Raw genomic sequence first — 57,671 nt, forward strand, 5'->3', positions numbered from 1 at the left:
GAACCAAGCGAAGACATTCGCGCGGTAGCTGGAAAAGCGTACAAATTTAGAGTGCCAGAAATACTGGGATGAATAGGGTACCGAGAAAAGTTTGACACAAACGGCTCGTGAATAAGCTTTGACTCTTATCATATGTTCGATTACTATTAAATAGATAACTTTATAAATAGTATAATAGGTTAGTGTGTAGCAGTGTTTACATACTATGAAAAGGGAAGTCCGGTTAAATTCCGACGCGGTCCCGCCACTGTAATGTGTGAGTGCCCACACGTGAGCCACTGTATTTTTATGGGAAGGATGTGCTGCATGTTGACCATTAGCCAGGAGACCTGCCTATTATGACACCTCAGTAGACCTACGCGGATAGGGAGTGGTGTACGCTTGCATTTTGAGGCTAGCGGGGTCATTCATAGCCATTTTTGCAAGCAGTACGCAGCATCTCAGGTTAGGAGATGCTTTTTTGTACGGTGCAACCTTAATGTGTGATTTGCAAGAAATCACATCAGGAGTGCAGGTACACCCTTAGCGTGTGAGTGCGAAAGCACGAACATCAGGACGTACTTAGCGAAGCGGTGGAGAATAAGCCCAGTTTCTAAAAAGTTCTTCATCTCAATTAGAATATGATGTCACCCTAAGTATTGGATGACGGGTTTCATGACGTATACAGAGGGTGGGGGCTTTAAGCGCTCATTGTACATAGATATATGGTGGGGTTAAGAACGAAAGGAGTGATTGACATGAACGGAATAAAAAAAATATTACCATTACTATTGATCGTGCTTCTGATGGCAATGCAGTGGACTGGCTTGGGGGCAAATCATGCTCAAGCTGCAAGCGTCTCTCAGGATACTGTATCTCTATCCATTATAGGATTAGATAGTGATAAACCCATACAAGCGTTGACACAGGTTAAAGTGCCGGAGGATAGCTCTATTAATGATGTGTTGAATGCTTTAATGCAAGAAAATAAGTCTCTCAACGTTGTAGAGGATAATTCTTATGGCTCGCCTATGGTTACTAGCATTAAGGGGTTAGCTCAAGGAGATAAAGGGAAGAACAGCGGGTGGCTGATATATAAAAATGGGATTGGATTATCTGCCTCTATGGCTGATACCGCTGTACATAACGGAGATGATATCTTATTTCGTTACACATCGGACTATAGTACAGATCAAACCGTGGATGCCACATTAAAAGTCACTGACCAAAAAGGCAAAACGATGATTTCCAAAAGCGTTCATCAACAACTTGTTGATGGTGCAACAGCATATGACTTATTAAAGGCTGTCACTGAAGCTGAAAATGTTAACCTAGATGTCTCTTTTTATAGTGGCATGGGCTTTTCAATTAATGGTATTGATCATATCGTTCCTGATTATAGTACAGATCAATCCTATTGGGGGCTTTTCATAAATGGACAATTCGCCACTGATGCCGGTGCATCAACGTATAGACTGAAGCCTAATGATACGATTCAATTTAAAGTCATCTCTGATAACGGCAGCAATGATGGCCAGTCGGCAGCCGATTCTAACTCTGGTTCAAGCAGTCATGAGGATACAGGTTCTGGTTCACCGCAAATGCATTCAGACGTGTCATCCAAACAGCTTGAGAGGGCCATTACACAAGCAACAGGCTATATTAATCAGAATAATAGCTTTGATTTTTATGGAGCAATGGCTTATCGGTTGCTTAATAAAGAACTCCCACAAAGGTTTATTGATTCTCTGGCAAAAACATTAACAGACAATGGTGGAAGCTTTCGAAATGTAACGGATTATGAAAAGCTTGTTCTGAGTGTCAGTGCAGCAGGAGGAGATGCCACAGATTTTGCAGGGACTAATCTTGTAAAGGGGATTTATGCGAGTCAGCGGATGACCAACCAAGGGAATAATGGTGTGATTTATGGCTTATTGGCATTGGATAGTGGAAAGTATCAAGTACCTAAGGATGCTGTATGGTCACGTGAACGTCTTCTGAATGATATCATTTCTCAGCAAAATAAAGATGGAGGTTGGGCACTGACAGGTGAGGAAAGCAGTGTTGATCTAACTGGGATGGCTTTAGCTGCTCTGGCGCCTTATAAAAATCAAGCAGCTGTTAAAACCGCTATTACAAAAGCGACAGCGTATCTATCTAATCAGCAAAATAAAGATGGGGGATATGGAAGTAAAATCAACGGTGGGGATTCGAGTGAATCGACGGCTCAAGCTATTATCGGGCTCACTGCTGTTGGGGTTGATCCGGCAGGAAAGGCCTTTACTAAGGGACAGGCCAACTTGCTTACGCATCTTTTAGACTTTCAAGCTGAAAGTGGAGGGTATCGGCATCTGTTAACAGACAAGCAGGCCAATAGTCTGTCGACACCGCAAGCCTTACTAGCACTTGTCTCCTATCAAAGCTTTTTAAAAGATAAACACACTTCCTTCCAATTTAATAATGATGGGAAAACATTGGCTGCAACATCAGTAAAATCACAGCAGGGGCCAGATGTTAAGGACGCGCAACACGCAGCAAAAGCATCTGCTGATGGAGAAAAGTCCAAGGAGACAGCTCGAGGAGCTGCCCAGCGCTTGCCAGATACTGCAACGCCTATTGGGAATGCATTGTTGATTGGGACGCTTTTACTTATCTGTGGTTTAGCTTTTCTCATGTATAATAGAAAGAAAAACAAGGGGGTCCGCTCATGATTCGCAAGCTTGCACTTTTATGTCTGGCCTTAGGTATCATTCTTATAGGCTACGGAGCCTGGCAGTTTGTTCAAGGGAAGACCGAGCAACATCATACTTTAAAAACAGCTAAGGCGTTGACGACAGTGAAGGAGGATCCTGTTCAATATAAGAATTGGAATCCCAAAAAAGGGGATACCATTGGCATTTTATCGATCCCTCGTTTAAAAGCGAATCTTCCAATTGTTGAAGGGACGTCGGAGGATCAATTAAAAAAAGGTGTTGGTCATTATAAAACCTCGGCCCTTCCTAAGCAGCAGGATCAAATTGTTTTCTCTGGCCACAGAGATACAGTCTTTAGACATTTTGGGGAATTACAGAAGAAGGATAAGATTATTGTTAAGCTTCCCTATGGCAATTTTACCTATGTGATTGATCATATGAAGATTGTTGATCAGGATGACAGGACAATCATTCATTCGACAAAACCGAAAGAGGAGCTTGTTTTAACCACTTGTTATCCTTTTCATTATATTGGAAATGCGCCCAAGCGTTATATTGTTTACGCGTATCCAAGTAAGAAAAACTAGGAGTTATCGCCCGTGAAATTCATTAAAAAATATGTGATGCGACTGCTGGTTGTAATAACGGTGAGCTTGCTGGCAACAGCGTGTGCTCAAGATCAAGTAGCCCCTTTGAATACGCCTAAGCTTGATCATGGACAAATCGAGCAATCCTCTAAGTCTGGTCAAGATACGTCGCATGATCAACATCAAGCAGCGAAGCAACAAAAGACGCAACCAACAGAGCAAGAAAAAAAGCCCTCCGAAGCTCAAAAGCAGGCGACTGATCAGGCAACTAATATAAAGAGTGCGCAAAGGATAGAGAGTAAGACCAAGTCAGCACATCCAGAGCCTTCTAAAAAGAAAAGATCAAAGGATTCATCAGAGCAACAGGGGGCGCAAAAGAACGCATCGGCTGTTGAGAAAAAAGCGACCTCCGCTGTAAAGAAATCAACAAAAAAGACAAGTGTTCCTTCACCACCTCAAGAAAATAAGGAAGCAACTGCTCGTCTGACGATTACTGGCTATCAAGGAAAGGCCATTCTTTCATCTCAGCCTGTCACTATACAAGATAAAGACACTTGTTTGAGTATGGCGGAGCGCGTGCTAAAAGCAAAAGGTATTCCAATCAGTGTTCGGGGAAGTGGAGCGACCGCTTATGTTGAAGGGATTGCTAATCAGTTTGAATTTGATCATGGTCCTAACAGTGGCTGGCTTGTTGAAAAAAATGGAGAAGAACTGACGCATAGCGTTGGTGCGACAACTGTACAACCAGGCGATCAGATTGTCTGGAAATACACAACAGATTATAAGCGCAATGGAGGGTGATGAGGATGAAGCGAGGATTTTCTTCTTTTCATCCTCTCGTTTGTTTTTTTTATTATATTGGTACGATGAGTGTCCTCATGCTGGCTAAGCAGCCGCTATTTTTACTGACTGCGATGCTGATTTTGCTCGTTTTGAATGGTGTACAAGATTCAGGGCGTGGTCTTCGCCAATGGTGGCTAGGGCTTGTTCTGATTTTTGCTGGCTGCCTTTTTATTTATCCCTTTGCCAATCATCGGGGAACCCATATCCTCTTTTATTTCCATGGGAATCCCATCATGCTTGAAAGTATCTTTCAAGGTGGAATCACTGCATTGGCCTGGACTTCTCTTCTGCTCTTATTCCTTTCTTATAACGTGATTATTACCCCTGAGAAGTTTTTATTCTTATTTGCTGGGGTGTTGCCTCGATGGGCACTGTTGACCATGATCACCCTGCGATTTGTTCCCTTGCTCAGACGGCGGATCGTAGAAATTGAAAGTGTTCAAGCGAGCAAAGGGACCTCTGCACGAAGAGGGTCACTATATCACAGAGCAAAGGCAGGGTTGTTGATTGTGCAAATTTTATTGACCTGGTCATTGGAAGAAGCGGTTCAAACTGCAGACTCGATGAAAGCTAGGGGGTATGGATTGGGAAGGCGTTCACGCTATATTCCATATACATTCAAGAAAAAGGACAGTGTTTTCCTTATGATAAGCCTGCTGCTTTTAGCGCTATCCCTTTATGGCTGCTGGCTGGGTGATTTAGTGATGGCAGTCCAGCCAATCCTTGAGACCCCACTATTGCATGGGAGAGAGTGGCTATTTTATGTGTTTGCCCTTGGGTTAGTTGGCTTGCCTCTAGGCATTGAGGGAAGGGAGGTGCTATTATGGCATTTTTACAAGCCAGAGAAGTAAGCTTTCGTTATCCTGAACAAACAGAGTGGGCTGTGCAACAGCTGTCGTTTACCATCAATAAAGGGGATTTTGTTGTGATTATGGGTGCATCGGGGAGCGGGAAATCCACCTTGCTTCGTCTATTGAAAACAGAGGTTGCTCCTCATGGTGAACGCACTGGCACGTTTTTTTATAAAGGACGTTTATTGACGGATTACGCGGCTGATACGCTTGCTCAAGATATCGGCATGGTCTTTCAAGATCCGGAGAATCAAATCGTTATGGATAATGTGATGGAAGAGCTTGTCTTTGGCCTGGAGAATCTCCAGTATTCCACCTCGATCATGCAAAAAAAAGTTGCAGAAATGGTGCATTACTTTGGATTAGAGGGACTGCTTAATCGCAAAACTTATGAGCTATCGGGTGGGCAAAAACAATTGATTAATTTAGCAGCTGTTCTATTAATGGAGCCAAAGCTGCTTTTGCTTGATGAACCAACGGCGCAACTCGATCCAGTAGCTGCTAAGCAATTTATTGCTTTCTTAAGACAAATGAATGAAGAGCTTGGTTTAACGATTCTCTTGGTTGAACATCGCTTAGAAGAGGTCTTGCCTTTAGCTGATCACGTGATCCTTATGGATCAGGGGTCTGCGCGACAGCAAGGGTCTCCACGTGCTTTAGCTGAAGCGATGTCAATAGAGCAATTTAAGGCTTATCTTCCGGCAGCTACGGCACTGGCTCTGACCTTCTCTCCCCGCTCGGCATTATCGGTCTTACCTTTGACGATAAAAGAAGGAAAGCGTTGGTTACGGCAGCAAACTGTGAGACAGAAGCCGCTCGCTCGTAAGGTGGAGGTAAAAGAAAAGGCGCCAGTATTGCAGGCGACAAGTCTTGACTTTCAATACGAACGCAATGGAATAAAGCTATTAAATCAGTTATCTTTTACAGTTTATGAAGGGGAAAGCTTTTCAATTGTTGGTGGCAATGGCTCTGGTAAATCCACATTATTGAAGGTTTTGGCCCAAGTGTTAAATCCTCAGCGCGGCAGGGTATTCATAAGAGGGAGAAGAGTCAAGCAGCCTGATCCAACATTGATCGGCTATCTCCCACAAAATCCTAAGCTCTTTTTCCTTGAAGAAACGGTGATGAAGGAAATGGAACACGCAGCGAGTTTAGGCGCAGAGGAAGAGAGACAAGAACGGATGGACTATTTTCTTGAGGTTTTTGAGCTCTCGCCATTGAAGGAGCACCATCCCTATGACCTTAGTGGTGGTGAACAGCAAAAGCTGGCACTCGCTTGTCTTTTATTAAAAAATCCAGTGCTTCTTTTGATTGATGAACCAACAAAAGGGTTAGATCCAGAGACCAAAAAGCACTTATTACACCTCTTTCAGAGGATCAATAAAGAGGGTGTCACGATCATCACTGTAACGCATGATATTGAGTTTGCTGCAAGGCTTTCGTCACGCTGTGGCATACTGTTTCAAGGACAACTGACAGCTATTGCTGATCCTGACACCTTATTTAAAGGGAATGCCTTTTATACGACTGCTATCAATCGTTTAACGCGCAATGAAGAGGTAGCTGAGGTCTTGACATTAGAGGAGGCAGAGCAGACATGGGCGATCGACACCCCTTGACATGGCTGGGAATCAGTGGCGTCATCTTATTGGTAATCCTTTTGCAATGGTTTTTTCCTGTCAGTCTATCAGTGATGAGCGTCTGTGTATTGATCATGATGATCATCCCTTTTATCATACGCTTTGAGCGCAAACGCATTACTGGGCGTGAGATTGTACTTCTTGCTGTTCTTTCAGCAGTTGCTGCGGTAAGCCGAATTCCCTTTGCGGCCCTTCCTAGTATTCAGCCAACGACATTCGTGATTATCATGACAGGCATGGTCTTTGGTGCTGAAAGCGGTTTTGTTGTTGGGGCGATGGCGGCTTTAGTATCCAATTTAATTCTTGGGCAAGGGCCGTGGACACCATGGCAAATGCTTGCTTGGGGGTTGATTGGTTTAGCGGCAGGTGGGCTTCGGAACACACGTCTGATGCAGACGATGTGGGGAAGATGTGTCTTTGGATTGGGTGCAGGCTTTTGCTTTGGGTGGTTGATGAATGTGTGGGGATTACTTGCTTTGAATAACGCAATCAGCTGGAAGAGCCTGCTTGCTTATTACAGCTTAAGCTTTTACTTTGATCTTGCACACGCGCTTTCTAATGTGGTGTTCTTGCTTCTATTTAGTCGGAGCTGGATGAACATTCTAAGTCGCTTTAAAAGAAAATATGGCTTATTTGCTGATTGATTCTCTGCTTTCATTTTGACATCCACTGTTTTTCCTTTATTATTAGAATGGATGACAAAAAAGATCTATATGTGAAAAACGTCACAAATCGAATGTGTATTGCTGAAAGTGCAAAAGGAGGTGCAGGCATGTCGGATTGGCTCATCGTTATTTGTTTGTGGGTGCTTTTATACAGTTATCTCATCGTGGCCTCCATTGATTTCGGCGCTGGCTTTATTTATGGTTATAGTGAATTAACAGGGAAAAGCAAAGGGGTTAAAGCGATTATTAAAGGCTATCTTTCCCCCGTTTGGGAAATGACCAATATTATTTTTCTTTTCTTTTTTATGGGACTCATGAGCTTTTTACCGCATATGATTTCAATCTATGAAGGGGGCTTCTTAGTACCGAGTTTAGTGATTTTGGCACTTATGCTTATAAGAAGCGGATTATATGCTTATTACTATTTTATGGGGAAAACACATCCCTTCTTTTCATTGTTTTATGCAATTTCTGGGTTATGTATTCCTGCGATGCTTGCCACGGGATTAACCATTAGTGAAGGTGGCTATATCCAGATCAGGCACGGGGAAATGACATTAATGTTTTCACATCTGGTATCGAGCTTCTACTTCTGGGCGGTTGTGTTGCTGGCTATCGTGTCGGTTATTTACATTAGTCTGTTGTTTCTATCCTATTTAGCCAATAAACGAGGCCAGAGAAAGACTGTGGAAACACTAAAAGGATATGTTCTTTTGTGGAGTGTCCCTACTGTCTTGGCCAGCGCACTGGTCTTCGCTGCTCTTCAGAGTCATAATCCCGAGCACTTTAATAACATATTATCGTTGGCTTGGTTATTTTTACTCTCGCTTGTTTGTTTGATGGTGGCGATTACGCTGATTTTTTTAGATAGACTGCCGAGGACGGCCTTCTTTTTCGGTCTTCTTCAGTTTTTGTGCGCGTTTTTTGGCTATGGGATTTCTCACCTCCCTTATATTGTTTATCCGGATTTAATGTTAGAACCCGCAGTATTTCATCGCGCAATTCTCAATGGGCTTTTCGATCTCTTGATTGTCCTTGTCTCGTTGATTATTCCTATATGTCTATTATCCTTTAGGCTCTTTTTAATGAAGGGATGGTCGAAGCAAGTCCTCTCGCGTGACAGCTAGAAGATATGGTAAAATTATGGTGATGGACTAGGAGGAAAAGAAAGTGAAAAAACAATTTGCGGTCATTGGTCTTGGTCGATTTGGAGGCAGCATTTGTCGGACACTAAGTGAACAAGGGGCAGAGGTGTTAGCGATTGATGCTGATGAAGATCGCGTGAATGAATTTACCTCTATTGCGACCCATGCGGTCATTGCCGATTCGACAGATGAAACGGTGTTAAAAAGTCTCGGAATCAGAAACTTCGATCATGTGATTGTCGCCATTGGTGATAACATTCAAGCGAGTATTTTAACGTCGCTCATTTTAAAGGAATTAGGGGTCAAAAAGGTGACAGCGAAGGCCCAGAATGAATACCATGAGAAAGTGCTAAGAAAAATCGGTGCGGATCAAGTGATCCATCCTGAGCGTGATATGGGCGTGCGGATTGCCCACAATATTACGTCTTCAAGTGTATTGGATTATCTCGAATTATCGGACAAACATAGTATATTGGAAGTGGTTGCAGGCAATAAAATGGATGGCAAGTCATTGATTGATTTGGATGTCCGTGCTAACTTTGGTGTTAATATTGTAGCGATAAAAAAAGAGGGCCATATCAATGTTTCTCCGCGTGCCGATCAAGTCCTCTATAAGGGAGATGTCCTTATTATCATCGGAGCGGATGTCGACATCGACCGTTTTAAACAGCAAATGCTAGACGAATAAACCCACCCCGGCCGAGGGTGGGTTTATTTTTATTTTGCCTTCAACACCATATAGTTAAAGGATTATTGATCGACTTCCATGATGATTGGTAAAATCATCGGCTTCCGTCGCGTTTTTTCATATAAAAATGGCGCTAGGGTGTCGGTGATTTCATTTTTGATTTCAGACCATTGACTGGTTTTTCTCTCCATAACGGTTTGAAGATGAGTTTTCAACATGTCTTGAGCATCATTAATGAGGTCGCCCGATTCACGCATGTAGACAAATCCACGAGAAATGATATCAGGACCAGCCAGCACTTTATGCTCTTTCATATTAATGCTCACCACAACGATGACAAGTCCCTCTTCAGAGAGGATACGGCGGTCTCTTAGAACGATGTTGCCAATGTCACCAATGCCGCTGCCATCAACATAAACGTTACCAGACGGAATCTTGCCAACGACTTGAGCGCTATTTTCATCTAAGGCTAGCACGTCACCAATATCCATGATAAAGGAATTTTCATAAGGAACCCCACAATCATGGGCCGATTCGACGTGTTTTTTCAGCATCCGAAATTCACCATGGATAGGCATGAAAAACTTTGGTTTCATGAGGCGAAGCATCAGCTTTTGCTCTTGTTGTCCGCCGTGTCCAGATGTGTGAATATTGTTTAAAGGTCCATGAATGACTTCGGCGCCAGCACGATAAAGCTGATTAATCGTTCGATTCACACTCACTGTGTTGCCTGGGATAGGTGAGGATGAAAAGACTACAGTATCACCAGGGATGATTTGGATCTGACGATGTGTGCCGTTGGCAATTCGTGATAACGCGGCCATTGGCTCACCCTGGCTACCTGTGCATAAAATCGTGATTTCATCTTCGGGCAATCGATTGAGCTGTTGATGGTCGATAAAGGTATCTTTTGGTGCTGTGATATATCCAAGTTCTTGTCCAATCGTAATTGAAGCTTCCATGCTGCGCCCGAAAACCGCAATTTTGCGCCCGGTTTTTACTGCCGCATTGACAACCTGTTGCAGGCGGTGAATATTTGAAGCGAAGGTGGCAAAAATAATCCGTCCCGGAACCTTTCTGAAAATATCCGTGATGTTATTGCCCACTTGGCGTTCAGACATTGTAAAATGGGGCACTTCACTATTTGTACTATCAGAAAGCAGGCAAAGCACACCTTCCTTACCAATTTCGGCCATTTTTGTTAAGTTGGCCGCTTCACCAACGGGGGTAAAGTCAAACTTGAAATCGCCCGTTTGCACAATGTTGCCTTGCGGCGTTTTGACAACAATCCCAAAGGATTCTGGAATGCTGTGCGTCGTGCGAAAGAAGGAGACTGATGTTTTATTAAACTTGATGACATCATCTTCACCGATGATATTTAATTTGGCTTGACGGAGGAGACCGTGCTCCTCAAGTTTATTGCGAATGAGAGCAATGGAAAGTTGTCCACCAAAAATAGGGACGTTTAGCTCTCTTAGTAGATAAGGGACACCACCGATATGATCCTCATGACCATGTGTGATGAAGAGCCCTTTTACTTTATCAGCGTTTTTAACGAGATAGGTGTAATCCGGAATGACATAATCGATACCTAACAGTTCATCTTCTGGGAATTTTATCCCTGCATCAATGACAATGATTTCATCTTGGAATTGAACTGCATATGTATTTTTACCGATTTCACCTAAGCCACCTAGACTAAATACTGCGGTTTGATGGTTTTTAACAAACTTCATATTAAATAGACTCCAATTTAAAATGTTCGGATTGCTTTTCATAATCAAGAATCGCGCCTTCAAGCTTGGTGATATATTCGATATTGATGTCACGATCCTTCAGCTTCTTACGCACTTCTTCTTCATTTTCACTTTCAATATAAAGAGACTGTGTATTTTCCCTTACTGGAACTTGCTCTTTAGAATCTTGATAATACACTTTAAAAATCAATTAGAACCTCTCCTTTATGCCTGTAATAAATATATGGTCACCCCCATGGCGGCCGTGGGGTGTTTTAACTTGATTAGAAAGTCTATTTTTATTATAAAGGAAATGGCTTCCGTTTTCATCTTTTCTTATTTTTCTTTTTATTATTAAGTGAAATAAAGGATTAAAAACCTTTGCCATTCCTTACTATCACTGATAGTATAATGGGATGGGGAAAGTGTGATGCTCAGGAAAATGAGCATCACACTTTCATTAGATTTGTACAAGACCTCTTTTGGCTAAAAGGTCTTTTACTCTTTGCACCCATTTTTTACGTGTTCTTTTTAACATGTTCCTTCCTCCTTTTTATTACTTGACATCACACATTGGAATGAAGGAAACCATGACAAAAACTGGGCCACATTTTATATTTTGTTCATTTTTTTTAGTTTCATGTAACAATCCAACTTTATTATTGACGAAAGTGCGTCAGTTCATAACATCTAGAAGGAGGAGATTCTAGTGGGGAAACCAAGCATCATATTCTTTGACCTTGATGGCACCATATTAAATAGTCATAAAAAGATCCCTGAGAGCACACGAGAGGCCATTCGAATTTTACGGCAAAAAGGAGTGACACCCGCCATTGCTACAGGGCGCGCACCTTTTATGTTTGAATGGATAAGACAGGAACTGGGGATAAACACTTTTGTGAGTTTTAACGGACAATACGTTGTTCACGAGGGCAAAGAGGTTTATAAAAATCCAATCGCTCTTCAAAACTTAGTGCAATTAAAGAAAATCGCAGACCAACATGAACATCCACTCGTTTTCTTATCGCATGAAGGCATGGGGGCTGAAAATGCAACGCATCCTTTTATTAAAGAAGGCTTTGCCTCACTCAAAGAAAAAGCTCCTCAATATGCTCCTGATTATTATAAAACGCACCCGATTTATCAGGGATTATTGTTTTCAAAGCCGGGAGAAGCGGAGAGCTATTTAAGTAAGCTCGTCAGTTTTGATAGTATTCAATGGCATGAATATTCATTGGATATCTTGCCGAAGGGCGGTTCAAAGGCTGAGGGCATTAAAAAGCTTATTGAATATCTGGGGATTAAGCGAGAGGAGACCGCTGCCTTTGGCGACGGGTTAAACGATATTCAGATGCTGACATTTGTTGGACAAGGGATTGCAATGGGCAATGGCCATATAAAGGCTAAAAAAGCAGCCGATCACATCACCGACTCCTCAGATGAGGATGGTATTATGAACGGCTTGAAATACTTAGGCCTAATGTAGGTAAGATGTTAGTCTAGAAGGGTTGCCCCATCAGGAATTTTAAAAGGGTCTTCTGTATTAATACGATCATAAAACATCACACCATTAAGATGATCAATTTCGTGTTGAATGGCAATGGCAGGAAGTCCTCTTAATTTAAGAGTGACTTCTTTGTTATTGATATCTACTGCCTTCACCTTTACCCTTGAGTAGCGAGGGACATAGCCTGGAACCTCACGATCTACAGATAAGCAGCCTTCACCGCCTTCAAGATAGGTCTCTTCGACAGAATGACTGATGATCCTTGGATTGAATAAGGCATATTCATGGAGCTGGTCTTTTTCATCCGTAAGATAAAGGGCGATCATCCGTTTTTTAAGACCGATTTGTGGAGCGGCAAGACCGATGCCTGCCCTTAAATTGTATTTACTGGCGATCTCTTCATCCTGACTATTTATGAGAAATTCAAGCATTTTTTTTAAGGTTGCTCTATCTTCTTCACTTGGTGGTAGAGGGACTTCATCCGCTACCTCTCTAAGGATTGGATTTCCCTCTCTTATAATATCATCCATGGTGATCATACTATTAACACTCCCTAGATACATAAATACACAACACATGAAATAATCGATGTGTTAAGCTAGCTTAAGTTTACCATATGCTTTGAGACAATCAAGCGCAGGGACAAGGCACATGCCAGCATGAGGAGGCACTTCTATATTTTTAATGAGCGATTTGATATCATATATATCGATTTAAGTTTAAAAAAGGAGGGAACGCGTTGACCAGTATTTTAAAGCCCTACATTTGGTTGGCCTGCATTGTTGGATTTGCCATACTATTATCCGGATGTAATGATAGAAAGCCCGATAAACAAGCCTTCAATTATTTAGAAAAGGCGGCAAAGGAAGAAGAAGGCTTTAATAAAGAACAAAAGCCTTTATTAAAAGAAGAGAAAAAGGAACAATCGCTTTATAATAAAATCATGGCTCTTGATACAAAGGACGCCAAAAAAATCAAGAGTTATAGTGATGAAGCATTAAGCTCCTTAGATAAACGACAGAAAATGATCGATGATGAAAATAAAAGCTTAACATCCGCGTATAAAACCTTTAAAAAAGCAGTGCCTTATATGAAGGAGATTAAGAAGGAGAAGGCAGCTAAGTCTGTCCAGCAGCTTATTGATAATATGAAGAAACGCTATACGGCATTCCAAAGCTTATATAAATCTTATCAAAGCTCAATAACTGCGGATAAAAAACTTTTTACCCTTTTAAAGGATAAAAATGTTAAAACAGAGGACTTGCAAAAGCAGCTACAAACCGTGAATCAAACCTATCAGAAGATTGAAGAAAATAAAAAAGCGTTTAATACATACACAGAAACATTTAATGATGAAAAGCAAGTGTTTTATAAAATTATTGGCATGGCAGATGGACAATGAAATGAAGAAAAAAGGCGTATGGGTTAATCGTTGATCAATAAATCATACGCTTTTTTTTGCAGGTTTAGAAGGTAAGCGTAATCAAAAGAATTCGGTCGAAAAGCTCTTGTGTTATATATAAGTTGCTGGTTGACGAGTAGTACAGATATAGTACAGTTTGGGCTTTCTTAATATAACAGATAGTTTTTTTATTTTATAGAGCCCTTATTATTGACTTATTTTAAGCAATTAATATAAACTAATTAGTGGTTGAGTTGTATTAGTTATTTTTACATTATTTATTACAACAGATTGGGGTTAAACATTTACATAACCGTTTGGCTTCAAATGTTATGTTTGCCGAGTAAATAGGGAAAACCAAAGAATAGGCAAAACTGCTTACAATCTGTCAAAAAACACATTTTTTAATATTGGAAGGAAGAGGTGAAAGGTTTGTCAACGATTAATTATAGCGACGTTGAAAAACAGTTTGAAACCTTACAGGTTCTCAATACTGACGGAGAAATTGTCAATAAGGATGCAGTACCAGACCTTTCTGATGAACAGTTAACAGAACTTATGAGACGCATGGTCTATACACGTATATGGGACCAACGTGCTATTTCTCTCAACCGCCAAGGACGTCTTGGTTTCTATGCGCCTGTAGCCGGTCAGGAAGCTTCTATGCTTGCAAGTCAGTTCGCATTAGAAAAGGAAGATTGGTTGTTGCCATCTTATCGTGATATTCCACAATTGGTCTTCCATGGTTTACCATTAACAAAGGCTTTCCTTTATTCACGCGGCCATTTTGTTGGTGGCCAAATTCCAGATGATGTGCATGCGCTCATGCCACAAATCATTATTGCTGCTCAATGTACGCAGGCAGCAGGTGTAGCACTTGGCTTGAAAAAACGCGGGAAGAAAAACATCGCCTTAACTTATTTTGGTGATGGTGCGACTTCTCAAGGGGATTTTTATGAAGGGATTAACTATGCTGGGGCATACAATGTTCCTGCGGTATTTATTTCTCAGAATAACCACTTTGCGATTTCTGTACCAGTAGAAAAACAAACCAAAGCAAAAACATTGGCACAAAAAGCGATTGCTGCTGGTATTAACGGTATTCAAGTTGATGGCATGGATCCATTGGCTGTCTATGCGGCAACGAAAACTGCTCGTGAAAACGCTGTTGCTGGCGAAGGCCCAACATTAATTGAAACCTTAACTTATCGTTATGGTCCACACACAATGGCTGGAGACGATCCAACACGTTATCGTACCGAGGAATTGGATAACGAATGGGAGCTTAAAGATCCACTCATCCGTTTCCGTAAATACCTAGAGGGTAAAAACCTTTGGTCCAAAGATGAAGAAGAAAAAACAGTTGAACAAGCGAAGGAAGACATTAAGGCAGCGATTAAAGAGGCCGATCAAACACCAAAACAAAAGGTTACTGATCTCATTAACATTATGAACGAACAGCTTCCAAACAATCTTCGCGAACAACTGGAAGAATATCGTGAGAAGGAGTCGAAGTAAACCATGGCGCAAATGACGATGGCTCAAGCGATCACAGATGCATTACGCACACAGCTTAAAAATGATGACAATGTCGTTATTTTTGGGGAAGACGTTGGCCAAAACGGTGGTGTTTACCGTGTAACAGAAGGCTTACAAGCTGAATTTGGTGAAGAACGTGTCTTTGATACCCCACTCGCTGAATCTGGTATTGGTGGATTAGCATTAGGGTTGACTCTTAATGGTTTTCGCCCAGTAATGGAAATTCAATTTTTTGGCTTTGTTTTTGAAGCGATGGATGCTGTCGTTTCACAAATCGCACGCCTCCGCTACCGTTCTGGTGGCAAGCATGGTGCCCCTGTTGTTGTGCGTTCCCCATTTGGTGGCGGCGTTAAAACTCCAGAGCTTCATGCAGATAGTCTTGAAGGCTTGTTTGCACAATCTCCAGGACTAAAAGTGGTTATTCCATCTAATCCATATGATGCAAAAGGACTTTTAATTTCTGCTATTAAGGATAATGATCCTGTTATTTTCTTAGAGCACATGAAGCTTTACTTCTCTTTCCGCGATGAAGTGCCAGAAGGAGAATACACGGTTGAAATCGGTAAGGCCAACATTGTGCGCGAAGGTACAGATGTTACTATTATTACTTATGGTGCGATGGTGCAAACATCATTAAAGGCAGCAGATAAGCTTGCTGAAGAAGGCATCAACGCCGAAGTCATTGATCTTCGGACGGTGAGCCCAATTGATGTAGATACCATTGTCGAATCCATCAAGAAAACCAACCGTGCCGTCGTTGTACAAGAAGCACAAAAACAAGCGGGTATCGCAGCAACTGTTGTTGCTGAAATCAATGACCGTGCCATTCTTGATCTTGAAGCACCAGTGGGTCGTGTGACTGCACCAGATACGGTCTTCCCTTATGCTGCTGCTGAAGAAGTTTGGTTACCAAATGATAAAGATATTGTTGAAAAAGTAAAAGAAATTGTTAATTTCTAATTCCCGTAGGATTTAGTTGTGTTCAAAAAGAAGGACTAAAGGCGTATGACTGATGTTACAAGACGAATCATCCTTGCGTCCTTTTGAGCATTTTTCGTGAAAAAGTCTGTATAAATTTGTTAAAAGGAGGCTGACAGGACAATGGCCTTTCAGTTCAAATTACCTGACATAGGTGAAGGTATTCATGAAGGCGAAATCGTTAAATGGTTTGTTAAGCCGGGCGATGAAGTCAAAGAAGATGATGTGCTTGCTGAAGTACAAAATGTTAAAGCTGTTGTAGAAATTCCTTCTCCTGTTGATGGCACAGTCAAAGAGTTACGCGTCAATGAAGGGGATACTGCAGTGGTTGGTGACGTCCTCGTTACCATCGACGCGGAAGGCTATGAAGATGAAGGTGAAGAAGAAGCTGCCGACACTAAAGAAGAGCCTAAGCAGGAACAACAAGATGCCAAACAAGAAAGCAAGGCTGAAGCAACTAGTGATGCGACAGGTAAACGCGTCATTGCCATGCCATCTGTTCGTAAATATGCACGGGAAAACAGCGTGAATATTGGTGAAGTTGAAGGCAGCGGTAAAAACGGTAGAATTTTAAAAGCGGATATCGATAACTTCTTATCTGGAGGAGCAACATCTGCACCTCAAGAAACAGAGACTGCTCAGGCACAAGCTGAAGAAACAACAAGCACGAGCACTCAAGCAGCACCACAAGCACCAGCAGGTGGCGAAACCCGCGAAAAAATCCGAGGCATCCGTAAGGCGATTTCCCAAGCGATGGTGCATTCCAAGCATACTGCTCCTCATGTGACACTCATGGATGAAGTAGATGTGACAAAAATGGTGGCGCATCGTAAAGCCTTTAAGCAGGAAGCTGCTGATCAAGGCTATAAGCTGACTTATCTCCCTTACGTTGTTAAGGCTCTTGTTTCTACCTTACGCGAATATCCAACATTAAATGCTTCTATTGATGATGAAAATCAAGAAATCGTCTATAAGCATTATTACAACATTGGCATTGCGACAGATACCGATAATGGCCTTGTTGTCCCTGTTATTAAGGACGCCGACCGCAAATCCATGTATCAAATGGCAAAAGAAATTGCTGATTACGCTACAAAGGCAAGAGAAGGTAAATTAGCACCGGCTGATATGTCGGGCGGCACATGCACGATCACAAATATTGGCTCCGCTGGTGGACAATGGTTCACTCCAGTCATTAATCACCCAGAAGTTGCAATCTTAGGAATCGGACGTATTGCAGAAAAAGCAATCGTTCGTGATGGAGAAGTTGTTGCTGCACCAGTTCTTGCACTTTCTTTGAGCTTTGACCACCGTCTCATCGATGGCGCAACAGCCCAAAATGCATTAAATAAAATCAAGCGTCTGTTAAATGATCCACAACGCTTAATTATGGAGGGGTAGATTATGGTAGTAGGTGAATTTACAACCGAAGTCGATACAGTTGTCATTGGAGCAGGACCTGGTGGTTATGTTGCAGCCATTCGTGCCGCACAGCTAGGACAAAAGGTTACTATCGTTGAAAAAGAACACTTTGGCGGTGTTTGCCTTAACGTAGGTTGTATTCCTTCTAAAGCTTTAATCTCTGTAAGCCACCGCTATGAACATGCTAAAGAATCTGAAGAACTCGGTATCAAAGCTGAAAATGTTACTCTTGATTTTGAAAAAGTTCAAGAGTGGAAGAGTTCAGTTGTTAAGAAATTGACCGGTGGTGTTGAAGCACTACTTAAGGCTAATAAGGTAGAAATCGAAGAAGGCGAAGCCTTATTCGTTGCAGAAGATGAAATTCGCGTGAATCATGGCTATGGTTCAAAACGCTTGAAGTTCAAAAACTGTATTATTGCTACAGGCTCTAGCCCAATTGAAATCCCAAGCTTCAAATGGTCAGATCGTGTGCTTTCTTCAACAGGCGCACTAGCCCTTAAAGAAGCCCCTAAAAAGCTCGTTGTCATCGGCGGCGGTTATATCGGTGTTGAATTGAGCAATGCCTTCGCAGGCTTTGGCACAGAAATCACAATCCTTGAAGGTACAAATACTATCCTTCCAGGTTTTGAAAAGAAAATGAGTCAGCTTGTTAAAAAGCGTCTTAAAAAGAAAAATGTTGAAATTTACACAGAAGCAATGGCTAAAGGTGTAGAAGAATCTGCTGATGGTGTGAAGGTGACAGCAGAAATTAAAGGGAAAGAAGAAGTCTTCGAAGCTGACTATGTTTTAGTAACAGTTGGACGTCGTCCTAATACTGCTGAGCTTGGACTTGATCTTGCAGGCGTTGAAATGACTGAACGCGGCTTGATTAAAGTTGATAAGCAAGGACAAACCAATGTTAAAGGCATCTATGCTATTGGTGATATTGTTGCCGGACCAGCCCTTGCACACAAAGCTTCTTATGAAGGTAAGGTAGCTGCGGAAGCGATCAGCGGTCAAGCAGCTGAAGTGGACTATCAATGTATTCCTGCTGTTGTCTTCTCAGATCCAGAGCTTGCTTCTGTTGGTCTTACTGAAGATGAAGCAAAAGAACAAGGCTACGATGTTAAAGTCGCACAATTCCCATTTGCTGCAAGTGGTCGTGCTTTGTCATTGAATGATACAGACGGTTTCATGAAGCTTGTTACGCGTAAAGAAGATGGCTTAATCCTTGGCGCACAAATTGCTGGTGCGGGTGCATCTGATATGATCGCTGAAATGGGCTTAGCAATCGAAGCAGGTATGACAGCTGAGGACGTGGCATTAACCATCCATGCTCACCCTACTTTAGGTGAAATTGCGATGGAAACAGCTGAAGTGGCCCTTGGTCTCCCTATTCACGTTGCAAAATAATAAAGCTTTTATATAAGTTTTAAAAAGGATGTCCCAAAAGATTTACTTTTGTGGGCATCCTTTTTTTCTTTTATCAGATACTATGGTATCCAGTTTATACAAGCTAATAGTGAGTAGGCTGCTCAGGAATATATTTAAAAAATCGTTAATGCGCTGATAGTGTGTCTCTCCCTTCTCTTGATTATAAAAGGACCGGGTAATATGAATGTGGTATAGATAAGAAAACATAGCAACCAGTCAAAGAGAGCTTTGGTGGCTGCTATGGGCTAAGAGTTATATAATTGGCTTGGCCTCTTGAACAACCTTTAAGGTATGCAGGGTTGGATCATCTGGCCCTTGGACAGGGAGGCCAGCAACGATATTTTCTTTAATATAGTCAAGGTTGTCCTGGGTGACAATTTCTCCAGGGGTAAAAATAGGAATGCCTGGAGGATAAACCATGACGAATTCCGCAATGATTCGGCCGACTGCTGCATCAAAAGTGACGACTTCAGTTTCAGCATAGAAGGCATCTCTTGGTGAAAGCGCTAAGCCCGGCATATCGGGAACATGGACGGGCAGCTGTTTATAAGGTGTGCCCTTTACTTGATGATGCTGCTTCGCCATCTCTTCAAGTCCTTTAAGCAATTGCGCTAAACTCTCCTCATCATCACCTGGGGTTACAATACAAAGAATATTGTATAAGTCCGAGAGCTCTACTTCAATTTTAAAATGGGTGCGTAACCATACTTCAGCATCGTAGCCTGTTATGCCTAAAGCTTTAACCGAGATTAAAATCTTTGTTGGATCTAAAGCATAGGTCGCTTCAGACGTTAGAATTTCCTCACCAGGACAATAGAGTTCCTCTATACCATTGATGCGTTCACGAAGCTTTTGAGCCATTAAAATGGTTTTGCTTAATTGCTCCATGCCTTGCATGACCAAAAAACGGCGGGCGGCATCCAGACTTGCTAACAAGATATAGGAGGTTGATGTCGTTGTAATCATGCTTAAAATGGATTGAACATGATCGATTGAAACCAATCCTTGTCGTACATTGAGTATCGAGCTTTGTGTTAAAGAACCACCGAGCTTATGTACACTTGTTGCAGAAATATCTGCTCCTGCCTGCATAGCTGACATTGGTAAATCAGGATGAAAATGGATGTGGACACCATGTGCTTCATCGACTAAGACAGGAATATCGTGTTCATGGGCAATATCAACGATCTCTTTTAAGTTGGCGCTGACCCCGAAGTAAGTCGGGTTGATAACCAACAATCCCTTGGCATCGGGGTGTTGTTTAATCGCCTTCTTTACAGCATTAGGAGAGATCCCATGTGAAATGCCAAGGTCACGATCCACTTCAGGATAAATAAATACGGGTGTTGCTCCTGAGAAGATAATCGCAGATAAAACCGATTTATGAACGTTGCGCGGAACAATTAATTTATCCCCTGGTGCGCAAACGGATAAAATCATGGCCATAATTGCCCCGCTTGTCCCTTGTACAGAGAAGAAGGTGGCATCTGCCCCAAAAGCCTCGGCAGCCAATTTTTGTGCCTCTTGAATCATGCCATGAGGCTGATGCAAATCATCTAGCGGAGCAATATTAATCAAATCTATTGATAAGGCATGTTCTCCAATAAATTGACGAAACTCTGGGTCCATCCCCTTGCCTTTCTTATGACCTGGGATGTGGAAAGGAATGGGGTTGGATTGAATATAGTTGAGCAAGCCTGAAAATAAAGGCGTCTCTGATTGTTTCATATGACCTTGCACCTCATCTTTCACATAAAAACTTCAGCATTCATTAAACACTAAGATTAATATTAATGGAAACGAATCCTTTTAATCAAGTTTTATTTTTAGTGTGGAAACAATTTGAGAAAAATATGTTTTAGAAGACAATGGAATGGCTTAAATCCAGAAAAAGCACAGATTTAAAACAGATAAGCTTAAGGTTTATTTTTAAAAGTTCAATAAATTAGAAAATAATTAGGTCTTTTTTCCTGTTTTTAGCCAAAAATATTGTTAATATACAGATAATGCCATAAGATGGTGGTAGAATAATCCAAAGGGTGGTGTAAGATGAAAAGAATTGTAGTAAGCTTTATTGCAATTTTGTTGGCGCTTCCAGTCGTCTTTACGATAAGTGAAAAAGCTCATGCAGCTCCCGCTCCAGAGTTAACCAATCTTCAGGTTATAGGTGTAACATCGGATGGTGTAAATGGTGAATGGGAAAATATTGATTTTAATCAGCAGTCTGCTAATATACCAATGAGTGGTCAGAATGGTTATATCGCTGTTTACATTGAGGGCACTGTACAGAATGGAACGTTCCAAGTTTATGATAATGGAAATAATATAACATCTAGAACCTTTCAAGCTTTACCAGATGACTATGTAACGAATGCTAACAATATTGTCATTGGTACGATTAAATATATAGGCGTTCCCTTATCTGAGGTGACGAGTGGTATTTTTAATGTCACGGCAAATAATTATTATCCCCCTAACAACACTCTTTATGATAATTTGTTTATTACAGTAAATTGAGAGGTGAAAAGGATGGTTATTAAACCGAATGATCCAGCATTTGCTGCTTATACTCGGCTGACCTTATTTGCTAACTTTCAAAAGAATATGAAGGGTGGCACTCATTTTCAAAATGAGAAAGAGAAGGATATTTCCTTTAAGCAATTCAAACAATTATTAGACGATAACAAAGTGGTCGATAAGGATAATCCCAAGCAGATGTCGTCGTTTCATAGACAAGCTTTGCAGACTCAGCTTCAATATGGCAAAGATCGTCAGTTCACAACAGAAGTGACGGATATTATGAATAAAGCCTTTCAACTGGGTCTTGTCGATGATGATCAAACATTAATCAATAGTCTTGACAAGAAAGCTTAGTTTTCTCAATTGAAAAAGGATGTCATAGAAGAGGGTGAGACAAATAAGAAATCACCCTAATAGCGAACGATAAGATTTAATAAAGTAGTGAGGGAAAACAAAAGCGTAGGCAAAATACGGAGACGGGTCTTGACGAAGCGCTTTACGACTTACAAAGAAAAACTGGGCGAAAAGCATGCCCGGCCCTTGTCCCTAGTATAGAGCATCATCCAATATGACATAGACTTCATTGCCTGGTTAAGTGGATGGGAGCGCAAGGCGCGAGGAGGCTTACCACTCCCCCGTGGAAAGCGAGCGACCTGGAGCGGAAATCCACACCATCCTCATGGCCGGAAATTTTATACTCTTTTCAAAAAGCCACACGTATTTCTTCGAAATGGTGAATGCGTGTGGCTTTCCTATGAGCTGAATATTTCTGTATTTCTGTCCAAGCCTTCTAGTTATCCTTTTAGGACAATTTCATATAGTGGGGCAAGCTTGGCAAAGGTTGCTTCTATATCATTAAAGAGATTAGCTCCTTTTTCAATCACCTGTGCTGAATTGATCGTCACCCCGCAAAGCAGCTCTGCCTTTTTCACATGTGCTAAGCGCTCCAGCATCTCTGGATCAAAGGTATCGATGGTATCTGGTTTAGTATGATCAGTCGACCAGACAAAGGAAGCAGGGAGCCTTTCGAGCCAATCTCCCTGCTGTGCTTTTAAACGTTCAGCAAAGGTCGGTTTATTCACCGCTTCATTAATAAGTGCAAACCAAATAAATAGATGCGATTCCCATAGGCCGATTTGAAAGTGGGGATGCTTTTTATAGCCGCGTTTGTCCGCAGCAAAGGCCACCCACGTATCCTTTGGTGGATGGACGGTCCGGCGTGCATGCTTGGCAACATGGGCAAACATCTCATCACCTGTTAAGCTTGTGAGCACAGGTGCAAATTCAGCTCCTAATGCCTCTAATTTGGGTCTTACTGTGGCGATTAAGGCTGCCATTCTTGGTTCCAAGCCATCTATTGTAAACACCTCGAAATCCTTTTGTGTGAACCCTTCAAATGTCATATGTATCCTCCTTAACATGAACTTCCTATTCGAGCTTGTACTATTTATTGTAGCACAACAGTTGGTGGTTTACGAAATGGGCGCATGAGGAAAATAATAGGCAAGATTTCACTTGAGGTATCATATTATTGATAAAAATCATATGATAAATCAATACTCCTTAAGTCAGAATATTAGGTCAACAAAGTGGGTATATTGAGCAACGACCATTCCTCCAGAAAGGAAGTGTAGGTTACCGTGAAGCAGGTGATTCAAACTTTAAAGAGAACGGATGCTGAGAAGCGAATTCCCGTTTTGCGCTTGGAGATTGATTATGAACTGGCAACACTACACGATGCAATGGTCAATCAAGACGCAAATGAGACGAAGGCTTGTAAAGAACGCTTGACGAAGCTGCGACAAGAACTTATTAGACTAGAGGCTTGATAAGAATAGTGTATAATGAAAAAAGGCTCTCATATCAGTGAGGGTCTTTTACACATTTTGTTTGAAATGTAGAACGATTTATAGGCATGAGCGGATCGTGTAATCCAAAGTATTATTCTGTGTCATAATAAGAAGAGAATCAGGTGCTAAAACAGCCGCTCATAACGGATGATACATATGAGATGTTAACGTTTAAAACCTTGACAGAAAGGGAGAAAATCATGACAGATACAGTGAATTGGAAGAACATCCACGATCATGTGGTGGAATGGGTACTGGAGGCAGGTGAAAGCCTAAAACGAGCAGTTAAGGGGCACTTAAATGTCGAGTCTAAATCCTCTCCTGATGATCTTGTGACAAACATGGATAAACAGACTGAGCAATTTTTTATTAATAAGGTGCGCACGTCTTATCCTGGGCATCAGATTGTCTCCGAGGAGGGCTTTGGTGATGAGGTTAAGTCGACTAAAGGCATACTATGGTTTATTGATCCAATCGATGGGACGATGAATTTTGTACATCAGAAGCGGCATTTTGCTATTTCGGTGGGAATCTACGAAGAGGGTGTAGGTAAGGTTGCGGTGATTTACGATGTGATTTCTGGTGATATTTACCATTGTATTGCCGGGCACGGTGCATATATTAATGATGAGAAGCTGGATGAGCTGGATTCTGGTGAGCTCAAAACGTCTGTTGTCGCTATTAATGGGACATGGTTAAGCAAAAATCGGCGAATCGATCCAGAGATTGTGCGTGGGATTGCTGAACATACAAGAGGAACGCGTTCCTATGGATCAGCTGCAATAGAGCTTGCTTATGTCGCTTATGGCATTTTAGATGGCTATTTGTCAATGCGATTAGCGCCATGGGATTTCGGGGCAGGTTTGATTTTAATCGATGAAGTCGGTGGGAAGGCCACTCAGGTCGATGGACAGCCTCTACAATTGCTTGAGCAAAATTCTATTCTTATCGGAAAAAAAGGGGTCCATGCGGAAATGCTCCGCTATGTACAAGAAGGAATTCAAGGAGGCAAGTACGTTCAGCAAAAATGAACCTGGATCCTCGACATGTTTTTAAAGTGTAAAGAGTGAACGGCGTCCGATTCGCCGTTCACTCTTTAGGAATTTGAAGCTCTTAGTTTCCGTTTCAGTGTAAAGCCTAGTCCCATAAAGACAAAGACACCGATGATCGAAAGAATGGTGGCTAGTGGACTTGCGATAGCGATGCCATAACCGATCGCCACAAGGCTAGCTACTGTCAGGACAGCCAATAAGAAGAATAATGCATTCATTGCTCTGATCGCCTCCACCCACTATTTTAACGCATTTAGGCGCAAAAGGAAAAGGTCTAGTGGAAAAAATTCAAGTTACAGCTTATAATAGATGTTTGAGACAATATTCTTTTAGGTAATATCGCATCCATGTGTTATAATAAGAACGTTTGATTTTTGTTCGTACATTTAATGAGGAGTTACGCAGATGAAAAGAAGAGAAGAATTAAGAAATGTTGCAATTATCGCCCACGTTGACCACGGCAAAACAACACTTGTCGATCAGATGCTTCGTCAATCAGGAACATTTCGTGAAAACGAGCACGTTAGCGAACGGGCTATGGATAGAAATGATTTAGAGCGTGAAAGAGGCATTACGATTTTAGCTAAAAACACAAGTATTAACTATAATGGCAACCGCATTAATATCGTGGATACACCAGGACATGCCGATTTCGGTGGTGAAGTTGAACGGATTATGAAAATGGTGGATGGCGTCCTTTTGTTAGTCGATGCTTATGAAGGCGTTATGCCACAAACACGTTTTGTGTTAAAGAAGGCTTTGGAAGCTAAGTTACAGCCCATTGTGGTTGTCAATAAAATTGATAAGCCAATGGCGCGCCCTGAAGCGGTGATTGATGAAGTATTAGAATTATTCATCGACCTTGGTGCTGATGATGCCCAATTGGAATTCCCTGTCGTTTATGCTTCGGCTGTCAATGGAGTGGCAGGAACAGATCCAGAAGATGTGACTAAGGATATGTCTGTCTTATTTGATATTATTTTGAATCATGTGGCACCTCCAGTGGATAATTCGGATGAGCCGCTACAATTCCAAGTGACCATGCTTGACTACAATGATTATGTTGGTCGGATTGGGATTGGCCGGATTTTCCGTGGTTCCATTCATGTCGGTCAGCAAGCGGTTTTAGTTAAAGCTGACGGAAGGGAAAAGCCTTTTAGAGTGACGAAGCTTTTTGGTTTCGTTGGTTTAAAGCGCAATGAAATTGAGGAAGCCAAAGCAGGCGATCTCATCGCTATCACAGGTGTTGAAGATATTAATATTGGTGAAACCATCAACCAAGCAGGGCACGTTGATCCACTCCCTTTACTAAGCATTGACGAACCCACAATGCAGATGACCTTCCGTGCCAATACGAGTCCGTTTGCGGGTCGCGAGGGACAGCATGTGACCAGCCGCAAGCTTGAAGAGCGCTTGCTTGCCGAATTGCAACGTGATGTGAGCTTGCGTGTAGAAATGACCGATTCTCCTGATGCTTGGGTGGTTTCTGGTCGCGGTGAGCTCCACCTATCGATTCTCATTGAAACGATGCGTCGCGAAGGCTATGAGCTCCAAGTTTCTAAGCCAAAGGTTATTATCAAAGAAGTCGACGGTGTGCTATCAGAGCCTTACGAACGCGTTCACATCGATGTCCCTGGAGATTACTCCGGATCGGTTATCGAGTCTATGGGTGTACGTAAAGCCGAATTGCAAAATATGGAGCAACAAGCGGATGGCCACTATAAACTTGAATTCATTGCACCTTCAAGAGGATTAATTGGTTATCGCAGAGACTTTTTAACAGAAACACGTGGTTATGGTATAATGAACCATACCTTTGATCACTATCGTCCTGTGGTGAATGAAGTCATCGGTGGCAGAAGACAGGGCGTGCTTGTCGCAATGGAAACCGGTCAGTCATCGGCCTATGCGATGGGACAGCTTGAAGACCGCGGCACCATGTTTATCGAGCCAGGGACAGCCGTTTATGAGGGCATGATCGTCGGTGAGCACACACGAGAAAATGACTTAACGGTTAACGTAACAAAAACAAAGCACCAAACCAACGTGCGTTCGGCTACAAAAGATCAAACCACCACGTTGAAGACACCAAGAATATTATCTCTTGAGGACGCACTCTCGTATTTGGATGATGATGAGTATTGCGAAATTACCCCGGAAAATATTCGTTTAAGAAAACAAATTCTTAATAAAAACGAACGGGAAAAAGCTGAAAAACGCAAAAAAGTCGGCACGAAATAACAAGGGGGTGTCCCCATGGATCCAGGTGATGAATCGGTAAAGTTCTCTGGCTATATTCGCTTTTTAATGGAGCATCAATGGACGAGTCACTATGCGATGTTTTGGCTGTATCTCACCATAGTGGTGCTGTCAATCATTGTATATAAGTTGGGGTTTGCTAAAAAGCTTCCAGTGCTCAAGTCGGTTATCATCTACGTTTTGCTTGTCATTGGCTGTCTGATTTTAACCGTACTCGCCTTACAGTTGCCCATTGTCGGTGCGCTGTTCATCGCAGCGGTTGTTCTATCGATTTATAAAATCCGTTTAAAGAGCACACAAAAGAAGACAAATCATAACAAACAAGCTTAAAAATGAAAGGAGGGTATCCCAAAAGCCTAACGGATTTTGAGGATACCCTCTCTTTTTAAAAGAAAAGAAAGTCTAAAATTTCTGGTCATGAGGACGGTGCGGATTTCCGCGGGGGAGTGGTAAGCCTTCTCACGCCTTCGCACTGCTAAGGTCTTACCGCTTTCCCGCAGGAGTCCTTGCGCTTTGCGCTCCCCCCCCACTTGAACCAGGCGCTGAAGCCTCTTTCATATTGAATGATGCCCTATACTAAGGACAAGGACTGGGCACGCTTTTAAGCCTTGTTTTTCTTAAAAAACAGAAGGTATAACTTTTCGCTATTAATGCTTAGGGATAAGCTAATGGCATGTGTTAAAAGGCCAATAGCTTTTATTTCTTTGAAACGGGTTTTCGTTAACTTACCTCTGCCTTTTGTTACGCTCAAACCCTGATTCGGAAACTTGCCACGTGGATTCGTTCTCTATTCGGAAACTTCGAGCTTTATTTGTTAATTTGGTCGAGCCTTTTGTTAAAAGGGGTTGACCTTATGTTAAGTTGAAATGCGCTTTTGTTACGTTCACTCCTAGATTCGGAAACATGGCCCGCGGTTTTGTTCTCTATTCGGAAACTTCGAGCCTTATTTGTTAATTTGATCGAGGCTTTTATTAAAATGGACAGGGCTTTTGTTCTTTTGAGGCCTGAATTTGTTAAATAGCCTCCGTCTTTTGTCACGCTCACCCCTGAATTCGGATGCTTTCCACGCGCTCGGCCAGGATGTCTAGCTTTGGCATTGTCCCATGGAATCAAAGGCAAGAGTGTGCCAAACAACAAGTGTATTTTGATAAAATGCATGATCATTTAACTATGGCATGAACGTAGCAAAAGCAAGGCTGGCATTTTGTAAAAAAAACACATCCCTCATTTCTCCCTGAGTGGATGTGTTTTTTATTGGCTGAATTACCAATCATTCTTTGTGGGTTTCTTTTTATAAAGACGAAATTTACCTGTTTCCCAACGTTCTATTGTTCTTATTTTAATTCTGTCATTGCATTTGTCACAGAGATATGTGTGAATAGGGCGATTGCGCAATTGTTTGGCTATAGGAGATCGGTCATTAATTTCTTCTTTGGCGTCACAAATTGAACAGGTTACCTGCATCATTAATCACCACCCTTATAATCTAAGATTAACAAATCTTACAAGCGGTGAGCAAGCTTTTTAAAGGGCGCTTGGATGTATTTCTCTTAAAAAGATTATTTGGCTTGATGCTTTTCCTGATTCTGCTGTGTTGGCTGAGGGTTGTCTTCTTGTTCATTGGGCCTTACATTATTAGGAATTTCTGGAACAAGGCGTTCAACGATTGCGGCTAATTCGCTAGCAATTCCAGAAAGCGGCTTTCCTTGACGCATTTGCTTCCCCATATTTTTCAAGCGCTGGATGATATCAGGATCACTGGTGACAGCGGCATTTGCCCCATAAGGATCTTTTTTAAGCGCTTCAGCTACGGAGCTTTTAATGTCGCCGACCTTTGTGCGATCAAGGTTTTTATCCACATCGATACCAACGACGGCATAGTTACCAGCAACGATTACTGTGGCGTCGTTTACGCCGGGGATACGATTGGCAATGTTGACCAGTCTTTTAGCGATCTGCTTGCCATTGAGGTTTCGTTGCTTGTCATCAACGGTTTGCTTCACTTCGGTTACATGAAGGGGTTCACTTTGATTAGAAGATTGATTCCCTTGACAAGCTGTCAATAAAACGAGTGAACCTAGAAGTAAACATCCTTTTTTAAACATGTATAGTCCCTCCTTACCGATTGAATGGGCATGTCCATTGATCTTATTTTCCTCGTGGTCGTCTAACTTTATGCATTGGCTCATATATTGGTGTTAATCGAACAATAATTTATGAACAGGCACAGGAGGCGTCACATTGTCTAAGATTTATGTCCTTGATACGAATGTACTTTTACAAGATCCCTATGCTTTGTTTGCGTTTGAGGAGAATGATATTGTCATTCCGGCGGTTGTGCTTGAAGAAATCGATTCGAAAAAAAGAAATATGGATGAAATAGGAAAGCATGCGCGCCATGTTTCACGTTTAATTGATGATTTAAGAGTTAGAGGAAAGCTTCATGAAAAAATTCCTTTAGACAATGGGGGACATTTATGGGTTGAATTGAATCACCGTTCCTTTCAGTGCTTAAGAGATACGTTCCTTGAGATGACTAATGATAACCGGATTTTGGCTGTCGCATTGAATTTGCAAAATGAACAGCGGGAGCAGCCCGATGCCAGCCAAGTCATTATTGTCAGCAAGGATGTCCTTGTCCGTGTAAAGGCAGATGCACTCGGACTACAAGCAGAGGATTTTCTAAATGATCGCGTCATTAATTATGATGATATTTATACTGGGTTTAAAGAAATAACCATTCATGATGAAGATATGGATCATTTTTTTCAGAAGAAAGGGATAGCGCTTAAGGCGCTCAATAGATATGATTTTTATCCACAGCAATTTGTCATTATGCGAACCTATAGCAATCATTCGTCAGCCATCGGTATCGTGGACGAACAGGTTAGAGCCATTAAGCCATGTCTATTCGGCAATGAAGGGGCCTGGGGGATCCGTGCAAAAAATGCCCAACAAATGATGGCACTGGAGCTGCTTCAGAAAAAAGAAATCGAATTGGTGACACTGGTCGGCAAGGCGGGAACAGGAAAGACCTTGCTCGCATTGGCCGCAGGGCTCCTGCAAACAGAGGATTTGCACGAGTATAAAAAAATGCTGATCATTCGCCCGATTGTCCCTGTCGGTAAAGATGTCGGCTATCTTCCAGGAGAGAAGGAGGATAAATTGCGTCCATGGCTCCAGCCGATCTATGACAATCTAGAATTTTTATTTAACACAAAGAAAAAAAGGGATCTGGATAACATCCTCTCTGGTATGACTTCGATACAAGTTGAAGCATTAACCTATATAAGAGGGCGCAGTCTTCCTGAACAATTTATTATCATAGATGAGGCACAAAATCTAACAAAGCATGAAGTAAAAACCATCTTGACGCGTGTTGGAGAAGGAACAAAAATCGTCCTTGTCGGTGATCCACAGCAAGTCGATCATCCATACCTTGATGAATATAACAATGGTTTGACTTATGTGGTAGAAAAGATGAAGGAGCTATCTATCAGTGGTCATGTCAAGCTGATGAAGGGAGAGCGCTCCACGTTGGCGCAGCTCGCAGCTGATATCTTATAAAAGCATAAGCAAGGCTGAACGAGGGATATACATAGGGCAGTGGATGATGAAATTACAAAGACGTGTGATGACAAGGGGGATAACAAGTGCCTTTTGCCTGTGCTGTACAGGTTACACCCAGCTTAGAAAATGATAATAAGCCTTATCAAGGAAGTGTGCTTGATAAGGCTCATTGAAGGAAGAGAGAAAGCTATTGAACGTTTAAGCCGCAAATGCCTTTGATTGCAGCGTTTGGATTATTTTTAAAATAAAAGTGCAAGGGACCTTCATCGCTAATGATTTTCCCCTGATGGCTAAAGGCTAATAGACCGTCTCTTGCTTCTTCTAAAGGAATTGAAATGGTTTCACCGTCAGTTAATTCGAAGGTGAGTAGAGAGGCGTCTGCCTGGGGCTCTGCATTATCGATAAAAATTTTGGCAGGCATAGCAAATGACCGAATGAGCCATTCGTCTTTCTTATATTTGCGCTGGCCTTTAGCTAGTCTTGGTATGGCCGCACCTGCGCGTTCATCCTTTTGCGCCTCAAGAAAAGTGTCCAAATCAAAATCATCAGCGTAAAAATCATTAATGTCAATTTTTCTGTCGTCAAAAATCCAGCTGCTTGGGTCTAAAGTAAGGGAAAAGGCAACTCGGCCCTTTAACATGACAATGTGCTGCACGATAATCCTTCTTTCTTTGGAAAGTTATCTTAAAAGATAGTTCTAAAAATAATATTTTAAGCATTCGCCATTAAGTATAAAATGAATCATAGATTTTGTCACTTGTTCAAGATTTTAATCTAGGCCTACAACTCTACTCTTGCTTTTTTTGGGTTTTAAAGCTAATATGTGAATTAGGATGGTGAATCAAACGGAGGGGATCCTATTGTCGACTGAAATCGAAGCGGGTCACCGTGAGAAAGCCTACCAAGTGCTCAAAAGCGATGCTCACAAGATCCTAAAGCTCATTGAAGTGCAGATGGATAATCTAACGATGCCACAATGTCCTCTTTATGAGGAAGTTCTTGATACACAAATGTTTGGCCTGTCTAGGGAAATCGATTTTGCGATTCGCCTTGGATTGGTTGACGAAAGGGACGGCAAAGAATTGCTTGAGTCTTTGGAAAGGCAGCTGTCAACGCTTCATGATGCTGTCACGGGTGACAGATAATCGCTCTTTGGTTATACAATATAGTCAAGGATTGTTGAAAGGATAGTGCTCCTTGTTGAGCAAAGATCATGCCTTAGCTTTAATGCATGTTACTCCTTTTATTGATAGTGCATATTGGAAACTCAAACTATCACTTTAATGATGGTTTGAGTTTCCTTTTCATTATCTGTCTTTTTACTCTGCTAATGTCATGTTTAAAAATGTTTTAAAACAGTTGAATCGCGGGCTGAATCCTCTTCTTTACCCTTCAGGCTTGCCGTTTGGAAAGTTTTTTTGGGTGCTAATGGAAAGGATAGTGTCCGTTTCCGCTCCTGGCTGTTTGCTTTTTGCGGGGGAGAGGGAAGCCTCCTCGCACTGCGTGCTGCGGGGGCTTATCGATTTCGCACAGGACTTTAGTATCGCATTGTGAGTCAGCGGCGCTCGAGAATACACGATGTTAGAGTGTTGCGAATCTCCTGCGCCTTGCACTCCAAACCACTTGACCTGGCAATGAATCCTGTTTCCATATCTGATGATGTGCTATGCCCAGACAAGAGTCGGACGTACTTTGCCCGGGACTTCTTATACGATCAGAATTTATAGCTTCACCGGAGTTCTCAGAGGGAGATTGTATAAGTGTAACTTTGACTTTCGCTTGGCGATTGTCAAGTTTTCTAATATAATAGACGTTAGGTTGGATCGATAGTCGAAGACTATAAGGTGATTTAGCTCTTTTAGGTGAAGTGTTTCAAGAAAGTCATGTAACGAGGGGATAGGATGAACGAGTCATGGTGCGTAAATTAATTCGACATTTTGATTATAGTATAATCATTGTCTCTTTATTATTAACAGGGTTTGGGCTGATTATGGTTTACAGTTCAAGCATGATTGTAGCTACAACATCAGGACATGCAGCAGATTATATTTTCTTAAAGCAGTTATTTTGGGCACTTGTGGCGTTCTGTGCGCTTATTGTTGGTTCGATTATCCCATATAAAATGTATAAAGCTTTTGTAAAACCGATTATTATTATCACTTTAATTCTATTAGTGCTCGTTTTATTGATAGGAACTGACATCAATAACGCACAATCTTGGTTTAAAATCGGGCCGATTCAAATCCAGCCTGCTGAGATTGCCAAGCTTTCTGTCATTGTTTATTTGGCATCGGTTTTCTCTAATAAACAAGCGTATATTTCAGAATTTAAGTCGAGTGTTTTACCACCGCTGATTATGATTTCCCTTGTCTTTTTGCTCATTGCTGTTCAGCCCGATTTGGGGAGCGCGATGATTATTGCCGGGATTTCTATCATGATGATTTTATGCTCAGGGATTCGAATGAAACATATTATCACGCTGATGGTGTTTGCTGCTATTGCCCTTTCTATTATTTTCACTTTTTCGCTATCAAGTGAGCAAGCGAGCCGTTTTACGAGTGCCTACCATCCATTTGATAAAAATATTCGAGAAAATGGTGGCTGGCAGTTGATTAATTCTTACATAGCGATTGCTTCAGGGGGCTTGACAGGGAAAGGACTCGGGGATAGCGTTGAAAAATCAGGCTTTCTACCTGAACCGCACACTGATTTTATCATGGCGATCGTTGCTGAAGAATTAGGCGTTTTCGGTGTACTTTTTGTGATCATTTGTATAGCGTATATAGTGATTAAGAGCATTTTGATTGGCATGCGCTGCCGAGATGTATTTGGTAGTTTATTAGCCATTGGGATTGCTAGTTTTATCGGCATACAGACCTTCATTAATTTAGGTGTTGTTTCTGGTTTGCTTCCCATCACGGGGGTGACTCTTCCGTTTATCAGCTATGGAGGCTCATCGCTCGTCATGTTGTTATTTTCAGTAGGTATATTGGTCAATATATCAGGAGTTATCCGCATGAAAGAACAAGCAAATAAAGAGGAGGCTGCATAATGAAAAATAGAACAATAAATAAAGTACTCGTTGCCAATCGCGGAGAAATTGCCATCAGAATTTTTAGAGCCTGTACGGAGCTGAATATTCGTACAGTTGCTATTTATTCTGCTGAGGATTCAGGCTCTTATCATCGATATAAAGCGGATGAGGCATACCTTGTTGGAAAAGGAAAGAAGCCCATTGATGCCTATCTAGATATTGAGGGGATTATCGAGATCGCCAAAGCCAATGATGTGGATGCGATCCATCCAGGTTACGGTTTTTTATCTGAAAATGCAGAATTTTGCAAGCGTTGTGATGAAGAAGGTATTATTTTTATTGGTCCAAAAATGGAGCATTTGATTACATTTGGTGATAAAGCTAAGGCCAGAGATGCGGCAGTAACAGCCGGTATTCCAGTAGTTCCCGGAAGCGATGGCCCTATCCAATCGATTGAGGAAGCTCAGGCGTTTGCTGAAGCATACGGCTTTCCAATCATGATCAAGGCGGTGCTTGGCGGCGGTGGGCGCGGCATGAGAATCGTGAGAAGCAAGCAAGGATTAAAGGATGCCTATGAACGAGCGAAATCAGAAGCCAAAGCCACCTTTGGGCAAGATGATATCTATGTAGAAAAGTACTTAGAGAGTCCTCGTCACATTGAGGTGCAAATCATTGCCGATAGCCATGGACACACACTTCATTTGCTTGAGAGGGACTGTTCAGTACAAAGACGACACCAAAAGGTTGTTGAAATCGCTCCGAGTCGTCACTTGTCTGACAAGCTCCGCGAAGGCATGCATGAGGCGGCTGTCAAATTGATGGCTAATGTCAATTATCTCAATGCCGGTACCGTTGAGTTCCTAGTGACACCTGATGAGCAGTTTTATTTCATTGAGGTCAATCCGCGAGTGCAAGTCGAGCACACTATTACCGAGTTAATCACGGGTGTGGACATTGTTCAGACACAAATTTTGATCGCTGAAGGACATGATTTATTTGAGGCGCCACTCTCTCTTCCAAAACAAGAAGCTGTGCGCGCCAATGGTTATGCTATTCAATGCCGTGTGACTACTGAAGACCCCGCTAATCAATTCATGCCTGATACAGGTAAAATCATGGCGTATAGAACAGGTGGCGGCTTTGGGGTCCGTCTGGATGCTGGTAATGGCTATCAAGGGGCTGTCATCACTCCTCACTATGATTCTTTGCTCGTTAAAGTATCGACATGGGCGCTTACATTTGAAGCGGCTGCAGCCAAAATGGTGAGAAATCTTAAAGAGTTTAGAATCAGAGGAATCAAAACGAATATTGCCTTTCTAGAAAATGTTGTGACACATCCAAGTTTTGTAGAAGGTTCAGTAGATACAACATTTATCGATGCTACACCTGAGCTTTTTGTCTTTCCAGAGAGCCAAAACCGGGGAACAAAGATGCTAACTTACATCGCTAATACAACGATCAATGGCTTTCCAGGTATTAAGAAGACGAAAAAGCCGGCTTTTGATACGCCGAAGGTTCCAGAAGTTAAGCTTTCCCATCCTATTCCTGATGGTACGAAACAAATTTTAGAGCGAGAGGGGGCTGAAGGACTGGTCAAATGGATTAAAGAGCAAAAGGATGTCTTGCTCACGGATACGACCTTCCGCGATGCCCATCAAAGTTTGCTGGCTACCCGGATGCGGACCCATGACTTATTAAAAATCTCCGATTCGGTCTCGCGGTTGTTGCCTGATGCCTTTTCTTTAGAAATGTGGGGAGGAGCAACATTCGATACCGCCTACCGCTTTTTAAAAGAAGATCCTTGGGAGCGCCTAGCCCTATTGCGAGAAAAGATTCCTAACGTACTCTTTCAAATGCTTTTGCGAGGCGCTAATGCTGTGGGGTACACCAATTATCCAGATAATCTTATCAAAGCCTTTGTCAAAGAGTCAGCGGCAGCAGGTATTGATGTCTTCCGAATTTTTGATAGTTTAAACTGGATAAAAGGGATGACTTTAGCCATCGATGCTGTGCGTGAAACAGGAAGGATCGCGGAAGCAGCGATCTGTTATACGGGTGATATTTTAAGCAAGACACGGACGAAATACGATCTTGCCTATTATAAAAATATGGCGAAAGAGCTTGAAAAAGCTGGTGCGCATATCATAGCAATCAAGGATATGGCCGGCCTTCTAAAACCAGAAGCAGCTTATGCTTTAGTAAGTGAATTGAAGGCTGCAGTGAATTTGCCTATCCATCTGCATATGCATGATACAAGTGGCAATGGTGTCGCAAGCTATATTAAAGCTGTTGAAGCGGGTGTGGATATCGTGGATACGGCTGTTGCTTCAATGAGTGGAATGACATCACAGCCAAGTGCCAATACGCTTTATTACGGATTAGAGGGAAATAAGCGCCCCTTGCGATCGAACATTGATGCTTTGGATGCCTTCAGTAATTATTGGGAGAGCGTGCGCAGCTATTATGAACCTTTTGAAAGTGGTCTTAAAGCGCCAAATTCAGAAGTATATAAGTATGAAATGCCTGGTGGACAGTATTCCAATTTGCAGCAGCAAGCAGCAGGTGTAGGATTGGCTGAGCGTTGGGAAGAAGTCAAAGAAATGTATGCCCGGGTGAATCAGATGTTTGGTGATATCGTTAAAGTAACCCCTTCATCAAAAGTGGTGGGCGATATGGCATTGTTTATGGTGCAAAATGACCTTACCGAGGATGACATTTATGAGAAGGGAGAATCCATCGATTTTCCAGACTCCGTGATTTCCTTTTTCCAAGGGACACTTGGTCAGCCTTATCAAGGCTTTCCAAAAGAATTGCAACGCATTATTTTAAAAGGGAGAAAGCCGATCACTGATCGTCCTGGCGAACGCTTGGAACCCGTTGATTTTGATGAGCTTAAAGCAACACTGGAAGAACGATTTGGAAAAAGCCCTTCAAAACAGGATATTCTTGCTTACGCTTTATATCCAAAAGTATTCACTGAATACCAGCAGATTGTTGAACAATATGGCAAAGTCAGTGTGCTTGATACTCCAACGTTTTTCTATGGCCTTAGACTTGGTGAAGAGGTTTCTATTGAAATCGAACAAGGGAAAACCTTGATTGTTAAGCTGGTGTCGGTAGGACAGCCACAAAAAGACGGAACGCGTACAGTTTATTTTGAATTAAATGGTCAGCCGCGTGAGGTGATCATTCAGGATAAAACAATTGAAGTGACTGGAACTGTTCGTCGCAAGGCTGATAAGCAGAACCCATCTGAGATCGGCGCTTCAATGCCTGGAACAGTGATCAAATTATTGGTGGAAAAAGGCGAGAAAGTGAAGAAGGGCGATCATCTCATCATTACGGAAGCAATGAAAATGGAAACCACCTTACAAGCTCCGTTTGATGGTGTTATTGAAGATATTTTTGTTAAAGAAAATGAAGCAATACAAACCGGTGATTTACTCTTAGAGCTTCGGAATATATAAAGAAATCATGGTTTTTATCACTTCACTTGGTACTTCTGATGTGATTAAAAAGGTAATAACATAAAAGAAAAGGCGCGTCCTGCATGCAAGCGGGGCGCGCTTTGTTGTTCTCATTCAAAGAATAGCCTTTATTTCTAAAAACAGAGGCTGCCCGCAAAAGTTTGACCTTTGGGACAGCCTTTACTTAATGGTTTCGCCGCAAGGCAATCATCGTCATGAAGGATAAGATGCCGAAGAGACAGGTAATAAAAAAGGAATGAAACAGTAAAAAGGTTAAGTCCAGGCGAGTTAAAACAACCATGATACCGCTGGCTGCCTGACAAAGTACCGATAGAAAGGCAATGAATGTGCCCCAGACCAACCATTTTTCATTCTTATATTTTAAGAGAGCGTGGATGAAAGAAATAATAATCCACAAGGCTAGAATGCCTGCTAATACCCTATGTCCAAATTGAATACCTGCTCTGCTATACAAGTCAGGGATGACGTCTCCGTTACATAATGGGAAGTCCCGACAACCAAGCGCAGAATCTGTGTGTCTTACAAACGCACCACTATAAACAACGAGATAAGTATAGATGATTAAGAGCACCTGATTCCAGAGCACCCCTTTTCCGGTAGCGGGGCTTATTTCTTTGGTTGCTCCAGTCGCTTCATATAAAATCACAGTCAATAGCACAACACTCGCAAATGAAATGAGTGAAATACCAAAATGCAAGGCTAAAATGAAGGAGGATTGATCCCAAATTACCGCTGCTGCACCTAATAATCCTTGCAAGACAACAAAGAATACAGAGCAGATGGCTAAAAATTTAATGCCTCTTACTTTGGAGCAACGAATCCATGCCCAAACACTTAAAACAACGATAGAAAGTCCAAAGATTGCTGAAACAGCTCTGTGACTGACCTCGATAAAGGTTTCCTTATTGCTTGTGTCCGGAACGACTTGGCCATAGCACAATGGCCAGTGATGGCCACAGCCTAATGCTGAGCCGGTATTTGTGACAACAGCTCCCATGATGACAACAAGGAGCATACCAAATGAGGTAAAGATTCCTAAATAACGCAAGATACGGTCCATACATTCACCTTCTCAGTAGAGAAACTCGTTAATACAAATTGTACATGTTTCCTTTAAATTTGTCGATTTCGTGTCAATTTCATGCAAAGTATACAAAGCCTTTGTCTTCGTATATAATGAAATAAGGTTGAGTTGTTTTTTACATCATTTATCCTAACACAAAAGAACTTCTATAAATCTCCAATTTGTGAACACAAAGAAACAATTCTTATGTTTTTTTCATTTGTTTCTTTGGTTTAAAATGAACAGAACGATTGATTATAATAAGAATTAAGAGGGACTCGCGTTTTGATGAAAAACGCGTTTTGATTTAGAAAGGATGCGACCCAAATGTCAAAACCGTTGGGCTCATATGATTCAACGCATGTTATAGATTCGCAAGCCATATCAGAAAAAAAATCAGGAACGTTTAAGGAATTCATCGGGGTTTGTAAGACAGGTATTGTCTATTCTAACCTCATTACAACATTTACAGGAATTTGGTTGGCCTTAAAGCTTACAGATCAATTATTTTTTGATAATATAATAAAGATAGTATTAGTTTTAGCAGGGGCTGCGCTTGTCATCGCTGGTGGCTGTTGCTTGAATAATTACATTGATAGAGATATTGATCAACTGATGGAAAGGACAAAAGATCGGCCTTCAGCAACAGGAAGCTTACATCCAAGTCAAGTGCTGTGGGGCGGAATCATTATGTCCGCTTTAGGAACTATCCTATTATTCATGGGTTCAAAAGTTTCAGCGGTATTAGGTCTCATTGGTCTATTTGTCTATGTGGTTGTTTATACGATGTGGTTAAAGAGAACACACTCCATTAACACAGTAATTGGTGGGGTTTCAGGCGCTGTGCCACCGATGATCGGTTGGGCAGCTATAGATCCAAGTCTATCGAGTATGGTACCATGGTTATTATTTACCTTTATGTTTTTGTGGCAGCCTCCGCACTTCTTAGCATTGGCGTTAAAGCGCGTTGATGAATACCGTAAAGCAGGTATTCCAATGCTGCCGGTGGTGGCAGGCAACCAAATTACAAAGAGACAGATGATTTTTTACGTCATCATGCTCTTGCCAGCTTCGCTCATGCTCTACGAATTAGGTATCATCTACATCATTGCAGCGGTTGTGCTAGGAGTGGCCTGGTTGGCCATTAGTATCGCCGGCTTCTTTACAAAGGATATATTAAAATGGTCCCGCATCATGTTTATCTTCTCTCTGAATTATATGACCATACTATTTGTCGTAATGATAATTTCTGTGCTCTTTAAATAGCGTTATTAAACGGTTGTCGTTAACAAGAAAAAAAGAACTTATTCATATTTTTTTGTGGCGACAACTGTTTTATATTATATTATCACTACCGATAAAGAAAGAGAGGGTCACGTCATGAAGAAGAAATGGCAACATTTATTGCGCTTCCTTCCTCTTGTAGCTTTAATGGCACTCCTATCGGCTTGCGGAAAAGAAGGTGTATCTGCTCTAAAGCCAATGGGTGATGAAGCCCATGAAGAAGCAAAGCTGATGATACTTAGCATTGCGATCATGGTCATCGTCGTCTTGGTTGTTGGTATTATTTTCACCTATGTCGTCATTAAATTCCGTAAACGTAAAAATCAAGAGGAATACATACCTAGACAGGTGGAAGGTAGCGCTGTGCTTGAGGTGATTTGGACAGTTATTCCGATCATTCTTTTAGCTATTTTAGCCGTACCAACTGTTGCAAAAACATTTTCAGTTTCAGACACGACTTCAAAGAGTGTCAAAAAGGATGCTTTAGTCATTAATGTGACAGCCAATCAGTTTTGGTGGGAATTCGAGTATCCTGATCAAAAGATTGTTACTGGTGAAGAAGTTGTCATTCCAAAAGGACAAGATGTTATTTTCAAATTGACCTCAAAAGATACGACCCATGCTTTTTGGGTACCAGCCTTAGGCGGTAAGGTCGATGTCAATCCTGGTCAAACAACGCAGCTCAAGCTTGAGGCTGATAAGGAAGGTACCTATAGTGGACGGTGTGCAGAGCTCTGCGGCGCTTCCCATGCTTTGATGTACTTTAATGTGAAAGCGGTTAGCAAAGCGGACTTTAAGTCCTGGGTCTCTGAAATGAAAGCGGGTCCAAGCGATCCGACAAGTGTAAGCGCTAAGCAAGGCCAAGAGCTCTTCAAAAACAATTGTATGAGCTGCCATGCGGTAGGCAATAAGGATGCTGGCATTGCTCCAAATCTAACGAACTTTGCAGATAGACAAAACATCGCTGGATTTTTAGATCACAACAAAAAGAATTTAGAAAAATGGATTTGGGATCCTCAGGCAGAGAAGCCAGGGGCTACAATGCCAAAACGCGGTGCCAATAATAATCTTTCAAAAGACCAAATACAGCAAATTGCAGATTATTTGTTCACTCTATCTGTTAAACAGTAAGGCCAATAGGCTTAAAAAGGGAGGTATACATCTGTGACAACATCTGCGATAACAGTAAGAGAAGAAAAACAAGGCTTTCTTCCCTGGTTATGGATGTGGTTAACGACAGTCGATCATAAGAAAATTGGCATCTTGTATCTTTGTGGTGCGGGACTCTTTTTCCTCATCGGTGGGATTGAAGCCATACTCATTCGGATTCAACTTTCTGTTCCTCAAAATGATTTTTTAGTAGGCTCTACGTATAATCAAGTCATGACGATGCATGGCACGACGATGATTTTCTTGGCGGCTATGCCAGCGATTTTTGCGTTGTTAAATGCAGTTGTCCCATTACAAATCGGGGCAAGGGACGTCGCTTTTCCATTTTTGAATGCCCTTGGTTTTTGGCTGTTTTTTCTCGGCGGTTTAATTCTCAATGTCAGCTGGTTCTTAGGTGGGGCTCCTGACGGAGGCTGGACAGCTTATGCACCACTCTCTACGGAATTCTTGGGCAGTGGCATGGATTTCTATATTCTGGGCTTACAGGTTGCTGGTGCTGGTACTTTAATGGGGGGCATCAACTTCTTAGTCACTATTATCAATATGAGAGCTCCAGGAATGACCTTCATGCGCATGCCACTCTTTACGTGGACAGCGCTCATTACATCAGCACTGATTCTCTTTGCCTTTCCTGCCCTAACTGTTGGCTTATTTTTCGAACTATTCGATAAAGTGTTTGGGGCAAATTTTTTCAATTCGGTAAATGGCGGCAATGGTGTCATTTGGGAGCATATCTTTTGGATATTTGGACACCCTGAGGTTTACATTCTCATTTTACCAGCGTTTGGCGTTATTTCTGAGGTCGTCCCGACCTTTGCTAAAAAACGATTATTTGGTTACACATCAATGGTATTTGCCACTGTGCTCATTGGCTTTTTGGCCTTTATGGTATGGGTTCACCATATGTTTACAGTTGGCTTAGGACCAATGGCCAATTCCTTGTTTGCCATTGCAACGATGGCAATCGCTATACCTACCGGGATGAAAATTTTTAACTGGATGTTTACAATGTGGGGCGGTCAGGTGCATTATACAACAGCTAACTTGTTTGCAGTTGGCTTTATACCGACCTTTGTCCTGGGTGGTGTAACGGGCGTTATGTTAGCTGTTCCAGCTGCCGACTTTCAATACCACGACAGCTATTTTGTTGTTGCTCACTTTCACTATGTTATTGTCGGTGGCGTTGTCTTCGGATTATTAGCGGGACTGTTTTATTGGTGGCCAAAGATGTTTGGAAAATTTTTAAATGAAAAGCTTGGAAAAGTGACCTTCTGGTTTTTCTTTTTCGGTTTTCACGTCACGTTTTTCCCGCAGCATTTCTTAGGACTAATGGGGATGCCGCGCCGCTATTTCACATATCTTAAAGGAGATGGCTTAGCCACTGGAAACATGATTAGCAGTCTTGGGGCCATTGGCATGGCAATTGCGATTATCCTCTTACTCATCAATATTGTGATGACCACAGCAAATGGGAAAAAAGCTAAAGGGGATGCTTGGGGCTTTGGACGGACCTTAGAATGGTCAATTCCTTCACCAGCACCTGAATATAACTTTGCGCAAACACCGCTTGTTAAAGGGATTGATCCACTATGGAAGGCAAAGATGGAGGGCAGTCATAAAGTAACGCCTGCCGAACCACTTGGAGATATTCATATGCCTTCGTCATCAATTCTACCGTTTTTAATGTCTCTGGCCCTAACGGTGGCGAGCTTTGGATTTATTTATGCGGATCAAAGTGGTACCGCGCTAAATGCCGGTTCGTTGATTTTTGCGGGCATAGGCGTTGCTTTGCTGTTCCTGATGATGCTCATCCACTCTTTGAAGGATGATCATGGTTATCATATTCATAAGCATGAAATCATCGAAGCAGAAAGGGAGGCTGAGTAGCATGTCTCAATCACATGATTTAAGCATCGAAAAACTCCCGAACCCAGAAAAAGCAACCTTAGAAGGAAAAAATAAATTTCTTGGATTTTGGTTTTTTCTCGGAGGTGAAACGGTCCTCTTTGGCACGCTATTTGCGACATTTTTAGCGCTGCGTGACAAGGTCGGTAATGGTCCAGCGGGTCACGAGCTCTTTAGCATGAAAGTTACGTTTTTGTCAACAATGATCTTGCTCGTCAGCAGTTTAACCAGTGTCTTTGCAATTTTGGCTTTAAAGGAATATAAGCTAAGAATGATGCAGTTCTGGTTTTGGGTAACCGTGCTTTTAGGACTTTGCTTTCTTGGTCTGGAGATCTATGAGTTTACTGATTACGTGAAAGAGGGACTGGGTTATAAGACGAGTGCTTTTTCCTCCTCTTTCTACACACTAGTTGGGACTCATGGAAGTCACGTGTTTTTTGGTATCCTTTGGATTTCAACGCTTATGATTGCTTCTTATAAAAAAGGGATCACAACAGTAACGGCACCGAAATATTATATTGCTGCCCTATATTGGCACTTTATTGATGTGGTTTGGGTGTTCATTTTTACTGTTGTTTATCTACTCGGTATTTTGGGGGGCTAAAACAAATGGCTTTAAACCAATCCGATATCAATAGTTATTTGGAAAAGCAAAAAAAGCGCCAAGAGCTTATCCACTATTTTGTATCTTTTGTGCTTATGATTTTGTTTACTGTCCTAGCGTTTGTCGCAGTGATGCTGCGCGACAGTATCAATGATTATCTCATTGCTGTTTTTATCGTTACGATGGCTGTCGTGCAAGTGGTCTTCCAGTTATATTACTTCATGCATATGAAGGAACAGGATCATGGATTTCCGACATTGTTTCTATATAGTGGTGCAGCGGTGGCCTTCTTGACAGTCATTAGCTTTGTATCTATTGTTTGGATTTCGTAAGGCAATCAGTGAGGGTGTCCCAAAAGGTTAACTTTTTGGGCATCCTTTTTTAAAAGATCAGAAAGTATAAAATTTCTGATCATGAGGCCGGTGCGGATTTTCGCTCCAGGCCGCTCGCTTTCTGCGGGGGAGTGGTAAGCCTCCTCGCGCCTTCGCCTGCTAAGGTCTTACTGATCTCCCACTTTCCGCAGGAGTCTAGTCTCTGCACCATGCGTCAGCGGCGCCCGAGGAACACACGATTTTAGAGGGTTCCGAGTCTCGCGCCTTGCGCTCCCATCCACTTGATCAGACAATGAAGCCTCTTTCATATTGGCTGATGCTCTATACTAAGGACAAGGACCGGGCATGCTTTTCGCCCGGTTTTTCTTATACTATCAGAATGTATAACTTCGCTGACGCTCATAAAGGAAGAGAGTATAAGGCGGGCTTTGCCTTCCGCCACCTGAGGCTTGCGGGCACCCTAAGTGTGTGATTTGCAAAAATCACATCAGGGAGTACCAGCGAAGCGGTGCAAGCCAAGTTTTCTAATAATAAGAAGAACGTATAAACATTTTGAGTGTCCTTTTTAGAAGAGCGCAACATTCCCGCTTTGATTGTTGCCACCGATCGCTCTTTTTATTTCTCATTGATATTCCGTTGTTTTTATTAATAGAATGGTTTCATACACCATATTTTTAGGACAATTCTCAGGATGAGGACCCTGTGAATTGAGAAGAGGGGGAATACTGATGAGAATCAGAGCAGTTGAAGTCAGTGATGCCGCTCAATTTTTACAATTGAGTCAAACGCTGGATCGCGAATCGACCTTTATGCTCTATGAACCCGGAGAAAGACAATTAACAATTGATGAGCAAAAAGAGGCGTTGCAATCCATTGTTGAGGATACATCCAAACATCTTATTGTTGCAGAGGATGGGGAAACCCTTGTCGGTTTTGTTATGGTCATTGGTAATGGATTAAAAAGAATTAGCCATCGAGCGGCAATTGTGATTGGCATTTTGTCAGCATATCAAGGGAAAGGGTTAGGCAGAAAGCTGCTTGCGGCGGCAGAAAAGAAAGCTAAGGAAAGTGGTGTACACCGACTAGAGTTGACAGTGATGGCTCAGAATAAACGCGCTTTATGGCTATATAGTCGCTCTGGTTTTAATGTAGAAGGAATTCGTCGTAAAGCGATCAAATTAGAGGAGTCCTTTATGGATGAGTTTTATATGAGCAAGATGATATCAACAGAATAGATGAAGCAGTTTCTTTATTTTTAGGAATAATAACTCTATATCTTAAAAAAATAGGGAGGCCTCAGCAAACGGATGCTGAGGGCCTCCTTTTAATCGCTAATGATAGTGAAGGCGCTTTAATTTGTAAGCTATGCTTTAATATAGGTCGTTAAAGCTTCTTCGAGCTGGTTGATTTTTTCTTTACATTTATTGATGACGTAATCAGGAAAGGTTTCGTTGTATTCAACGCCATGGGGATAGTAATGACGTCCGACATAAGGGACTAAAAGTTTAACTACACCGCTTCGGCTCTCAATTTCACCTTCAACTGCGATCCCGGGAATCCGAAAATAATACACACTGCCATCTGTCCTATTTTCAAATTTAAAATCATAGGTGACACGTTCGTAATCCCAATGTCCGCCTCTCACCATTCCGACACTATTCATGATTTGTTCAAGAAGTGGAAACGGAATGACGTGATTCTCAATTGCCGTTTCTTCAAAACGCATGATGGACCCTCCTTCTTAACCGATAACCTCTATTTTATAATAGTACGAACATTATTGAAATGCAATGATTGCAATAATTTTATGAAAAATGATTATTTCTCAAAATGCTGTCCAAAATGAAGGGTAGGTAAAGTATTGTTAAATGTTAATTAAGCAAATTCTTTTGAGCGCTTGTCAAGAATAATGTTACACTAAAAGAAAAGGATAGCGTTTATTTCCATGTCCTTTATTGAAATGACTGATACAGAGGAAATAAAAGGGTCTTGACGTATAAGTAAGCATAAGCGCGACAAACGGAGGTTGACTGCACTGCGTAAATCTAATGTACTCATATTAATTATTGCCATCATCGTTTTTCTTGTCACATTCATGTTTGATTTTTCTAAACAAGATAGCTCAAGTCCTTCAACAGAATCGAAGATTGAATACAAGAAACCGACGGCGTTTAAAGTGCCGAAGAAAGGGCTGCATACATTAATTGGTCAAACGGAAAAATCAGTGATGAATCAATTCGGTGAACCAGAACGCATTGATCCTACTGCTTATGGTTACCAGTGGTGGATCTATGGTCGGGGCACTCAAAAGTATCTTCAGATCGGGATGGAAAATAACAAGGTTGTAACGGTGTTTGCCTTAGGAAAAGACCTGCCGACCGCACCCTTTAAAATGGGAGAGGATGCCTCAGATATCTATAAGAAGGTAACGCTTAATGATAGTTTGACACTGACGTATAAGCAAGCAAAAGTAGAATTTGAGTTTGAGGAAGATGAATTGATGGTTAAACCTCTGATCAAATTTGGTAATCATTGGGTTCAACTGTATTTTGATCATTTCACAAACAAACTAGTTGGCGTGCGTTATTGGACGAGTGATTTATTGATCAAACAAAAGCCTTATACGATTGTGTATCGAGGGCATTTAGATAATCCTCCAGAGCCTTCTGAGCAGGAATGGCAAAACATTGATCAAGCAGAAGAACAAGAGATTCTTGATATGACAAATATATTTAGAATGAATCATCAGCTCAAGCCAGTAGAATTAAATGATCCAGCTAGTCAAGCTGCTTATCTTCATAGTAAGGAAATGAACGATAAAGATTACTTTTCGCATGATTCTAAATGGCAGGGTAGCTTAAGCGATCGGCTCCAGAAACAGGGTGTTGACTTTCGTGTGGCTGGTGAAAATATCGCATGGAATTACACCGATGGTATCAGTGCCGTCATAGGATGGATTAACAGCGAAGGACACCGAAAAAATTTATTGGATAAGCGGTTTACGGAGCTCGGCGTTGGTGTCTATAAAAAATATTATACTCAGGATTTTATTCAATCCCCATAGAGTGATTGGTCAGCAGGCGCCTAACAATATTATGGGAAAATAGATGCACACTCTTAAGCGGTTTTGCCTATAATATGTTAGAGCCATTAATACAAAGCAAAGGTGATTTACCAATGGTGGGGAAAAAGAGTGAATCGGTTAATGCTTTTAAAGCATTTGTAAAAAAACACCCTGAACTTATCAAAGCAGTTAGAGAACAAAAGCGATCTTGGCAGGATATTTTTGATGAATATGTGTTGTTTGGTGAACACCATGAGGTTTGGAAGCAATATGGCATTACGACGGAAGACGAGCCGCGCAAAAAGCCTAAGGGGGCTAATGAGATCATGCGCGTGTTAGACTTCATTAGCAATATTGATGCCAATGAGATGCAAGAACACTTAAATTCTTTTAATGGAGTTTTGACGAACATCCAAGATTTAATTGTGCAATTTCAACCGCAATCTTCTCAAACAGAGCAACAAGCTTACCCTTTTTATAATATGACAAATGGTGGTCAGAATACCAACAACGCGTTTAATCCATCCCCTTATTTTAGGAGGGATTAATCCCGATGAGACCAGAAGTGATTGCTTATTTAGATCATGAACCTAGATTATGGGAGTACATTCATCAAAATCCTAAGTGGTACCAAGAGCTTTCTCGCTACCCAGAAAAGATCAATGTGATTAAATCAGCTTCAGATGATTACTTTGGAAAGTCTTTAAGTAAGCGAGTAGAGCGTCTGGGTGACTATTTAACCATGATCAATATGTTTATTCAAATGTCAACAGCGTTGGAACAGTCTGAAGAAGCCAAAGAAGAATGATTGGCTTCTTTATTTGTATAATGAATATGAACCTAGATTATTCATAGAAGGTGCCAAAACACAGTAAAAAGGCTTATCTATCAAGTGATTTATTCTGAATTTCAACGCATCAACTAAATGAAAAAAGAATCCGTTTCTGATAAGGTTAAAACGACGAAGAAATAACCATCAGAAAGGCTTCTTATAATGGCTCCTTTACCGTAAATCACGCTTGATTTCAATCGCCAAATGAAATTGTTAAATGATAGAGGAGTCCTTTCTTCCGATACAGGTGAGTTCATATTCCGAGAATTTGACGAAAAAATTGGTTTTTCACAAACTCTGATTCAGCATCTGCAGTTAAATTCGGTGTTTTACATCATTCGATTGAAATTCAACGTCATTTTACAAAGTCTCGCAAAAGAGCTACACCCTAACTCGATGCCATCCGATATATCAAAGACGAAAGAATATGCAGATTCAAACGATACGGACAAAGATCATTAAAGTCGCTAGTAAATTAGTGAAATCCGGGCGATCTTTTTACTTCAAATGTTCTTCCAGTTTCGTGTATCAAACGTTTTTTTGGGACATACTGCAGCGCATTCAAGCATTAAAACTCGAGTGATTGGAGCGGAAGGCGGGAGACTCCTACGGGAACAGCACGCGTCCGAAGACCCCGCACTGAGCGTCTTTTGCGAGGGAGGAGGCTGAGGCCGTGCCCGTGGAAAGCGAGTGCCAGGAGCGGAAATCACCTGCCAATACCATGCCTAAACTTCAGAAGGCTAATAACCTACAAATCTTTAGAAGACCTTTTTAAAATTATTTTAGGCCCTAAGGGAGCAGTATGCCCAAAAACAGGTCATTTTGTGGAGAGTGACCGTTTTAATTCCTAAATCGGAGACAATTCCAACATAATTTCCATAAAAGTGGCATGGAAAATTTAGCTTTGATCCCAGATCTCGTTTTCTCCCGAAGTATGAATAAATCAGGATGAAGCTTATCTTTGAAGTGTTATTCCTTTTTTAGTGCTTACACATGGAAATTATATGCTTTCATGTTACAATAGGGGTGGAGGTGTTCTGAAATGATTGCAACGATGGAACACATCAAGCTGCTGGACCAAGCGGATGGTATTGTAGACATGTTGGCAGATTCTGAGGCCATGGAGCATTATCGTCAGTGCAAACGGCAGCTTGCCCAAGATAAAGAGGCCCTTGCTTTGATCAATCGCTTTACCAAATTGCGTGAGCGTTATGATGAAGTGCAGCGCTTTGGTAAATATCATCCTGATTATAAGACGGTGATTACGGCGATGATGGAGATCAAGCGGGAGTTAGACTTAAATGATACCATAGTTGCCTATAAAAAAGCGGAGGATGATTTTGAGAAGTTGCTCAATGCCATCAGTCAATCATTGGCACAAGCTGTTTCTCCATCCATTAAAGTCCCAACGGGCGATCCGTTTTTTGATAGAGGCTGTGGCGGAGGCTGCGGGAGCGGCGGTGCTTGCAGCTGTCATTAGGCTGCGGCATGATAAACAACATAAGGGCTACCATCCTAGTGGTGGGAGTCCTTTTTGTATAATAAAAGAACAGGTGATAGAGGCAGGTTCGAGGGTGAATGCTAAAGAAGAAGGCGCTTGCCTATTTTATAATAGACATGGTAGACTTGCACTAGAAATTTACAAAAAAGATAGGAGATTAAGTCATGATGACTGGGCGGGTAGGGATGATTGTTTGGCTTTATCACTTAAAGCATGTTAAAGCGCTAAGAAAGTATGGGAACATTCATTATGTATCAAAAAAAATGAAATACGCTGTGCTTTATTGTGATGAAGACAATAGTGAAAATATCATGCGGCGTCTGCAAAAACAACGGTTTACGCGAAGAATTGATCCTTCGCTTTTACAAGAGGTTCCCACACATTATAAAAAGAAGACTGAAAATACGAACCCAACTGAAAGTGCATCTCCATCATTATAAGGTTTATAAATGGTGGAGATAGAGACAAGATCTCCATCGGCCTCTGTGCGCCGAAGGCCGTGTCCGTGGAAAGCGAGCATCTGAAGTGACAAGCAACAGCTTTCACTCTGTACGGTACTTATAAATTTCTGATCGTATTAGAAGACTTGGCTTGCACCACTTCGCTGGTACTCCTGATGTGATTTTTGCAAATCACACACTTAGGGTGTCTGCAAGCCTCAGGTGGCGAAAGGCAAAGTCCGCCTTATATTCTCTTCCTTTATGTGCGTCAGCGAAGTTATCTTCTGATAGTATAAAAAAAGACCCGCAGGTATGAGTGCCTGCGGGTGTCCCATACATACTTTGTATGCCAAGACAATGGGAGAGGAGAAACCGGCGGAAAAACTTATGGGGAAACGTAAGTCTCCGCGGTTGGAAACAACATCATGAGTGGTGATGTTGTTATTTTTATTATGAACGGAAGCCAGGGACTCTATACATAAGAATGTAATTTCTTTCATAACATTTGTCTTCCTCTAAATTTATGGTAGGATAGGAACGTAAATTCAATGGATCAAGGTGAGAGTGCATGAGAGTCATTTCGGGTGATTGTAAAGGGACCAGTTTAAAAGCGGTGCCAGGAAAAAATACGCGACCGACAACCGATAAGGTAAAGGAAACGTTATTCAATATGATCGGTCCTTATTTTGAGGGTGGCAAGGTGCTTGATCTCTATGGTGGAAGTGGGGGATTGGGTATCGAAGCATTAAGCCGTGGGGCAAATCAAGCGATTTTTATTGACCGATACATGCCTGCAGTCCAAACCATTCAAGAAAATCTAGAGCGTTGCCATTTACAAAACCAGGCTGAGGTTTATCGAAATGATGCTGGACGCGCTTTAAACCTATTGGGAAAACGCCATGAAACCTTTTCTTTAATATTTCTTGATCCTCCTTATGCTGCGGGACGTATTGAAAAGGACATTGAAAAAATCCTTTCTCTAGATCTGTTACAGCCCAAAGGGTATCTGATTATTGAGCATCCTAGAACAAGTCAATTGGAAGAGAGGCTGTCATCCTCCATTCGACGTTGGAAGTTTCAAACCGCTCATGAACAAACAGCACTAAGTATTTATTACCATTATGTAGAAGAATCGTGAGGTGGGAGCATGCCAGGCATTGCTTTATATCCAGGAAGTTTCGATCCTGTAACGTTAGGTCATTTAGATATCATAAAACGTGGGTCAAAAGTGTTTGATCGCATTATTGTAGCTGTTTTACATAATTCTTCAAAAAGTCCGTTGTTTTCTATAGAAGAGCGGGTAAATCTACTCAAAGAAACAACGAAGCACTTAGCCAACGTGGAAGTCGACTATTTTCAAGGGTTAATGATTGACTATGCCAGAGAGCGCCAGGTTAATGCGGTATTAAGAGGCCTACGGGCGGTCTCAGACTTTGAGTTTGAGTTGCAAATTACATCCATGAACAAAAAGCTCGATGATAGCATTGAAACGTTTTTCATGATGACCAGTAGTGAATACTCTTTTTTAAGCTCAAGCATTGTGAAAGAAATCGCCAAATACCATGGCAAGGTAACAGATCTTGTGCCGCCTGAAGTAGAGGCAGCACTTAAGCAAAAGTTTATTGAGTAGTTAGCATTTAATTTGAATAATGGTGAATTTTAGACATCCATTTAAGCAAGATATACGTAATAAGAGTGATGAGAGTAATCAGTGATCCAAATTGCAGATACTCGGTGCTGTGTAGCTGCAGTTGACTGTAGCTCTCTTTTATTGGAGCTAAGGTATTCAAAAGGGTCTCCTTTTTTGGTTCGTCGGAATGAATCGCAAAAATGCGAAATAAGAAGATTACGATGATCGCTGAAAAAATGCCCTGCAGTAGCCGTCCGACAAAGAATGGCTTGACACTCAATCGGACGTCACTTAAAATGCTTGTCACTTGGGCTTGGATAGAAAAGCCGCCAAAGCCTAAAATAAAAGCAACCAGCATGACCTGTTGCAAAAGCGGTGCATCCACTTGACTCACTCTATTGGCCCCAACTGTGATTTCGAATAGTCCTGGAACAAGGGCAGTCCCCAGTTTGGGGGACATATGTAGACTGCTTAAAATCAGTTTGAAAAAAGATGCGATCAGCTCTGTGGCATTGATGGCATCTAAAATGCGATTAAAGACAGAAAATAAAATAATAAAACCACCGACCATCAGTAAAGTGGAGACGGAAGATTGCACAGCATCCCCTAGCATTTTACCAAAAGGCTTTTTTTGTTTAATGCGCTCTTGATGCATCGCGTCAAAGGCTCTAATGATATTTTTTGGGGAGAATATAAACGAACGTCTTTGATCTTTTTCTTTTGATCTAAGGGCTTCATTTCCTTTGTAAAAACGCATGCACAGACCCACAAGCAGGTTGCCAATATAATGCGAAAGTGCCAGTACAATACCTAACTCGGGTTTTTTAAAAAATCCGATGGCAATCGCTCCAAACAAAAATAAGGGATTGGAAAAATTGGTGAACCCAGCGAGGCGTTCAGCTTCAATTTTGGAGAGTTTCTTTTCTTCATATAAGCGAGCGGTCATTTTGGCACCCGCTGGAAATCCAGAGGCCATTCCCATAACAAGAACAAAGCCGCCCACGCCAGGAACTTTAAAAACAGGGCGCATGATCGGTTCAAGTAATGCGCCGATAAATGTGACCACACCGAATCCAATTAAAAGTTCTGCAACAATAAAAAAGGGTAAAAGAGATGGAAAGACAATATTCCACCACATCTTTAGACCTGAAAGTGAGGCCTCAACAGAAATTTTTGGAAAGGCGATGATCGTTCCGGCGATAAATAATGCAAAGAGCGCAATGACATATGTCTTTAATCTTGTTCGACTCAATTCTGTATTTCTCCTTTCCCGGCTCCATTGGCTCATGGACAGCAAGCATTTTGCATAAAATATATGAGAGACAAAAAAGACCTACTAGTCCAAATATACGCATGTCGGACGAGTTTAGACCAATTGCTCGGAGGGAAAAGCATGGCGAAGCCTAAAATTGGATTAGCACTAGGGTCTGGAGGTGCAAAAGGGTTTGCTCATATTGGCGTGTTAAAAGTTTTAACGGAAGCGGAGATTGAGATTGACTATTTGGCGGGTTCAAGCATGGGGGCTCTCGCCTGTGCTTTGTTTGGCATCGGTCATGACTGGAGAACCATGTACAAGATGGCAACGACGTTTAAGCGTCAGCATTTTCTGGATTTTAGCTTGACGAAGCTTGGATTGGTCTCTGGGGACAAGGTTACAGAATTGATCAAGGCTTTGACCCATAATAAGCGGTTTGAAGACTGTCATATACCTGTCTCAATTGTGGCAACAGATTTAATTTCTGGGCAGCGGGTGATATTTAAATCGGGTTATTTATATGAGGCAGTAAGAGCGAGCATTTCTATCCCAGGTATATTTGCCCCTGTGAAAAGAGGGAAGCAAGTGCTGGTTGATGGTGGGGTGATTGATCGTGTGCCCGTTACAGTAGTAAAGGAGATGGGAGCAGATGTGACGATCGCTGTTGATGTATCAAGCTATTATGGACGAACTGATGTGCGTTCCATCTATGATGTCATTATGAACAGCATTGATATTATGCAGCAACAAATTGTGACTCTACAGGAATCCTCTGCACAAATTGTGATCAAGCCGCCTGTTGGTCAGTATCTCGGGTCGACTCGAGCTTTGGCTTCTATGGAAAATATTATTAAGATTGGTGAAGAGTCCGCTCGGCAGCATTTGCCGGATATTAAAAGGCTCATCAAGGATGGGAAGGAGCGCTCATGATTGCGTAAAAAACGCGGCAAAATAATCTATTCAATTGTTGTTATTATTCTTGTTGTTGGCATATTAATGAATGTGATCCGGCTGCCTTATTTCATTACTCAACCGGGAACAGCTGATGCATTGTCACCCATGATAAAAGTCGAGGATGCCTACCCACAAAAAGGAACCCTGCGATTAGTCACTATTCTCGAAGGCAAGGCCAACGTCTTTCAATATTTGAAAGCAAAATATGATTTTAATAAATATACACAGGTTGTCAAAGCGCAACAGGTCAAGCTTCCAGATGAGAGCAATGAAGAGATGGAAGTTCGGCAGCTCAATTATATGAATGAGTCACAAATCAAGGCGACATATGTGGCCTATAAAGCGGCAGACAGACACCCTGTGCTTCATCAGAATGGTGTATTAGTAGTGAATGTGAACTCAAAAATGCCTGTCTCAAAGGTATTAAAAGTCAAGGATCTTATCACGGGAGCCGATGGGCAACCCATTCATGATATGGATGACCTAGCTAAAGTACTTAAAAACAAGAAGTTAGGTGACTCTGTCGACCTGCGTGTGAAGCGTGGCAAAAAGGTACTTAATGTCACAACGAAAATTGCTAAATTTCCAAAGGAATGGCTAGATGCCAATCAAGATAAGAAGGTTGGACTGGGTATTTTACAGGGCGATGATATGAGCGTTAGCATTGACCCTGAGGTACATATTAATACGAAGGGGATAGGTGGTCCTTCGGCTGGTCTAATGATGTCTTTAGAAATTTACAATCAATTAACACCAACGGATATGACAAAAGGGTATGATATATGTGGGACTGGGGAAATCTTTACGGACGGTAAAGTAGGACCGATTGGCGGCATAAAACAGAAAATTGTTGCTGCAGACAAAGCGGGCGCAGACTACTTTTTTGCCCCAACGGCTGATCATGAAGATCAGGATGCAATTGCCGCTGCTAAGGATATTGGCACGGATATGAAAATCGTTCCCATCAGCACCTTTCAAGATGCGATCAACTTTTTAAAAACACTTAAAGCAAAAAAATAAACACAGAAAAAGCAGGGCGACGATTCAAGTCGTACCTGCTTCTTCTTTATACTACCAGAATGTATAACTTCGCTGATGCTCTCAAAGGAAGATAGCATAAGTCGGGCTTTGACTATCGCCACCTGAGGCTTGGCGGTAGTCAAGTTTTTTAAGAAAGAAAAGAAATTATAACATTTATGGTCATGAGGACGGTGCGGATTTCCTCTCGATTTATCTTATATGAAACATTTTTTTTCTGCATCATATCTTATGGGGGTTCTTTGATATTCTCTAGGTATTTCTCCATTATTTTGATCAACAAGCTGGTAGCATTCGGCGGCACGATGATCGACAATAAGATCTTGAGAATCAATGTCACTGATTTTCGTGACAAGAGGGATAGACAATTGCTTTTTACATTGATTAAGGTAGCGCTGCCCTTGTTGACTCATGCCAAGAAGCCGTAAATATTGGGGAAAGGCGAGCTGATTGGCCGCTTCCATTTCTGCTTTCGTTGTTCCGGTTAGCATGTGTGTACACAAGCGTTGAATGCGCGTCCAAGTATACCTTTTTGTTTTAACTGCTGTCATAAAGTCTGAAAAACTGTGCGCATGTTGAATGACATGACTAAAGCGATTCTCCAAGCCTTCTTCGGCCTCATAATAGCTGTTGAGCTTTTCCTTAGGTTCTGTTAATAAACGATATTTTAGATAAGAGAAATAATCCTCCCAACGCCTGAGCTGTTTAAATTGTTGCGCTTGTTCTAATGCCGCAGCGGTAAACCATGGGGTGAGTTGTTTGAGGGACGGCGCTTCCTTAGAATATTCAAATAAAGCCTTTCGTATAGCTGTTGCACTTGCAATATGCGCGTCAGTGATATCTGCATCATGATAACCGGCTTGCACGCGTTTGATCGTTTCAACCCGAAGTGGGCTCTGCAATTTTTGTACAGCTTGCACATAGTGATAACCGAGAATATTATTAGGCTTTGAAAGATCGAGCAGACCTTCTTCAATAAGGCCCAGAGCTTTATAAGCAAGAGCGGTAGCTTTAGGATAGCTATTGCCCTCAGCCATATACTTTTTTAAAAGCGTGTTGTAATCTTCCTTTCGAAATGCGAAATGCTCGATGGTTTTCAAAAAGGGTTCGATTGTTCCGGCTTCACTCCCGAAGCACAGATGTGTAGTACCGATTGCATGAAGTAAAGACACTGCTCCCCAAGCAAAAACCTCGGCACGCTGTGTAGCGTAGGGATAAGGCAATTCGATCACGATATCAATGCCTGCTTGGAGTGCCAATTTGGTTCGCTCCCATTTTGATAGTAAGGCTGGTTCGCCCCGTTGTAAAAACGGCCCACTCATGACAGCGACAACGAGGTCTGCTTCTGTCTGCTTTCTTGTGGCCTCTAAATGATAATGATGCCCATTGTGGAAGGGATTGTATTCAACGATAACACCTGCGATATTCATGGCGACCTCCAGTGACTAATGAAGTATTAAAGCACTAAGACTATGGGATATTAATTTTAAGTCATAATCGGCAAGCTAACCTGTCAAAAATGAATTTCCTCTACGGTTACTTATAGAATAGGCTTTTAACATGACTGTGTAAAGGTGTGCATATTGACATTTATCCCAACTATAATTATAATTACACTTGTTGCTTTGAGGTGGTATAAAAATGGTTTTAAAATGGTCGATACCTGAGTTAATGAAGCACAAAGAAGATAATTTAGAGATCAATGAGACCATCTCTATCGATGAATTAAAGGAAAGAGATCCTGAAGTACGTGATGTTTCACCAGTGAAGGTAACTGGTTTAGCGAGTATAAAACGGGAGGCCATCACTTTCTACATAACCATTGAAGGTGTGTTGACCTTGCCTTGTTCGATCACGCTTGATGACGTACTTTATCCTTTTCACGCCCATACTTCTGAGACCTTTCGTCTTAATCCGCAGCTTGCGGAGGAGGATATGGATGGGGAAGAGGTGCACGATGTGGAGGATCAGACCATCGACCTCAAACCGTATATTGCTGATGAGATACTTGCACAGAAACCGATACGGGTTGTGAGTGATAAGGTAAAGGAAACGCCGCATCTTAAAGGAAATGGCTGGGAATTGGTTACAGAGGAAACCAAGCGTAATCAGATTGATCCTCGGCTAGAAAAGTTAAAACAGCTTTTTGATGAGTGAAGTTTATTCAAGGAGGTGGGAAGAATGGCAGTACCAAAAAGAAAAACATCGACAACGCGTAAAAATAAACGTCGTACCCATTTCAAATTGACTGTACCAGGTATGGTTCAATGTGATAACTGTGGTGAATACAAATTAAGTCACCGTGTATGTCCTGAATGCGGACAATACAAGGGTAGAGAAGTTGTTGAAAAATAATCATGACCTGATTGAAAAGCAAGGGGATATCCCCTTGCTTTTTTAAATAATAAAGAAGTCTAAAATTTTGGGTCATCAGGACGGTGCGGATTTCCGTGGGGGAGTGGTAAGCCTCCTCGCGCCTTCGCACTGCTAAGGTCTTAACGATCTCCCACTTCCCGCTGGAGTCAGAGCGTCTTGCGCTCTAATCCACTTGGTCAGGGAATGAAGCCTCTTCCATATCTGATGATGTCTTATAGCTAGACAAGAACCGGACATGCTTTCACCCGGAATTTCATCTGTCTTTTTTAAACCAATTAGAGGTGTCATATCAGCAAAAGATCTCTTCCACTAAAAATTAATACTAGAATAATAAGTCTATCTATCCTACTAAAAGCATAGTATTAGTAAACAGTAAAAAAAGTGGAGGGGTAGTATGTCTACGATTCGACAAGATGCTTGGACTGAAGAAGAGGACTTATTATTAGCTGAAACTGTTTTGAGACATATAAGAGAAGGGAGCACACAGCTTGCCTCTTTTGAAGAGGTAGGGAAGAAATTATCACGAACGTCAGCAGCTTGTGGTTTTAGATGGAATTCGTTGGTGAGAAAGCAATATGAGTCAGCGATTATTCTTGCAAAACAGCAAAGAAAAGCGATGAATAAGCAGCGCAAGAGTGAGCAGAAAAAGGTGAACAACCATGAAGACCACGCTTCACCGCACCGTTTGGTATCAACGCGAGAAGCGCAGCCTATAACACTTTCATCCATTATTTCATATCTTGAAAGCGTGCAGGATTCTGATCTACAAGGTCAGCAACTTAAATCTGAAAATGACGTGTTGAAAAGACAGCTCGTGGACTTAGAGCAAGAGCACCAGCGACTGCAAAAACAATATAAGCAATTACAAGCAGATTATTCATCCATAGAAAAGGAATATCAAACACTGCTGTCTTTCATGGATAAAGCGAGACAGCTCTCAGGCATCTCTTGGGGAGAGCAAAGTATTTTAAAGGTGACAAGAGATCAAAGCGATGGGAGTTAAATCTTGTAGCACTGGTTGAATTTTATTTTGTAAACTTGAAAGAGGTTGAGTCAATACCCGGTAAATTAAAAGTGGTACTCGCTAAAAATAGTGGGTACCACTTTTTTCATTCAATAAGTATAAAAGTCTGATTACCATCAGATATGACAGTGTCGTTTCCATTACAGAATGCATAACTTTGCGGAAAACCTTAGTAGGTCGGGCACTCACTTTCACCCTCTGGATCTTGGCGAAACCCCTAGTGTATGTGTTGAAAAAATCATATCAGGAGTGCCAAAATGGTGCAACCCAGAAGTGCTTAGCGATGATAGGCCGTTAAGATGGAGGGGTTTAAACTTTTAATAAATGGAGAAAGTGAG

General features: G+C 41.7%; 56 protein-coding genes, 2 pseudogenes and 1 riboswitch. Of the genes and pseudogenes, 44 read left to right on the forward strand and 14 right to left on the reverse strand.

Features of this window, described 5'->3' with window-relative positions; all coding sequences use genetic code 11:
- Positions 1-159: 159 nt before the first annotated feature.
- Positions 160-351: riboswitch (cobalamin riboswitch) on the forward strand.
- Positions 352-737: 386 nt separating this feature from the next.
- The 8 genes from IEW82_RS09420 to IEW82_RS09455 all read left to right on the forward strand — a co-directional run bounded on the left by IEW82_RS09420 (position 738) and on the right by IEW82_RS09455 (position 9,091).
- A complete protein-coding gene (locus IEW82_RS09420) occupies positions 738-2,690 on the forward strand; it encodes a DUF4430 domain-containing protein (protein WP_188692833.1) in 1,953 nt (650 codons plus the stop codon).
- On the forward strand, positions 2,687-3,259 hold the full coding sequence (srtD, locus tag IEW82_RS09425; RefSeq protein WP_188692835.1) for a class D sortase, LPxTATN-specific: 573 nt from the start codon (positions 2,687-2,689) through the stop codon (positions 3,257-3,259). Before IEW82_RS09420 ends, srtD begins: the two co-directional genes overlap by 4 nt.
- Before the next feature lie 12 nt (positions 3,260-3,271).
- Positions 3,272-4,060, forward strand: a complete 789-nt coding sequence (locus tag IEW82_RS09430) for a DUF4430 domain-containing protein (RefSeq protein ID WP_188692837.1) — start codon at positions 3,272-3,274, stop codon at positions 4,058-4,060.
- 5 nt (positions 4,061-4,065) lie between these two features.
- On the forward strand, positions 4,066-4,953 hold the full coding sequence (locus IEW82_RS09435; RefSeq protein WP_188692839.1) for an energy-coupling factor transporter transmembrane component T: 888 nt from the start codon (positions 4,066-4,068) through the stop codon (positions 4,951-4,953).
- Positions 4,926-6,572 (forward strand): ABC transporter ATP-binding protein, encoded by a 1,647-nt coding sequence (locus IEW82_RS09440; RefSeq protein WP_188692842.1) that lies wholly within the window; start codon positions 4,926-4,928, stop codon positions 6,570-6,572. Before IEW82_RS09435 ends, IEW82_RS09440 begins: the two co-directional genes overlap by 28 nt.
- A gap of 74 nt (positions 6,573-6,646) precedes the next feature.
- The gene (locus IEW82_RS09445) at positions 6,647-7,237 is read left to right on the forward strand and encodes an ECF transporter S component (RefSeq protein ID WP_229672507.1); all 591 of its coding nucleotides are present in this window, start codon (positions 6,647-6,649) and stop codon (positions 7,235-7,237) included.
- A gap of 128 nt (positions 7,238-7,365) precedes the next feature.
- On the forward strand, positions 7,366-8,385 hold the full coding sequence (locus IEW82_RS09450) for a cytochrome d ubiquinol oxidase subunit II (protein WP_188692846.1): 1,020 nt from the start codon (positions 7,366-7,368) through the stop codon (positions 8,383-8,385).
- 43 nt (positions 8,386-8,428) lie between these two features.
- Positions 8,429-9,091, forward strand: coding sequence for a potassium channel family protein (locus IEW82_RS09455; protein WP_188692849.1), 663 nt, complete (start codon positions 8,429-8,431; stop codon positions 9,089-9,091).
- 62 nt (positions 9,092-9,153) lie between these two features.
- On the opposite strand, the gene rnjA is transcribed toward IEW82_RS09455, so the two are convergent.
- Complete coding sequence (gene rnjA / locus IEW82_RS09460) at positions 9,154-10,827, reverse strand: ribonuclease J1 (protein ID WP_188692853.1); 1,674 nt, start codon at positions 10,825-10,827, stop codon at positions 9,154-9,156.
- A gap of 1 nt (position 10,828) precedes the next feature.
- Positions 10,829-11,038, reverse strand: a complete 210-nt coding sequence (locus IEW82_RS09465) for a DNA-dependent RNA polymerase subunit epsilon (RefSeq protein ID WP_188692856.1) — start codon at positions 11,036-11,038, stop codon at positions 10,829-10,831.
- Between the two features lie 498 nt (positions 11,039-11,536).
- On the opposite strand from IEW82_RS09465, the gene IEW82_RS09470 reads away from it, so the two are divergent.
- Entirely contained in the window at positions 11,537-12,313 is a 777-nt protein-coding gene (locus IEW82_RS09470; protein ID WP_229672500.1) for a Cof-type HAD-IIB family hydrolase, read from the forward strand.
- Between the two features lie 8 nt (positions 12,314-12,321).
- On the opposite strand, the gene def is transcribed toward IEW82_RS09470, so the two are convergent.
- Positions 12,322-12,873, reverse strand: coding sequence for a peptide deformylase (gene def / locus IEW82_RS09475; protein ID WP_188692858.1), 552 nt, complete (start codon positions 12,871-12,873; stop codon positions 12,322-12,324).
- Between the two features lie 200 nt (positions 12,874-13,073).
- Between def and IEW82_RS09480 the strand changes: the two genes are divergently transcribed.
- The 5 genes from IEW82_RS09480 to lpdA all read left to right on the forward strand — a co-directional run bounded on the left by IEW82_RS09480 (position 13,074) and on the right by lpdA (position 19,067).
- Positions 13,074-13,736 carry a YkyA family protein gene (locus IEW82_RS09480; protein ID WP_188692863.1) on the forward strand — a complete coding sequence of 221 codons (663 nt, stop codon included), beginning with the start codon at positions 13,074-13,076 and terminating at the stop codon, positions 13,734-13,736.
- Between the two features lie 432 nt (positions 13,737-14,168).
- Positions 14,169-15,254, forward strand: coding sequence for a pyruvate dehydrogenase (acetyl-transferring) E1 component subunit alpha (pdhA, locus tag IEW82_RS09485; protein WP_229672502.1), 1,086 nt, complete (start codon positions 14,169-14,171; stop codon positions 15,252-15,254).
- Between the two features lie 3 nt (positions 15,255-15,257).
- On the forward strand, positions 15,258-16,235 hold the full coding sequence (locus IEW82_RS09490) for an alpha-ketoacid dehydrogenase subunit beta (RefSeq protein WP_188692868.1): 978 nt from the start codon (positions 15,258-15,260) through the stop codon (positions 16,233-16,235).
- 141 nt (positions 16,236-16,376) lie between these two features.
- Entirely contained in the window at positions 16,377-17,654 is a 1,278-nt protein-coding gene (locus IEW82_RS09495) for a dihydrolipoamide acetyltransferase family protein (protein ID WP_188692872.1), read from the forward strand.
- Positions 17,655-17,657: 3 nt separating this feature from the next.
- Positions 17,658-19,067: a dihydrolipoyl dehydrogenase gene (gene lpdA / locus IEW82_RS09500; protein WP_188692875.1), complete on the forward strand. Its 1,410-nt coding sequence runs from the start codon at positions 17,658-17,660 to the stop codon at positions 19,065-19,067.
- A 273-nt stretch (positions 19,068-19,340) separates the two neighbouring features.
- Here lpdA and IEW82_RS09505 read toward each other — a convergent pair whose 3' ends face one another.
- The gene (locus tag IEW82_RS09505; protein ID WP_188692878.1) at positions 19,341-20,816 is read right to left on the reverse strand and encodes an aminotransferase class I/II-fold pyridoxal phosphate-dependent enzyme; all 1,476 of its coding nucleotides are present in this window, start codon (positions 20,814-20,816) and stop codon (positions 19,341-19,343) included.
- Between the two features lie 321 nt (positions 20,817-21,137).
- Here IEW82_RS09505 and IEW82_RS09510 point away from each other — a divergent pair, with 321 nt between their 5' ends.
- On the forward strand, positions 21,138-21,605 hold the full coding sequence (locus IEW82_RS09510) for a DUF4879 domain-containing protein (RefSeq protein WP_188692882.1): 468 nt from the start codon (positions 21,138-21,140) through the stop codon (positions 21,603-21,605).
- A 12-nt stretch (positions 21,606-21,617) separates the two neighbouring features.
- Positions 21,618-21,962: a YolB family phage-derived protein gene (locus IEW82_RS09515; RefSeq protein WP_188692885.1), complete on the forward strand. Its 345-nt coding sequence runs from the start codon at positions 21,618-21,620 to the stop codon at positions 21,960-21,962.
- Between the two features lie 440 nt (positions 21,963-22,402).
- Here the strand turns inward: IEW82_RS09515 and IEW82_RS09520 are convergent, their stop codons facing one another.
- Positions 22,403-23,011, reverse strand: a complete 609-nt coding sequence (locus IEW82_RS09520) for a YktB family protein (RefSeq protein ID WP_188692888.1) — start codon at positions 23,009-23,011, stop codon at positions 22,403-22,405.
- Positions 23,012-23,248: 237 nt separating this feature from the next.
- Here IEW82_RS09520 and IEW82_RS09525 point away from each other — a divergent pair, with 237 nt between their 5' ends.
- Positions 23,249-23,437, forward strand: coding sequence for a YkzI domain-containing protein (locus IEW82_RS09525; RefSeq protein WP_188692891.1), 189 nt, complete (start codon positions 23,249-23,251; stop codon positions 23,435-23,437).
- Between the two features lie 221 nt (positions 23,438-23,658).
- Positions 23,659-24,489 (forward strand): inositol monophosphatase family protein, encoded by an 831-nt coding sequence (locus IEW82_RS09530; RefSeq protein ID WP_188693340.1) that lies wholly within the window; start codon positions 23,659-23,661, stop codon positions 24,487-24,489.
- Positions 24,490-24,554: 65 nt separating this feature from the next.
- On the opposite strand, the gene IEW82_RS09535 is transcribed toward IEW82_RS09530, so the two are convergent.
- Positions 24,555-24,728 carry a DUF5325 family protein gene (locus IEW82_RS09535; RefSeq protein WP_188692894.1) on the reverse strand — a complete coding sequence of 58 codons (174 nt, stop codon included), beginning with the start codon at positions 24,726-24,728 and terminating at the stop codon, positions 24,555-24,557.
- A 187-nt stretch (positions 24,729-24,915) separates the two neighbouring features.
- Between IEW82_RS09535 and typA the strand changes: the two genes are divergently transcribed.
- Entirely contained in the window at positions 24,916-26,751 is a 1,836-nt protein-coding gene (gene typA / locus IEW82_RS09540; protein ID WP_188692897.1) for a translational GTPase TypA, read from the forward strand.
- 66 nt (positions 26,752-26,817) lie between these two features.
- Positions 26,818-27,099, forward strand: coding sequence for a YlaH-like family protein (locus tag IEW82_RS09545; RefSeq protein WP_188693344.1), 282 nt, complete (start codon positions 26,818-26,820; stop codon positions 27,097-27,099).
- Positions 27,100-28,032: 933 nt separating this feature from the next.
- Here the strand turns inward: IEW82_RS09545 and IEW82_RS09550 are convergent.
- Positions 28,033-28,233 carry a YlaI family protein gene (locus IEW82_RS09550; protein WP_188693347.1) on the reverse strand — a complete coding sequence of 67 codons (201 nt, stop codon included), beginning with the start codon at positions 28,231-28,233 and terminating at the stop codon, positions 28,033-28,035.
- Positions 28,234-28,328: 95 nt separating this feature from the next.
- Positions 28,329-28,874 (reverse strand): YhcN/YlaJ family sporulation lipoprotein, encoded by a 546-nt coding sequence (locus IEW82_RS09555; RefSeq protein WP_188692900.1) that lies wholly within the window; start codon positions 28,872-28,874, stop codon positions 28,329-28,331.
- A 136-nt stretch (positions 28,875-29,010) separates the two neighbouring features.
- Here IEW82_RS09555 and IEW82_RS09560 point away from each other — a divergent pair, with 136 nt between their 5' ends.
- Positions 29,011-30,336, forward strand: coding sequence for a PhoH family protein (locus IEW82_RS09560; protein ID WP_188692904.1), 1,326 nt, complete (start codon positions 29,011-29,013; stop codon positions 30,334-30,336).
- A gap of 190 nt (positions 30,337-30,526) precedes the next feature.
- Here IEW82_RS09560 and IEW82_RS09565 read toward each other — a convergent pair whose 3' ends face one another.
- The gene (locus tag IEW82_RS09565; protein WP_188692906.1) at positions 30,527-30,994 is read right to left on the reverse strand and encodes a molybdopterin-binding protein; all 468 of its coding nucleotides are present in this window, start codon (positions 30,992-30,994) and stop codon (positions 30,527-30,529) included.
- A gap of 178 nt (positions 30,995-31,172) precedes the next feature.
- On the opposite strand from IEW82_RS09565, the gene IEW82_RS09570 reads away from it, so the two are divergent.
- The 3 genes from IEW82_RS09570 (at position 31,173) to pyc (ending at position 36,840) form a co-directional block, all read left to right on the forward strand.
- Positions 31,173-31,484: an Fpa/YlaN family protein gene (locus tag IEW82_RS09570; protein ID WP_373285711.1), complete on the forward strand. Its 312-nt coding sequence runs from the start codon at positions 31,173-31,175 to the stop codon at positions 31,482-31,484.
- 767 nt (positions 31,485-32,251) lie between these two features.
- Entirely contained in the window at positions 32,252-33,391 is a 1,140-nt protein-coding gene (gene ftsW, locus IEW82_RS09575; protein WP_188692911.1) for a putative lipid II flippase FtsW, read from the forward strand.
- Positions 33,391-36,840: a pyruvate carboxylase gene (gene pyc / locus IEW82_RS09580; protein WP_188692915.1), complete on the forward strand. Its 3,450-nt coding sequence runs from the start codon at positions 33,391-33,393 to the stop codon at positions 36,838-36,840. The genes ftsW and pyc overlap by 1 nt, the downstream gene beginning before the upstream one ends.
- 184 nt (positions 36,841-37,024) lie before the next feature.
- Here pyc and IEW82_RS09585 read toward each other — a convergent pair whose 3' ends face one another.
- Complete coding sequence (locus IEW82_RS09585; protein ID WP_188692918.1) at positions 37,025-37,921, reverse strand: COX15/CtaA family protein; 897 nt, start codon at positions 37,919-37,921, stop codon at positions 37,025-37,027.
- A 330-nt stretch (positions 37,922-38,251) separates the two neighbouring features.
- On the opposite strand from IEW82_RS09585, the gene cyoE reads away from it, so the two are divergent.
- The 6 genes from cyoE (at position 38,252) to IEW82_RS09615 (ending at position 44,454) form a co-directional block, all read left to right on the forward strand.
- Entirely contained in the window at positions 38,252-39,190 is a 939-nt protein-coding gene (cyoE, locus tag IEW82_RS09590; protein ID WP_188692922.1) for a heme o synthase, read from the forward strand.
- Between the two features lie 114 nt (positions 39,191-39,304).
- Positions 39,305-40,339, forward strand: coding sequence for a cytochrome c oxidase subunit II (coxB, locus tag IEW82_RS09595; protein ID WP_188692925.1), 1,035 nt, complete (start codon positions 39,305-39,307; stop codon positions 40,337-40,339).
- A 93-nt stretch (positions 40,340-40,432) separates the two neighbouring features.
- Positions 40,433-42,265, forward strand: coding sequence for a cbb3-type cytochrome c oxidase subunit I (locus IEW82_RS09600; RefSeq protein ID WP_188693350.1), 1,833 nt, complete (start codon positions 40,433-40,435; stop codon positions 42,263-42,265).
- Between the two features lies 1 nt (position 42,266).
- A complete protein-coding gene (locus tag IEW82_RS09605; RefSeq protein ID WP_188692929.1) occupies positions 42,267-42,887 on the forward strand; it encodes a cytochrome (ubi)quinol oxidase subunit III in 621 nt (206 codons plus the stop codon).
- Between the two features lie 5 nt (positions 42,888-42,892).
- The gene (locus IEW82_RS09610; protein ID WP_188692933.1) at positions 42,893-43,219 is read left to right on the forward strand and encodes a cytochrome C oxidase subunit IV family protein; all 327 of its coding nucleotides are present in this window, start codon (positions 42,893-42,895) and stop codon (positions 43,217-43,219) included.
- 728 nt (positions 43,220-43,947) lie between these two features.
- On the forward strand, positions 43,948-44,454 hold the full coding sequence (locus tag IEW82_RS09615; RefSeq protein WP_188692936.1) for a GNAT family N-acetyltransferase: 507 nt from the start codon (positions 43,948-43,950) through the stop codon (positions 44,452-44,454).
- A gap of 128 nt (positions 44,455-44,582) precedes the next feature.
- On the opposite strand, the gene IEW82_RS09620 is transcribed toward IEW82_RS09615, so the two are convergent.
- Positions 44,583-44,945 (reverse strand): YugN family protein, encoded by a 363-nt coding sequence (locus IEW82_RS09620; RefSeq protein WP_188692939.1) that lies wholly within the window; start codon positions 44,943-44,945, stop codon positions 44,583-44,585.
- Between the two features lie 300 nt (positions 44,946-45,245).
- Between IEW82_RS09620 and IEW82_RS09625 the strand changes: the two genes are divergently transcribed.
- The 7 genes and pseudogenes from IEW82_RS09625 to IEW82_RS09650 all read left to right on the forward strand — a co-directional run bounded on the left by IEW82_RS09625 (position 45,246) and on the right by IEW82_RS09650 (position 49,056).
- Positions 45,246-46,283, forward strand: coding sequence for a CAP domain-containing protein (locus IEW82_RS09625; RefSeq protein WP_188692942.1), 1,038 nt, complete (start codon positions 45,246-45,248; stop codon positions 46,281-46,283).
- Positions 46,284-46,396: 113 nt separating this feature from the next.
- The gene (ylbD, locus tag IEW82_RS09630) at positions 46,397-46,831 is read left to right on the forward strand and encodes a spore coat protein YlbD (RefSeq protein WP_188692946.1); all 435 of its coding nucleotides are present in this window, start codon (positions 46,397-46,399) and stop codon (positions 46,829-46,831) included.
- 5 nt (positions 46,832-46,836) lie between these two features.
- On the forward strand, positions 46,837-47,091 hold the full coding sequence (locus tag IEW82_RS09635; protein WP_188692949.1) for a YlbE-like family protein: 255 nt from the start codon (positions 46,837-46,839) through the stop codon (positions 47,089-47,091).
- A 228-nt stretch (positions 47,092-47,319) separates the two neighbouring features.
- A pseudogene (locus IEW82_RS20415) lies at positions 47,320-47,487 on the forward strand (IS1380 family transposase); the annotation flags it as partial.
- A pseudogene (locus IEW82_RS09640) lies at positions 47,483-47,698 on the forward strand (transposase); the annotation flags it as partial. The pseudogenes IEW82_RS20415 and IEW82_RS09640, both read left to right, overlap by 5 nt.
- A gap of 459 nt (positions 47,699-48,157) precedes the next feature.
- Entirely contained in the window at positions 48,158-48,595 is a 438-nt protein-coding gene (locus IEW82_RS09645) for a YlbF/YmcA family competence regulator (RefSeq protein ID WP_188692954.1), read from the forward strand.
- Between the two features lie 185 nt (positions 48,596-48,780).
- On the forward strand, positions 48,781-49,056 hold the full coding sequence (locus tag IEW82_RS09650; protein ID WP_188692957.1) for a YlbG family protein: 276 nt from the start codon (positions 48,781-48,783) through the stop codon (positions 49,054-49,056).
- Positions 49,057-49,274: 218 nt separating this feature from the next.
- On the opposite strand, the gene IEW82_RS09655 is transcribed toward IEW82_RS09650, so the two are convergent.
- Positions 49,275-49,556, reverse strand: a complete 282-nt coding sequence (locus IEW82_RS09655; protein WP_188692960.1) for a hypothetical protein — start codon at positions 49,554-49,556, stop codon at positions 49,275-49,277.
- A gap of 68 nt (positions 49,557-49,624) precedes the next feature.
- On the opposite strand from IEW82_RS09655, the gene rsmD reads away from it, so the two are divergent.
- Positions 49,625-50,194, forward strand: a complete 570-nt coding sequence (rsmD, locus tag IEW82_RS09660) for a 16S rRNA (guanine(966)-N(2))-methyltransferase RsmD (protein WP_188692962.1) — start codon at positions 49,625-49,627, stop codon at positions 50,192-50,194.
- 9 nt (positions 50,195-50,203) lie between these two features.
- Positions 50,204-50,686, forward strand: a complete 483-nt coding sequence (gene coaD / locus IEW82_RS09665; RefSeq protein ID WP_188692966.1) for a pantetheine-phosphate adenylyltransferase — start codon at positions 50,204-50,206, stop codon at positions 50,684-50,686.
- 7 nt (positions 50,687-50,693) lie between these two features.
- Here the strand turns inward: coaD and spoVV are convergent, their stop codons facing one another.
- A complete protein-coding gene (gene spoVV / locus IEW82_RS09670) occupies positions 50,694-51,938 on the reverse strand; it encodes a dipicolinic acid transporter SpoVV (protein WP_188692969.1) in 1,245 nt (414 codons plus the stop codon).
- Between the two features lie 141 nt (positions 51,939-52,079).
- On the opposite strand from spoVV, the gene IEW82_RS09675 reads away from it, so the two are divergent.
- Both IEW82_RS09675 and IEW82_RS09680 read left to right on the forward strand, forming a co-directional pair.
- Positions 52,080-52,871 carry a patatin-like phospholipase family protein gene (locus IEW82_RS09675; protein ID WP_188692972.1) on the forward strand — a complete coding sequence of 264 codons (792 nt, stop codon included), beginning with the start codon at positions 52,080-52,082 and terminating at the stop codon, positions 52,869-52,871.
- Positions 52,872-53,915 carry a SepM family pheromone-processing serine protease gene (locus IEW82_RS09680; protein WP_229672504.1) on the forward strand — a complete coding sequence of 348 codons (1,044 nt, stop codon included), beginning with the start codon at positions 52,872-52,874 and terminating at the stop codon, positions 53,913-53,915.
- Positions 53,916-54,130: 215 nt separating this feature from the next.
- On the opposite strand, the gene IEW82_RS09685 is transcribed toward IEW82_RS09680, so the two are convergent.
- Positions 54,131-55,363, reverse strand: a complete 1,233-nt coding sequence (locus tag IEW82_RS09685) for a nucleotidyltransferase (protein WP_188692975.1) — start codon at positions 55,361-55,363, stop codon at positions 54,131-54,133.
- A gap of 211 nt (positions 55,364-55,574) precedes the next feature.
- Here IEW82_RS09685 and IEW82_RS09690 point away from each other — a divergent pair, with 211 nt between their 5' ends.
- From IEW82_RS09690 to IEW82_RS09700, 3 genes are all read left to right on the forward strand, one after another.
- Positions 55,575-56,090 (forward strand): YceD family protein, encoded by a 516-nt coding sequence (locus tag IEW82_RS09690; RefSeq protein ID WP_188692978.1) that lies wholly within the window; start codon positions 55,575-55,577, stop codon positions 56,088-56,090.
- A 24-nt stretch (positions 56,091-56,114) separates the two neighbouring features.
- Entirely contained in the window at positions 56,115-56,288 is a 174-nt protein-coding gene (gene rpmF / locus IEW82_RS09695; RefSeq protein ID WP_188692980.1) for a 50S ribosomal protein L32, read from the forward strand.
- Between the two features lie 415 nt (positions 56,289-56,703).
- The gene (locus tag IEW82_RS09700) at positions 56,704-57,312 is read left to right on the forward strand and encodes an RsfA family transcriptional regulator (RefSeq protein ID WP_188692983.1); all 609 of its coding nucleotides are present in this window, start codon (positions 56,704-56,706) and stop codon (positions 57,310-57,312) included.
- Positions 57,313-57,671: the final 359 nt, after the last annotated feature.

The organism is Pullulanibacillus camelliae (genome assembly GCF_014642655.1).
In the GTDB taxonomy this organism is placed as follows: domain Bacteria; phylum Bacillota; class Bacilli; order Bacillales; family Sporolactobacillaceae; genus Pullulanibacillus; species Pullulanibacillus camelliae.

Coding starts and splice junctions, on each gene's coding strand:
- IEW82_RS09520 (WP_188692888.1), bottom strand. CDS start 23,011: ATGACATTTGAAGGGTTCACACAAAAGGATTTCGAGGTGTTTACAATA.
- IEW82_RS09450 (WP_188692846.1), top strand. CDS start 7,366: ATGTCGGATTGGCTCATCGTTATTTGTTTGTGGGTGCTTTTATACAGT.
- IEW82_RS09530 (WP_188693340.1), top strand. CDS start 23,659: ATGACAGATACAGTGAATTGGAAGAACATCCACGATCATGTGGTGGAA.
- IEW82_RS09550 (WP_188693347.1), bottom strand. CDS start 28,233: ATGCAGGTAACCTGTTCAATTTGTGACGCCAAAGAAGAAATTAATGAC.
- IEW82_RS09445 (WP_229672507.1), top strand. CDS start 6,647: ATGAGCGTCTGTGTATTGATCATGATGATCATCCCTTTTATCATACGC.
- cyoE (WP_188692922.1), top strand. CDS start 38,252: ATGTCAAAACCGTTGGGCTCATATGATTCAACGCATGTTATAGATTCG.
- def (WP_188692858.1), bottom strand. CDS start 12,873: ATGATCACCATGGATGATATTATAAGAGAGGGAAATCCAATCCTTAGA.
- IEW82_RS09495 (WP_188692872.1), top strand. CDS start 16,377: ATGGCCTTTCAGTTCAAATTACCTGACATAGGTGAAGGTATTCATGAA.
- IEW82_RS09615 (WP_188692936.1), top strand. CDS start 43,948: ATGAGAATCAGAGCAGTTGAAGTCAGTGATGCCGCTCAATTTTTACAA.
- pyc (WP_188692915.1), top strand. CDS start 33,391: ATGAAAAATAGAACAATAAATAAAGTACTCGTTGCCAATCGCGGAGAA.
- IEW82_RS09570 (WP_373285711.1), top strand. CDS start 31,173: ATGGTGAATCAAACGGAGGGGATCCTATTGTCGACTGAAATCGAAGCG.
- rsmD (WP_188692962.1), top strand. CDS start 49,625: ATGAGAGTCATTTCGGGTGATTGTAAAGGGACCAGTTTAAAAGCGGTG.
- IEW82_RS09645 (WP_188692954.1), top strand. CDS start 48,158: ATGATTGCAACGATGGAACACATCAAGCTGCTGGACCAAGCGGATGGT.
- IEW82_RS09490 (WP_188692868.1), top strand. CDS start 15,258: ATGGCGCAAATGACGATGGCTCAAGCGATCACAGATGCATTACGCACA.
- IEW82_RS09635 (WP_188692949.1), top strand. CDS start 46,837: ATGAGACCAGAAGTGATTGCTTATTTAGATCATGAACCTAGATTATGG.
- IEW82_RS09515 (WP_188692885.1), top strand. CDS start 21,618: ATGGTTATTAAACCGAATGATCCAGCATTTGCTGCTTATACTCGGCTG.
- lpdA (WP_188692875.1), top strand. CDS start 17,658: ATGGTAGTAGGTGAATTTACAACCGAAGTCGATACAGTTGTCATTGGA.
- IEW82_RS09605 (WP_188692929.1), top strand. CDS start 42,267: ATGTCTCAATCACATGATTTAAGCATCGAAAAACTCCCGAACCCAGAA.
- IEW82_RS09555 (WP_188692900.1), bottom strand. CDS start 28,874: ATGTTTAAAAAAGGATGTTTACTTCTAGGTTCACTCGTTTTATTGACA.
- IEW82_RS09585 (WP_188692918.1), bottom strand. CDS start 37,921: ATGGACCGTATCTTGCGTTATTTAGGAATCTTTACCTCATTTGGTATG.
- rnjA (WP_188692853.1), bottom strand. CDS start 10,827: ATGAAGTTTGTTAAAAACCATCAAACCGCAGTATTTAGTCTAGGTGGC.
- rpmF (WP_188692980.1), top strand. CDS start 56,115: ATGGCAGTACCAAAAAGAAAAACATCGACAACGCGTAAAAATAAACGT.
- IEW82_RS09545 (WP_188693344.1), top strand. CDS start 26,818: ATGGAGCATCAATGGACGAGTCACTATGCGATGTTTTGGCTGTATCTC.
- ftsW (WP_188692911.1), top strand. CDS start 32,252: ATGGTGCGTAAATTAATTCGACATTTTGATTATAGTATAATCATTGTC.
- IEW82_RS09690 (WP_188692978.1), top strand. CDS start 55,575: ATGGTTTTAAAATGGTCGATACCTGAGTTAATGAAGCACAAAGAAGAT.
- IEW82_RS09505 (WP_188692878.1), bottom strand. CDS start 20,816: ATGAAACAATCAGAGACGCCTTTATTTTCAGGCTTGCTCAACTATATT.
- IEW82_RS09685 (WP_188692975.1), bottom strand. CDS start 55,363: ATGAATATCGCAGGTGTTATCGTTGAATACAATCCCTTCCACAATGGG.
- IEW82_RS09650 (WP_188692957.1), top strand. CDS start 48,781: ATGATGACTGGGCGGGTAGGGATGATTGTTTGGCTTTATCACTTAAAG.
- IEW82_RS09440 (WP_188692842.1), top strand. CDS start 4,926: ATGGCATTTTTACAAGCCAGAGAAGTAAGCTTTCGTTATCCTGAACAA.
- ylbD (WP_188692946.1), top strand. CDS start 46,397: ATGGTGGGGAAAAAGAGTGAATCGGTTAATGCTTTTAAAGCATTTGTA.
- IEW82_RS09700 (WP_188692983.1), top strand. CDS start 56,704: ATGTCTACGATTCGACAAGATGCTTGGACTGAAGAAGAGGACTTATTA.
- IEW82_RS09620 (WP_188692939.1), bottom strand. CDS start 44,945: ATGCGTTTTGAAGAAACGGCAATTGAGAATCACGTCATTCCGTTTCCA.
- IEW82_RS09535 (WP_188692894.1), bottom strand. CDS start 24,728: ATGAATGCATTATTCTTCTTATTGGCTGTCCTGACAGTAGCTAGCCTT.
- IEW82_RS09420 (WP_188692833.1), top strand. CDS start 738: ATGAACGGAATAAAAAAAATATTACCATTACTATTGATCGTGCTTCTG.
- IEW82_RS09655 (WP_188692960.1), bottom strand. CDS start 49,556: ATGAAAGAAATTACATTCTTATGTATAGAGTCCCTGGCTTCCGTTCAT.
- coxB (WP_188692925.1), top strand. CDS start 39,305: ATGAAGAAGAAATGGCAACATTTATTGCGCTTCCTTCCTCTTGTAGCT.
- IEW82_RS09510 (WP_188692882.1), top strand. CDS start 21,138: ATGAAAAGAATTGTAGTAAGCTTTATTGCAATTTTGTTGGCGCTTCCA.
- coaD (WP_188692966.1), top strand. CDS start 50,204: ATGCCAGGCATTGCTTTATATCCAGGAAGTTTCGATCCTGTAACGTTA.
- IEW82_RS09675 (WP_188692972.1), top strand. CDS start 52,080: ATGGCGAAGCCTAAAATTGGATTAGCACTAGGGTCTGGAGGTGCAAAA.
- srtD (WP_188692835.1), top strand. CDS start 2,687: ATGATTCGCAAGCTTGCACTTTTATGTCTGGCCTTAGGTATCATTCTT.
- typA (WP_188692897.1), top strand. CDS start 24,916: ATGAAAAGAAGAGAAGAATTAAGAAATGTTGCAATTATCGCCCACGTT.
- IEW82_RS09610 (WP_188692933.1), top strand. CDS start 42,893: ATGGCTTTAAACCAATCCGATATCAATAGTTATTTGGAAAAGCAAAAA.
- IEW82_RS09600 (WP_188693350.1), top strand. CDS start 40,433: ATGTGGTTAACGACAGTCGATCATAAGAAAATTGGCATCTTGTATCTT.
- IEW82_RS09435 (WP_188692839.1), top strand. CDS start 4,066: ATGAAGCGAGGATTTTCTTCTTTTCATCCTCTCGTTTGTTTTTTTTAT.